The sequence below is a fragment of the Bartonella sp. TS82HLJMH genome (genome assembly GCF_042193495.1).
Classification (GTDB): domain Bacteria; phylum Pseudomonadota; class Alphaproteobacteria; order Rhizobiales; family Rhizobiaceae; genus Bartonella; species Bartonella grahamii.
This window is the reverse complement of record NZ_JBHILU010000008.1, coordinates 57,672-112,192: the sequence shown is the minus strand read 5'-3', so window position 1 is coordinate 112,192 and position 54,521 is coordinate 57,672. Positions and strand designations below refer to the sequence as shown.

Genomic DNA, 54,521 nt, shown 5'->3' with positions numbered 1-54,521 from the left:
GTTGCTTTAGCGCCAAGATTATCGCTGGAAAGCGTAATAAGCCAAGGTTTCTGTTTTTCAATATGAACATCGAGTATCGAACCACCCGAATTGCTCCCCGCACCAAGATTAATGGTAGCTTGGCGTGAGAAAAGCCGATTGATTTGATCAAGCCCTTGCTCTATCTGGCGCAGATTGGTCGGCTTCCCAATAAGGTTTGGAAAAGCCGTGGTGATTTCTCCTTGAAGTCTCCTCTCAACTTTATGCCCATCAAGGGTAATATCTTCCATCACACCTTCAACTACAACAATCTTGAGATGACCGCCGCTTAAATCTTGCTCAGGCAAATAAGCCCGCACCGCAATATAGCCGCGCTTCATATAAAGCTTGGTCACCGCTTTGAGCACTTTGTTGATTTCGGCAATCCCCAAACACCGCCCTTCCCAAAGAGAAATGGCTTCATGAAGGTCGGTATGAGAAATCAACTGAGCATCAACAAATTCAATGCTTTTGATCAGCAAACAGGTTGTACCAGACGAAGCACCATAGGCAGATGTGGTATCATCATCTGGCAAAAATACCCCATGTGTTTCGTTTCTACGGTGTAATTGCTGAAAACGCTGTTCTTGCGTTTGTTGTCGTTGGATGCTCTCTGATTGATTAATCGCTTTCTCACGAATGTTTTCGGCAAAACTCGGCAACGAGAAAAGGCACAAAATAGCCGCAAAAACAAAAGTGAAAAAAAATCTATGCATTCATTGTGTCCTCAAAATGAGCAACAAAATGAACCATATCGTCAGCGTCACAGAAAAAATCGCCAACCGCGTAACAATTTTTTAATTTTTTGATGAGAATAATACTTATAACATCTGAGAGAAAAGCATAGACTGTACTGTATACACCTGCTTTATGTGTTGTGCAAACCATATCACTTCCCCCGCTTTTGAAGATTTTACAATGACACTGTTAAATGACAATCATACACTCTATATGCTTCTTAATTTTAAGGTGTTGCATGTAATATAATCTTGAGCTTCAAGTAAAGACTGTTATTCATAGAATATACCAAATTTATTGGAACTGTTACATATTAGAGACAACAAGAAACACTCCATTATTATCGCTTGATAAAAAAATAGCATGACGATAGCTTATTACTAAAATAAGCAAAAAAGAAATTGCGTAATGCCATAACTTATGAAGAATTAGCATATTTCAAAACTGCTTATCCTAATGAAAAAAACACTAAAGATGATCTGTTTTATTATGTTTACGGTCTCTTGCATTCAGAATATCGCACTCGTTATGTCGATAACCTCTCTAAAGAATTGCCTCGTCTTCTTTATATAAAAACTGCTAAGGATTTTGGAAGTTTGTAACAGCAGGGCATGAATTGGGTCATTTGCACGTAAACTATGAAACTGTAGAACCTTATCCTGAGACCTTTAAAAAGGGTAATCCAAAATTAACTGACATCTCTAATCCCGAAAAGTTTTATTATGTGACTGAAATGAAATTCACAAAAATTAAAAATAGTAAGGAAAAGATAAAACCATTGTTATTTACAATAGCAATATCACAATAACAGATATCCCTCTTGAAGCTTTATGAGTATATCGTCAATGGTAAACCCGCTCTTGAATGGGTTATGGAGCGTCAATGCGTTAAGACTGATAAAAAGAGTGGCATTGTTAATGATGCCAATTGCTATGCTGTTGAAACCATTGGCAACCCTGCTTATCCATTAGAGTTATTTCAAAGGGTTATTACCGTAAGTTTAGAAACAATGAAAATCGTGAAAAAACTACCAAAATTAGAAATTAGAGAAACTGAATAGATTTGGCATACTCACATAATGGGTATGATAAACTCATAAGGGGTATAGAGCTTATAACCATAATCTATACCTCTCTTGTTAAGTTGATTAGATATAATCTTCTTTACTATGAGGGATAACAAAATAAAGTTAAGAGAATAGGATTTTGCAACATTCCTCTTAATTATTGCGAATCAAGGATTCTTTTCGTGGAGTTTTTTTGCCATACCTGCTATCCAGAGGGTTTTTAATTCTAAAAAATTGACTTGAAGTCACAGTGTAGCTACACTATAACAAAGGTTATAAATGGAGATACAAATCATGAAAGCCGATTCTGTTGTTCGCGCTCGCATTCCTGCTAAAATGAAAAAACAAGCGATGATTACTTTAGAACGCATGGGATTAAGTGCATCAGATCTTATCCGCATAACATTTTTGCGTGTCGCTGAAGAAGGTTGTTTGCCTTTTGAGCTTAAAGTACCTAATAGTGTCACACGTAAAGCTATAAAGGAATTAGATGAAGGTAAAGGTAAGACATTTAAAAACGCTGATGCCCTTTTTAAGGATTTAGGCATTTAATATGCTGATACCTGTTCGCTCGAGACAATTTAAACGTGACGTGCGCAAGGCGGAAAAACGCAGTAAAAATATGAATAAGCTGCGTACACTATTAAGTCTTCTAATTGAAGAAAAGCCATTACCAAGACATTACTGTGATCATCCACTAAAAGGCGATTGGGTAGGGTATCATGATATTCATATCGAACCAGATTGGCTGCTTATTTATAGAATAGAAGGAGATAAATTACATCTTATTCGTACAGGAACGCACTCTGACCTTTTCAAAGAATAATTATATGAAAAGTTAAAAATACTCTAACTTTTCTCTACATAAAGAGCACAGACCGTAAAAAACTCGCTCTTGAAGCTATAAAAAAGCTCAAAAAAGATGAGAGATAGAGAAAAAACTAATAGAATCAATAAAGAATAAAATTCTCACTATTAATATAACTTATTGACCTAATTATTATTGAGTATCCCTTTTTAAAAGAATAGTTTATATGCGTTATTCTAAAAAAAATCATTTGCACTTTTAAATACTCTTATTTTGATTGCTTTAAGATTTTTAATAAATCCCATCTTAAAGTGAATACGCTTCTTTTACATTGGCTTTAAGAGGTTATACCGTAATCTAAAATGATAGCTTTATTGTTTTCAAAAGCTTTGTTGTGAATACTTATATTACTTTACGCTTTTAATTCCCTAATTTTTGAAAAAAATATAAACACCCCCAAAACCCCTACAAAATATATATTACAGGTTGTGTTTATAGAGTGCGTTTAATATAGGTTGTTTACATTAGAGCCCTTTATAAACAAAATTCACAAAAAATTTAAAATTCATTTAGTAAAAAAACTGATAGGTCATAAAGATAAAAATACGCATTATGAGAGCGTTTCTAAATATTATAAATGTATAGATTCAGAAAATAACGCAATCGTTTCATAAAGCCAATAATATAGCTTTAAAAGAATATAAATATAAAAGAAGAAATTGATAAGAACATGATAAATATTTATACATAATGAATTTAAAAAACATAAAAAATATCAAAAAAGATAAAATATTAATTGACAATAAATACGTATTTTATTATATAAATAATCAAGTGATCAAAACACTAAACATGTAGCGAAGAGGTTACGATAAACCTAATCCTATTAAAAACTGACTATCTTTTATGCTTTTGTTAGCATATATAGTGATTTTGTCGGGTGTAGTTACGCTATACAATACCCTTTTTATGGGAAAAGCGTAACAACGGACTACATGCCGTGTTTTGAGCGCCCGGCATCCTTATAGGGTGTTAATTCAAAATTATAAACATGTAGGATTTAATTATGACAAATATCTCAAAAACCACCCCCGTTATCTCTAATATTGCAAATGAAACCGCGCCTGTTAATCAACAAGAGCCTGCAAAAAAATACGAATTTACCAGTGAAAAATTCACTTTTGATGGTCTTACTTTACACCGCATTCGTGCTCTAAGAGATTTTGATGATGTTAAGGCGGGAGACCTCGGCGGTTTTATTGAAAATGAAAGTAACTTATCCCATGATGGCAATTGCTGGGTATATGATAATGCTCTTGTGTTTAAAAATGGTCACGTTTATGAAAATGCAAGGGTTTTTGGCAATGCTATTACTTGTGGTCATATCTATGGTCATGCGTGGGTTTATGACAATGCTATCGTTGCTGGCTATGTCTATAATAATGCCCATGTTTATGGCAATGCTGTTATTTCTGATAATTCCCATGTCTATGGTAATGCGCGTGTTTATGGCAAGGCTATTATTTATGATAATGCCTATGTTTATGACAATGCTAGGGTTTATGAAAAAGCTCGTATAGCAAATAACGTGCATGTTTTTGAAAATGCTCATATTCATGGCATTGCTGTTATTCGTGAAAATGTCGGCGGATCTACTAAAATAAAAACCTATACTGAACGTCTCTCTCCTTATGGTGAATTAGAGATTGTCTGGGTCTAATTAATAAAGCAGCGGCGGGCGCGGCGGGGGTGCCCCTCTTTTAAATTTCCCATTCCAAATTTTAGCAAATGTTTATCACATTAAATTGTGAGGGTATCTCTATGTGCAAAAAATATGAATTAACCAGTGAAATCAAAAAAATCAAACATGCTCTTACTCGAAATATTATAAACCTTTATCGCATTAAAGCTTTAAAAGATTTCGATGATGTAAAGGCGGGGTCTTTGGGCGGCTTTATTGAAAAGGAAGTTAACCTATCCCATGATGGCAATTGCTGGGTCTATGATGAGGCTTGTGTCTACGGTCATGCAAGAGTGTATGATGATGCAAAAATACGCCATTTTTCTCAAGTCTGTGGTCAAGTTTATGGCAATGCTGAAGTCTATGGAAAAGCTTTTATCTCTCAATATGCTAAAGTTTATGACCATGCTTTTGTCTATGGCAATGCTCATGTTTATGGCAATATTTATGGTAATGCTCATGTGAATGGTAGTGCCCGCGTTCTTGCTGATGCTCATATTTATGACCATGCGCATGTTTCTTATGATGCTACGGTTTTTAGTTATGCACGCGTTTATGGTCATGCCAAGGTTTCTGGCTTGGCCTGTATTTATAGCCATGCAAAAATTTATAATTATGCTGTTATTAATGGTCGTGCAAAAATTTATGGCAAGGTTTATGGGAATGCTTGTGTGAGTGGCTCTTGTGAGATTTATGGCTCTGTTTATGGCAATGCTAAAATCTCATATTGTGCAACGATCTGGGGGCGTGCTTATGGCAATGCAAAAATCAACAAAAAAAGCAAAGTAAGGTTGGTTCCAAAAAATTGTGAGGTTTATGAAAGGGATAATGTTGTCAATATAACTGATAAAACAGAATAAAAACACGCATGGGGCGTGCATTCTTTATGGTTATAAACGCATATAAAATGCATTGCTATTAAAATGCATTGCTATAAACATATCATAAAAGAGAGAGTAAAATAAAAAAAGCCGTGCCAAATAATATGACGCGGCTTTCAAATGTCTATTCTAATGATTAAAATGAATCATCCACAATGGAGTAATGAATGCATATATACAAAACGTATCATATTGCAAGCGCTCTATTATCTTTATGAAAACTTATCAAAAGAAACGTAAATGTGCATGTGATCTTTAATCACTCATTTGAATGAGAGAGCCTATAAAACGCTTGTTATGACTATCAAACGTATCAATCATAACGTCTTTATCTTAAGCACATTATCAAAACGCTTGGTAGCTTTAACAAAGCCCATTTTTTACATTTACGAGCATTGGTTTTCAAAACCATCTCTCATAAGACAATAAACAACCGATTTTATCAAACGCAAGGCTTTAAAAACTGTTATAAACATCAGTTTCAAACGTTTAAAACGTGCATTTAGAAAAGCTTTCATAAGCGTATTTTCATTAATTTTATGTTTTTATCATGTGATAACAATCCAATCTTTAAAACAAGATGTGATCTTTAAACGTATGTTATCGATAATTCCAAACAATTAAATTTTAAAACAATGTAATTTGTGCTGTGATAAAAACGTATCATAAATTTATAAACTGTTATGAATGATATCTGCTTTTCATTTCATTTGAATGACACATGCGTTATAACATTTACATGATGATTTGCTTTTTATGGTCTATTCATACATGGCAATCTTATATAAAAAATAGTCAAATGAATCATGCATAAAAGTGTGGATTCTTAAGTGGATTCTTATAAAACAATTGCACACAAACTATTGACTTTATTGTGTTTTTATATATAATGCGTTATTATCATCGTCCAAGGTTCATTCTTAGGAATGCGTAATTTAAACCGGTGATAACGATTGCGTGAACGTCCATGATAAGCGCCCGTGACATACGAACACACCCTCTCCTTATGCCATGTGATCGGCGTCTGATTATTGCGAAGACGACGTTCTCCTATGCTTAAAAGACCTTGTGTCGTATCAACTTCGGCAAACATTTTCGTAATAAAGTTAAAACTTCCATCCGGTGCCCCCATCTCTTGTGAAACAACCGTTGCCTCCATCGGGGCTCCTGTAAACATAACAAGCCGATTATTTTCATCAAAAGCACCAAGCATTGGAGCGCCACTTTGCCAACGAGGGCTGTCTAAAGAAGCCGGCAATGCCTCAAGATTGATCGAAATCTCATCTAACTGTTCTAAAGTATAACCTGTTGTAAACACTGGAAACAACGTGAAAGGCTTTCCCTGTAGCGTCGACCATTTCTGCAAGCCCCAATCATAAACAAAGGTGGTTTGTTCGTTATTGCCTCTTTTTAAGGACCAATAAATCCGGTTATCAATGGGGTCTATAACTCCTTGCATCTCATCAAGAGCAAACTTATCAAATGTTTTAAAAACCGTTCTATCAACCTTTTCAAAACCTATCGGTAAAAGTTGACCATCTAAACTCATCTGATAAAAACCACCATCACCTGCAAAAAAAGCGTCACTCCCTCGACATGCTATAGAGGCTGCACTGCGGGCTCCTCGCTTGTCTTGTATCTTTTGAAACGTAAACACAATCTTAGAACCCGCAACAAAGGTTCCAGCATAAATAGCAGAACGCATAAAAATGAGGGGATTGGTGGATTCTGTTGCCCCTTGAACATATTCTCCATCCGGAAAATCTTGAAAATCGCAATCTTTCTGCTTAACTGTCCAATGGGTTGCATCTTCCAAACCAGACCAATGAATGCGATTGGGGTGATCTGTCAATTGCATCAAACAAACAAAAGGTCCCCAAACCTTCACCAAGCCTGCTTTCGGCGGATTGCCTCCTAAATCTTCAAATCGTTCAGAACTATGGGTATTAAAAACTTGTGGTTTATCATTTTTATTGACCGCAATAATTCTTTGACCAAACAGAGCAAATGACCATTGATTATCCTCATGCGCATGATAGGTCACACCACTTTGACTTATGTCTTTCCAACCCTTCGTTTGACTATCATAACTGTAAAGTTTTTGCTTGCCTCCTACGATTATCTTAACACCATTACCGCTTCTAAAGGCGATTGAACCCAAGGGCTTTTCTTCCAAAGGATTAGAAACAACCATTGCACTAGGCATGGGTATGTAACCACCATCTGCCGGTAAAACATTCACAAGGCTATCCGTAAAACTGCCGTTGACAACCGCAACATCCGGTCTGTAATCGGCTATAGGAAAATAAACCATGCTAAAAATCCGTTGGTATTATTCTGGTCACGTTATGACGTTGAGACGTCTCTGCACGCAATTCATTCAACTGTTCGTTAAAGTCATTGTAAGCTGCCGTTGCACAATCGGGGTCTTTCAAGATATTCTTGTAAAGTTCGTATTTTGCACGCGCCTTAATCAAATCAAACGCGTGCACAAACCATGGATGCTCCTCATCGACACTCTCTATCTCTGATAAACGCAATGGAGAGAGAATGAGTTGAATCTGATAGGCTCTATCCGGCGTGGGATAAAGATGTAATTTCCTATCAAAATAACTGTAACAAACCGGCGTTCCTTGCTGCTCTGATGATAACAAAGGCTCTAAAGAAACATGGTCCTTACACTCCAATGCAAACTTATGATGTTGATCAGAGCTTAGATAAACGTTTTTTAGTTTAACAGCTGTTTCAATAGGGCGGGTAGTGCTTGCATCATAAACACCTTGTCCAGCCCGTGTCTCAAACACCACATCACGGCTTTCGTTAAAGTAAAAGGTCTCCCGTTCACAAAAACGAATGGCTGCAAAAATGCTTTCTTGGATTTGATGAACATACTCATCGGCTATGTCATCAATCTCATCTTGAATGACCGACACTAAGTGCGAAAGTGTTCTCTTATGACGATAAACATCTCGCTTTACAGGTATCGGTCCTCCGGTTTTAACCCGAATATAATGACGTGTCATCAGAATACCTTTTAGTGAAATAGAAAAATTGAAACTAACTTGACATTACACACTATGTGTATTATAGTGCACTAATGGTAATCATTCATAAAACTATAGAATTTGATACTTGGCTTAAGAAACTCAAAGATAAAGGCGTTAAGGCTATTATTCTTCAACGTGTTGTACGCTTAAAACAAGGACTTTTAGGTGATGTTAAATTTTTTAATGGCATAGGTGAATTGCGTATCCACTATGGTGCCGGTTACCGGATTTATTTTACCCAAAAAGGCTCTGATTTTATCCTTTTGTTATGCGGTGGAGATAAATCAACGCAAAAAAGGGATATTGAACAAGCGTTAAAATTAAAAGAGGAGTACAGTGATGAAAACAACCCCCTTTAAACCAGAGGAATATCTTGAAGACATTGAGGTACAAAAAATGTTTCTCAATGAAGCCTTCAAAACAGGTGATGCTGCTCACATAGCGGATGCCCTTGGTATTGTTGCTCGCGCTCAAAATATGAGTGCCTTAGCAAAAGAAACCAATCGCGAACGCAGTGGATTATACCGTTCTTTAAGCAAAACAGGTGATCCTAAGCTTTCAACCCTAGTCGCTGTCTTATCTGCCCTTAATTTACAACTCTCTGTACAGTCTTCTGCTTCATAAACTAAGAGGGAGTTAATAAATCTCTCCCCCCAATCTCAGTGATTGGTCACGAATTCAACGACTATACTTGCTTGACCAGCTTGTACTGTCTTGTCCGCTTTAGCATAGAGAGTAAGTTCTTCATCATAAGGGACAAACTCTTTTTGATTAGTAGGTTTAACCTCTTTTACTGCCTGTTGTTTGATTTCTACTTCACCAAACTCAGTCCCTCCAGCAGTGCTGCCTATTTTGACCTTTGTGTCCGAAAATGCTGTCTTAACAAACACTTTAATTGAAGTAATCAAAGCACCACGAGGTAGCGTACCTATTCTCATAGCGTTTTCTTTATCTTCATAGCTAAAATTAAGCCGCAAAAAGCTTACCTGCTGGGTATGAAGATTTCTCCCTTGCAAGGGCTGTGGTAAATAATCTGCCATGTCTTATCCCCTTAATGATTTGTCACAAATTGTACGACCACAACACACTCACCAGCATCAGTAGTTTTGTCTCGTGTTGCATAAAGGGTCATCTCTTTATCCTCTGGAGCAAAAACCTTTTGGTCTGTTGGTGTAAAATCTTGCGTATTTTGGGTTTTGATCTCTTTTTCGCCAAACTCATTGCCACCGTAGGTACTGCCAATTTTCAATTTCGCCTCAGAGAACGCTGTCTTAACAAACGCTTTTATCGAAGTGATCAAAGCGCTACGTGGAAGCGTGCCTATTTTTCGTGTAAGATTTTTATCTTTATGCGAGATATTCAAACGCAAAAAACTCACTTGTTGCGTAACCAAATTTCTCCCTTGTAGGGGCTGTGGTAATTCTTCTGCCATGTTTTATTTCCTTTCTTTGAAAATTAAGAAGGCTTTTCGCCTGTGCAAGTTGAAACAACAACGGTTCCAAAATCTTGCGCATGTTGTCCTCTTCCAGACATTTGGAAACGCGTTTTTTTCATCCCTAGGATTGTTTTCGCTGCAACCCCATATACCCGTTGATAATCATCAAGCTCTTCAACCAATTTATAGCGCGTATCTTGATTTTCTGCTCCAAAGGCAAGCATCGCACTTTGTGCACCCAGTAAAACAGCACGGCGTACATTTTCTTCAACACTACCATCGGATTTTACACCATGCGTCACATGTTCCGATTCACGTAAAATCACACCGTTATACATGCCTAATGAACCATCAAAGATCGGATTCTTCGCACGCGAACCTGAATAAGCCGCCTTTTGTATATCAAGCCACTGACCAGTATCTGTATTGGTACGCAATTGCATAACTTGTATGGGATGAAGATACATCACGTAAACATTGGAACCACCAACACGTACTGGTCTGATTTTGGGGTTAGCCAACTTTGCAACTTTAACAGCTTCATCAATCAGCTTAAGACTAAAACCGTGTTTTGCCAGCTCTTTTACGTCTTCATCTTTCGTTTTGGCTTCTGGTCGTACAATGCGCTTACTACTTGGTGCCAATGGTGCATTAAAACCATAATACAATTCATCTAGTTCAATCTCACGCCCTTCAAATTTCATTGTAGGTGCTGTGTACCCACACACTTGCGTGAAAAACATCAAACTTAAACGGTCCGCATACCAATCAACCAATGACTTGTGTGCTTCGTCGCGTAAACTAAACAAAATACGTTGTTGATCAATTGTACCTTTATTCTTCGTCGAAACTGCATGATTAAGTTCATTGATATATAATTTGTCATGAAGAAACTGAAGAGCTTCTTCATTACCTTTAAGTGTCTCACCCTCACTTACACCACGCCCCATAATCTGTGCACGTAAGCTAAAAGTAACACAATCTCCGCCTTCTTTCTTAAGTTCATTCTTGACTTGAATAATACTATTAGAGTCTTCTCCCATTAACGGTTCAATATCAAGCGCTTTGGACGATTCATAATTTAATCTCTTTGACCAAGCTTGCACTGCAAGTGCATCATTAATAGGTATACGTGTTATTGCCATTGATTTAACCTTTCTTTGCTGTAAAAAAACCGGCTTAAAGCCGGTGGAAAACCCGCATCAGAAGCGGATTACGTTATGCGCCTAGACTATATTCAGCCATCGCGCCCCATTAACTTATCAAAAATGATTTGATTTTTAGGATTGCTATACCATTCTCCAAATTCTTTATCAGACATATCACAAATGGTTTTTAAAGTGATTGGTCCAACACTCTTCCCTCCACCAGATGCCGTTAAGGTTCTCGCAGAATTCTGACGGCTTTGAAGCGCTGCTACTTGATTATTCGCTTGTACTGCTTGGTTCTGATAGCCAAGATTTTGCGCTATCCTATAAATCTCTTCTGCCGGATTGAGATCTCTTTGTGCACAAGTCGCTACAAGAGCATGCAATTGATCTCTTATAATCGCATCTATTGTGTTTTGTTGTCCATATTCAGGATAAAGTGATGACCAAGAACTCAATTCTTTTGCACGTGCCTCATAAAGAAAATTTGCCGCGGCATCAAAATCACTGGATTTATTTTGAAACGACTTAACAGAATTATTAAAAAATTCACCAAGACGCATATCGTGCTGCTGCTGTTCCTCAGCTTGTCTTAGCGCTTCTTTCTGTTCCCTAATATACGCATCTTGCTTTTGAATCTTATCTAACATCCACGCCACTAAACGAACAGGGTCCTCACGTAGGTCTGGAGGTCCGCCTTCACCTTCAACCATTGGCGTCTGGGATTGGGGTTCATAAAACTTGACAAGCGCTTCACGAGCTTGTTTGGCTTGTTGCTCCACACGCTGCTGCTCTATACTAGGAACAATCTCTGAAGGTTTTTCAACGGGCTGTGCAACCGGCTCTGGAGACGTGATGTCATCATTATCAATCGTTTCACCATCATAAGAGCCAGCATCAAAAGAGCTCTCATCATCAAATACCGGTGCTCCAACTCTATAATCTTCATTCATCGCTTCATTCATCGCTTCGTTCATTTCTGCATTCATTCTCTAACCTCTCTCAAATGCTTCTTCCTCTGTATGTTGCCGCTCTTTCACGCATGATTTGATTTTGCGCTCGTTCATTAAGAATACGCTCCCGTTCAAGCTCATGCTTCTGTTGCATCAATTCCGCTTCCAATTCTGCTCTCTTTTGACGCATGACCAATTCAATCTGCTTGCCTTGTAAATCCATCTGTTGCATCTGACTTTTAGCCGCAATATCTTGCTGCTTTTCCTGCAACTTCATTTCTTGTTCCGGATTCATTTGCTGTTGTTGGGCTTGTTGTGCCATTTGCTGCTGTTGCATCTTCTCACTCACACGATTAAGCAATGACGCAGGCAATGGTGAATAACGAAGTAGATCAAGCATAATATCCGGCGTAATCGCATTTTGAAGCAATGGAAGCAGTTGTGTGATAATACCGAAGGTGCGCTCTTTTTCGTTCGGGCTGGTTGGGGCATCATCCACCACAATGTCATACTCGACACTCGTTACTTCTTCACGCGTCAATGGAATATATTGCGCATTCTCTTCACCAGATATCCGTACCAAACGCCCATCGGACAAGTAATTCTGTATCAAGTGCAAAATAATCTTACCTTGCCGCTTGCGATACAAACGTAAGCCATCAAACAGACAAGCAAGCAGATTTAAACTGGATTGGCGTCGTTGTGCCTCCAAAATACCCGCTTGTGTCACTTCCCTTGTGCCAATGAATTCGGGCGATAAACCCGTCACCTGATTAATCGCTTCCTTAGCTTCATTAAACAACTGGAAAAACCCCGTTGGAAATTCTGCTACGGGTTTGGGTTGGATCTTTCCTTGTGCAAGGGCGCCATCTTCAGCAACTAGCAACGCATCAGACCGCGCCCAATCTTGCATAGCCTGCCTGATGTCCTTAAACGCCCCTTCCTCGACAATAAGCCCCCCTTTGGATTGGCTATTAAGGATATACATCACTTGACTGAAATATTTATTCGCCCACCGTTGTGGATCTTTTGTAGGACGTACAACCCCATAAAATTGCCGTTCTATCTTGTCAAAATACCCCGTTATACACTCCCAACCCAATTGACCAGCTGGAACCAAAGGTTGATCTGGGGATTCAAGCAATTTCCTCCCTAAAAAAGCACGCCTTACAACCTTTTTATTGAAAGCTGCCCCTTGGATATCGGGCATCATGCATTGGAGCTGCTTAAATTCCTCTTCGCTATAATCACGAAGTTCTCCAGTGCTTAAATCGGGCGCTTTGTAATACCTCTCGCTTTCAAACCAACGGCATTCAACAAGAGTGACCATCCGACGACCGTTTTCAACATCAATGCTCCCTTCATCACTGTAATAATCAAGATCATTATGGTGAACACCTTCATGAGAGCTCCCATCCCTTGCCCAATCTGCACTCAGTTCACTCCAATGGGCTTTGGGAAACATCTGCTTGGCTACTTCCAAAGGCTTGCGGTCCACATACCACAAACGTTGCGCATCGGTTAAATTCGGTTGCACTGCCGCACTATCCCAGACCACTTTCAGTGGGTCTAAACGCGTAATTACCGGTTCACCATCGAGGCTGTTCTCATAATCAAGCCGTGTATCAGTCCACCCCATGCCGCAGATAACCGCATCTTGGAAAGCGTCACTATCAGCGTATTCTGCATGCGCCATGTCCCGAAACCATTCTGCCGCACCGGTAAGCAATTCACTTGGCAATGCCTTCCCTACTTGACGGGGAATGAATTGCACTTCGCGCTTATTATTTCTCTCTGAACCCACAACAGCATTTACAAGCGGAGCAATACGATTAAAGGTCATAACGGGGCGGCGTTGTTTTTTTAACGCCGATAAATCTTCTTCATTCCATTGATCACCATTGTAAAAACCAAAATCCTCCCGTGCATGTTCACGCCATTTATTCACATGCTCCACATCTTCTTTGTACCAGCTCACAAGCTTACGAAACAAACCTTCATGAGAGAGATCAGATACGTTGCTGTCTTTCTCTAAATGTTCATCATCATGCATCATTCTGCCATCCATGAGGTACTCTCATATTCCGTTCTGCCGCTATAAGCTGGTCGCTTTTGTATTTCTTTTGGTGGTTTGTATGAAATACACATCAGTCCAAAGGCATCTGCCCCATGACTGGACCAATCGTGCTCTGCTCCCAAGCCAATATTGCGCTTCTCATCCCATTTCTCGTGATACCAGTTCAATGCCTTGCGTCCTGCTACCGTCGTCTTTTCATTAAACCAAACAGAAGGCAAAACACGGCGGACTGTTTCTATACGTATCTTAACAGCCCCTGCTCCCTGATTAGGGATAACTTTTGTTTGAAAGCCTGCTTGTTTAAGAGCGCTCTCAAAACTCACATTGTGCACACGATCTCTGGTCGCACCATCATGGGGCAAAACCATCAGTGCCTTCTCATAACCGTTTTGACGCAACCAGCCTATATGTTCCGATAAAGGCTGTCCCTGTGCTTCGTAATAATCAAGCACTCTGATCTCTCGCCCCACAAATTGCGCTATCCATATCGCTGTGGCATCTGCCTTAGCACCCGTGCCCCCAATATCCCAAAAGGCGCGTATCTGCATTAAAGGATCACGAGCAACACGCCCTATCCGCCCCTCCTGCTCGGCTGCCAACATTTCCTTTTGATAATAAGCACCTTGAACCGCTGTAAGATAAGCCCCTTCCCAGATATGCTTATAGGTCTCTGGACGGTTTCTCAGATCATCCAATCGCGCTTCATTCAAAATCTTGGGAAACTTCGGATTGTCTGACCAGTTGATCTCAACACGCTTGATTGCCTCATTGTTTGAAAAGCGAAACCGCTTCTCAACGGGAGCATTCTCTCGCAATGGATTCCATGTCACCCATAACTCTGCCCGCCATCCTTCTCCCTCTTCTCGCAAAGTCGGTATAAGCGTTTGCCAAGCCGTCTCTGTCACCGGCTCCGCCTCATCAACCCAACAAAGCAAAATACGCCCCATAGACTTGATACTAGCTATATTGCGGTCAAGACCAGAAAACTGAAAGGCTATACGACCATCTATCGACTTAATCGACGACTCCCCAACCTTGTAATAGTCCTTTAAAAAGTCATGCGCTTCAATGGCGCGCTTAATTTCCTCCAATGAACTTTCTGCCAAAGAATTCTGAAACTGCCGTGCACAAAGTATAGTGCCCGATATCCCTTGCATACCAAATTGATAGCCTTTTAAAGCAGCCATCAAGGCAAATGATCTTGTCTTTCCAGACCCTCGTCCACCCCAAGCCGCACGCACCAAAGCCTTATCTGTAAAAATCGGTATAAGCTTTGGAACAATATTAATCTGTCGTGTTGTCATTGACCAAAGGCGCGATTTCTACACGCGTTATCACCTTAACGGCTCCCCCATCTTCCCCAGTCACCTGTAAAGGCAACACCTTACCAAGCAACGCTAAATAAGCCGCTGGACATTCCATAGCCTGCTTTTCCAAATAGGAGATCAAACCATCATTGCCAATTTTATTCCCAGCATTCTCAGCAGCCTTAACCACTGCTTCTTTTAAAATGCGCGTCATTTTATTGGGAATACCTTTGACACGCCCTTGACCTGCCTTTGGGGGTATACGCTTTTTAATGGGTTGTGGAGCCTGCTGTGTATTTTCTGATGTCATAAAATACGCCCTCCAGATAATAAAAAACCCCGCATTTGCGGGGATTTCAAACTGCACTGCCCCTCGTCTAGATACAGTACGACCAGTGCCGTATTTGTCATTAAATACGATTTGCAACACATTGTCAACACTAAAATGACACACATTGATACATTAAAAGGGAATCAATTAAACTGCAATGTAGAAATATTAACAATACACATGGTAGTACGTAATGATAGTAAATGAAGATGATTACTATGGAATTCTTGGTGTAAGCTACGAATGCAATGATAAGCAGCTAAAATCTGCTTTTCGTAAGTTAGCTATGCAATACCATCCTGATCATAATTCCAGTAACGACGCTGAACAAAAATTCAAAAAAGTTTGCGAAGCTTATGAAGTTCTTAAAAATCCTGAAAAGAGAGCTGCTTACAATCAATTCTATCATGAAACTTTTAAATATAATCACAAAACTTTTGCAAGTAATAAAAGCCGAGATAATATAGGTTTAGTGTTAATATCACCTTTTAAAAAAATAGCTTTCTTTGTCATTGCTCTAATACTATTTTTCGTAACATATGTTGGCGGTACCATTATTATATTTCGGTATTTTGATTAGAGGAACTTAATGAAGCAATGATAATAGAGTGGTCTGTAAATGTCTCTTCCGATTAACATACTCTGGCGATTTAGGTTAAAGATTCCTGCGTTTTTATTTGCAATAATGACCACCTTAGCTGTTATTGCCATTCCCTTCATATTCTATTGATAGTTATTTTTGCAAAAAGTGCTTCTGAAGCATATTGAGAGCAACGCGCAATGAATTCACAAGGTGGGGTAGCATTTGATCTTCTATAACGAGGTACTGTAGCGCAGCATGAAGATTATACTGTCTATAGAGGCATTGGGCTTCTTTTACTGCCTCTTTCACGGCTTGATAGTGATTTGTTGCTTTTTGAACCCATTGTTCAAAGCTATCTGGATCTGAATTTGTAGACACATCATCATAAATAGCATTAGGCAAGCCCTTTGCACAAAGGTAATTATTCCTTATCTGTAGATATTGCTGGGCGGCGTCATATTGCTCTTGAGTAAGCACACCTTGCAAACAAAGTCGCCCTATGTAAGACCCAGAAAGTGGATTTTTTGCCTCTTGTAGCGTTAAACCGAAGCGCTTTGCACGCATTTCTATTGCCAATTTATCAACGGCTTCACGTAGTGCTTTTGCACGTGATATACGTCCATTTGGTTCTCTTACCTGCCCTGCTATTTTAGGGCGTCCCCTTTTTTTATTTCTTTTCACAGATAACCTCAGACACCTGTTTAACGTTTTCCCAAATTTCCTTTGAGTTTGACCGTGTCTCTCCACCCAAAAGCACTACAAATAACAGTAACGCTATTGATATACAAATGACTGGTATTTTTTTCCAATCATCATCATCACGTATCATCCACCCGATGATAATGACCATCATTACAATTAGAAAGCCTGCTGATATATTACAGAGTGTCTCAATCTTATTATTATGTTGTAATGATTTTATCTCCTGATCTGTAATAGTATAGTTATAAACTGGCTTAGATTTACAGATTGCACTAAAGGTATGGAGCGGCGGCTTATCAGACATTTAAATACTCTCTATTAAAAAGGAACACTGTCATTCATAACGGTATGGGGCGTATCAAGAGGTCTGTAAATGCTTCTGTCATAAGCAGATGATGACGGCTCTTGATTATCATCATTTTTGCCATCTAAAAGCTTTAACTCGCCTTTGTACTGAGGCAATATGACTTCTGTTACATACCGTTCAACACCGTTTTTATCTTGCCATTTACGAGTTTGTAGTCGCCCTTCGATATAAACTTTGCTACCTTTACTGAGATACTGAAGTGCTACTTTTGCCAAATGTGGATTAAACACCACAATGGAATGCCATTCAGTTTTGTCTACTTTCTTATTGGTTGCCTTGTCTGTATAGCTCTCAGACGTTGCCATTCGAAAATTGACCACCTCGATGCCAGATGACATTGTTTTGCTTTCTGGATTGGCACCTAAATGACCAATTAAAATCACTTTATTAAGCATTTGTTTTCTGTCCTTTAATGGAAAATAGTACTTAGAACAAAACAAACTCACAACTGATGATAGTATAACACATTATGGGGTGTAATTACAAACGAAATTTATTATAACCCACTGAATCTAAAGAATGAATCTCATTTTTATTTTACTTAACAGCTTGCGTTTTGATACGTTTTGTGCAATAAGGAGACGTTCTTTTATATTTCGATTGGTTACTTTAATCGTTTATTTAGATCGCTAGCTGTTTTGATCATAAAAGCCGTGTCTTAAAGGACGCGGCTTTTTTTAATTCTATCTTTTAGAAGCCGCTTTAGTCAATTTATCTACAGTCTTTATCTATCTACAAAAGGATATTAAACCTGTAGAAATCTCTTTTTTTCCTGTAACCCATGCCCCCAAAATAAGTTGCGTATCTCCAAAAACACGCGCCCTGCCACCAATAATTGCCTTTCCATAAGCACGTACATTACCGTAAACCTTCGCAAACCCATTAACACACGCCTCATCACAAATTATTGCATTTTCAAAAACCTTCGCATGCCCCCAAACCATAGCAGCATTATAAACCTTGGCATCATCACCAACCCAGCAATTGCCATCATGTGATAAGTTGTATTCACTTTCAATAAAGCCCCCTAAATCTCCTTTTTTAACACTTCCAAAACTTCTTAAAGCTTTAATGCGATAAAGTGTTCTAACTCTACCATAGAGATGGTCTTTAACTTCTGTAGTTTCATTAGTAAGTTCATATTTTTTGGATACATTTTTAGTGGTCATAGGTAGCTCCCTAATCTAACATTTGAATAAATTTTTGAATGAAATGGTTATAAGGAGGCGCCCCCGCACCGCCCTATTGTTTAATTAAGCAGCTTCTTTTTCATATTCTAATTCACATTCTAAATCGTCATCATTTTCAGATTCAAGATCAGCATCATAATAGTCTTCAAAATCATCATAATACTCATGACGATAATAATCATCTTCACTACCAAATTCGGGATATGCTTCATTCCAAATATGATCATCTGCTGTTAAAGAAGCGGCGCTATGAACATAAGAATCTCCTGAGATAAGAGCACCACATACAACGGCATCATCGAAAACACGCGCGTCATCACAAATATGAGCAGCGCCGCTTATTTTTGCATTGCCTCCAACATGAGCATCATCACAAATGACGGCATCATCAGAAATATGAGCATGATCAGTTACATAGGCATTATCATAAATCTTTGCATTGCCTTCAATTACAACAGCACCTTTAATATGAGCATTCCCATAAAGACGCGCATTGCCTCCCATAAAAATAGCTTCAAAAATAGCATTCCCATAAATTTTTGCATTCCCACAAACGTCTACAAAAAAGCTTCTTACTTTTGCATTCCCAGAAACGCGGGCATTTTGAAAAACGCGGGCTTTATCATATACCCAGCACGTACCATAATGCGATAGGTTGCTTTCATTTTCTATAAAACCACCTAAATCCCCCGCCTTGACATCTCCAAAATCTTTTAAGGCGCGTATACGGTATAATGTGAGACCAGTCATATGATCTATTTCATTAGTCAATTCATATTTTTTGGATGGTTTTCTCTTTTTAACTGTAGCACTCATGCTAGTAATCCTATTCGTAAAGAAGGTTTCTATTGACACCCTATAAGGGCGTCGGGCGCTAGAAACACGGCGAATAGTCCGCTGTGTGCTTTCCCCTAAAAAGGGTATTGTATAACACACTACACCCGACAAAATCGTTATATGCCAATGATAGCATAAAAGAAAGTCAGTATTTTAAAAAGCATGGGAGAGGCTGTATCGTAACCTATCCGCTATTCGCAAGTGTTTCTACACACTTGACGCTTTCCTAAACGAACCTTTCTTTAAAGTCAATACGTATTTTTTATTTTTTTCACTTTTTTTCATTTTGATACCTACATGTTTGAATATCAAGTGCTTTCTCTAGTTCACTGTCTATATCGTCATAAGTTTTCACTACTTTCACTGTACGTTTTTTGATTTCCCTATTAATCTCATCTATTAAAGGTTCGCAACTCAATACGCTTTGCGGAATACCACCCCCATAAACCCAAGCTTTCACTTGAGCCTTGGTACTGTAATCAACTTTACAAGGCATCTCATGATACTGACCACCGTCAAATTCTTCGTATTCTCTTGTGCCATCATCATATTCGTAAAGGTTATAAAAATACTCTGCTACCCCTAATCCCCATGGTGCATGCCCCACCGCCGTTGCTACAAATCTTTTTTGCCCTTTCTGTTTACGTTTTTTTAAAAACATCTGGTTTAATATCCCCTATCTAAATCCATAACTTTACCAATGGGTTTATTTGCCTCAAAATGGACTGTACAGAAGCGTTTTTAATTTCAATGTGGTTTTTATCATAAAATCTTTAAATCGCTCTGTACGGTACCTTTCTGTCAATTTAAACGCATCTCTATTCTCAAAATCATCAGCAAATTTCACTACTTTGCTGTTTATCATCCAATGCCCTTTAAAACTTCTTCAAGTTCTTTTTGAAGCTTTTCTATGCGTTCTGATGGCATCGATGCCTTTTGATTTGTTCCCTTTTCAGGCTTTTCAAGGCTCCTAAGAATGTACTTTGCATGAAAGCGAATATTGCCTTCAAGCGTCTTACAATAACGATAAAAATCTGCTGTTGAGGGCATAAAGGTCGAATTTAAGCCCTCGGCTTTGCCTTTCAAAGCGTTCTTTGTTGCCGTTTGCAATACCCAGCTGCTTATGCCTTCAAGAGCGTAAAGATACGCAAGCGCTGTCGCTTTTTCATCTGATCCCATGGGGCTCTTAAGTCCATTTGAAAGGACAAGATACGTTGTTTGAATTTCTTCTTCAGTCGCTTTCTTTTCAAGCTTTTGCAACGCATCATTGACTAATGAGGTAATTCTCTCCGCTTCTGCAATCAATGGTTTTTGCCCCGTTTTCCAAAGGAATGGTGGTTCGGTTGTCATCCTCGAATAAAAATTTGTACACACTATCTGAATTTTTGATATTGGACATGTGCTGTGCAACGCGATAACTCCATCCACGCTGCTGTTCTGTTGTTTCAGTGCTTGGCTTTCCATAGTTTTTTCCTTTCTGTAAATCTTCAATTGCCTTGCGTACCCAATTGCGCCATGTTGCTTGCCAATCCGTTTTGCATGCGTCCTTACCTGCCTTGGCATTCCAATAATCTCTAAATTTTGCGATTTCGACTTTCACACGCTCTGGAGGCAAGCCCTCTCTAATCGCAAAATCGCAATCGGGTTCAAAATCCGCAGGCAATCGACAGCCTCTATCGGTTTTAACCCGCTTGGCTTTCTTAGGAACGCTTGTCTGCTCGTGAATGGGAGGTTGGTTTTCTAGTACCGTTTCGATTTGCTCTGATTGGCTTTCAACATCACACTCGATTGGCTCGTCAACCAAATCGATTGTTTCTAAATCTTCAAAATCAATTTCTTTTTTTAATAAAACGTTAGTTTTATTTTTTTTATATATGTTAATGTTATTGTTAATGGCATTGCGTTCGCATTGCGCAACACTATGCGCATCGTATGCGCTCTGCATGCAATCCGCATATGCGTTTTCTTTTATATGATTATTGTCATTTTTACCTTTTGTTTTATGCCATCTAGAATGAGCTGCTTTTGTTGCTGCTTCTGATTTCTCTTTGCTATCATTTAATTCTAATTCAACATCTGGGTTCCACAACCGACCATCTTCTAAACAAATGATATGTCCAGTTTCTAATAAAAGATCTAATGCCTTCTGAAATTTTTTTACTGAGCAGCCAGCCAATAAAGATAACACTTTAAAATTATTCGTAAGCGGCTCTCCTGTGCGAAGCATTTGAAAGCGCAACTTAACATATATGAAACCTTCAAAAGCTGGCAAATATGCAAGATCAAGTAGCCACTTGTCTGCAAAAAGCCTCGTCCATGGCAACTTAGTTGACATACTTCACCTCCCTTTCTTTATTATTATTGCAAGTGAAATTATCTAGCTCTTCTTCACTGAGACTGTTGAGTTCTTTTTCAACTTCTGAATTCCACAACCCACCATTGTCTAAACGTATGATGAATCCACCTTCAATCAAGGAATTCAAAGCTGTTTCAAACTCTTCTACTGGATAACCAACCCAAAAAGCTAATACCCTTAAGTCCTTTAAAATAGGCTCACCAGTATGGAGCATTAGAAGTCGCAACATGACATAGATACATTTCTCGGTCGGCGACAAACAACCAAGAGTAACAAGCCATCTGTCTGCAAAAAGCCTCGTCCATGGTAATTTACTGGACATACCCCAATTCCCTTTCTTTAACTAAATATAAAATTGCTAAAGCATCTGCTTCGTTGTCATCACAAGGCGCATGACCTTTGGAACATATCGCCTTAATCATCTTCTTTCGACGCATTCCCCTTGCCTGTCGTCGCTTTCTTAATCGTACTTACTGGTATCCCCTCATACGGTATCTGATGATGTTCACACCACGCCGTTAACGTTGCTAACAAACCACCGTAAACATGCGCTGCATCTGTACCAACATGCCGACGCACCTCTTCAAAATACACCGCGTCAATTTGACCTGCTGTCTGCTTTATTTCTGATAGCCATTGTTTAAAACGCAAGTAACGCATTCCACCGCCTTCAAAACGGCGCGATTGAAAATTCACGGTACCACTGAACATGTCACCACTTGCACCACGTATCGCCCACCCCGTTTTGGTGCCTAGATCAAAACAAAGAATCGTGTTATTCACCGCACCTCTCCATACAAAATGTGTTTTAGAAGATTGCTCTTTTTACGAAAATGCTGCCGTAGATCCTCAAAATCCACCAGAAAAAGTGAATTTTCCCGTCCACGATATTCAATACTTTGAACCAGAACCAGAACTCTTACAGCTGTTACGTTCAAAGAATAATGGTTTTCCAATTTGAACAATAACGCTGTTGTTCCTCAATACTTTTTTCAGCCAACTCAGCCCATGTCAGTGGCTTTGGCCTCACAAGATGAAATAATAAATATTGCGATCTATCCCATTTATTAACTTCTTCAATTGTAACGGTTTTTTTTGCCATAAACCATGTATGGACATCGTTAATAATTTGAATTGCTTCATTCTTTCTCTGTTCATCCATCATCAATTGTTGCAATATCTTTCGTGCTCCATCATCATCTTTTTCATCACTATATTCATTTATAATTGGAGCTTTGTTTACAAACTCTCTTACAAGCGCACGAACATCTTCAGGCTCTTGAAGATTGTCATTAATATTTTCATATTCAGTCAAATATTCTTGCTCTTTAGATTTCTTCTGTTCAGATTCCAACAAACGTTCTTGCACTTCTTTTTGTAATTTTTGTAAATGTTGTATTTTCTCTTCATTTTCTGCTAGCTGTCCTTCCATCAACGCTTTTTGTGACGCTATTAACTCATCTCGTTCTTTTATCGCTTGTCTAAGCATTTTTATGTTTTTAAAATTGGTATAAACCGCATAACATGAACACAAATTAGCAATACAAGATATAATAAGTGCAATTAAGCCCATCCCTCTCTCCTCACTTACCCTTCTTCTTACTCTTCTTATTCTTATGAGCCGGCGCTTTTACTACTTCATCACGCTGTTTAAGCTCTTGTGTTAGTCTTTGAATTTCCGTATCACGTGATTGAACATCTGCTTTTAGTGCCTGTATCTTTTCACTTTTCCGTTTAAACTCTTCTCGGTACGCATCTATCTTTTGCTTAAGTTCTTCAATTTCCTCGTCACGTTCTTCAATTAGCTTGTCGCATTGTTCAAGATCCGCATCACATTGATCAATTGTCTGCTTGCTTTCCTTTAAATACCTAAACTCATTCTCTCTCATTTCTTTCTTAAGATCTTGAACCTGCTCTTTAAGTGCTTTAACTTGATCGCGATAATGCAATGCAATACGAAACATCACTCCGCTTAAGAGCAAAACTGAAACCACTGCTATCCATAAAATCTCATTCGAACTCATCTTTATCTCCTTTAATTTTTATGAGGGCGGTCATCATGACCAATCTGTTGTGCTTCGCATTCCATTAAAAAAAGAATGCAACAAGCCGCATGTGCCAAGTGTGATAAATCACTCTCAGCATCCTTATGCTCTCCACCAAACCATGCTAATAAATGACGTAAGGCAGCACCGTGAAACCTGCTCCAGTGCATGCCATTACGCCAATTGTTTGCTCCATACTTCTTTGCCCCAAACTCTAAAACTTTACCGATTTCAATCAGTGCCAACGGCGGGATTAGTTCAACACGCGACTTGCCAGCATCATCCTTATGCGCTTCCCTTAAAGCCATGATCATCTCCTTAAGGCTGCAAAGTTTCACCCGCGCTATCAACGCCGGAACTTTTTGCAATTGTAGTCATTGGGGGGTGTTGCTCTTGCATTAATCTCTGCAAGCGCTCGGGATAAAAAAAATCATCAGGACGCAAGTCTATCCCATGCTCACGTGCATAGTTCAAAAGCATAATTTGATATTTAGCTGGTATAATTCCGCCTTTACCCTCTAGTTTTTTTAAAGGATAAGTCCATTTATAAACAGCAGACACATGACATTGAGAAATCAACGACACACGTTTCGCACCGCCTAAATATTTTATAATCGTACCTGCTGAATTTTTGATATTCATTTTAATTTCTCTATTTATCAAATGGGCATTTATTCGATTATAGAAAAAATGTCAACATTTTTTCTAAAATAGAAATGTTGATATTTTTTAAAACAACAGGAATATTGGTAAGTATGGATATTCAAAAAGAAATAAAAATTTGGGCAAATGAAAAACTTAAAACAATGGGTCATGGGTCCCGAACTGAATTAGCTAAACATATGGGACTTCATACATCTGTTGTATCTAAAATGCTTTCTATCGATGATGATAAAGAAAGTAGAAGTATATCTGCTGATGAACTCGTTAGATTAACTTCATTTTTTAAAGCTCTCCCCCCTCATTTTATACCCGATAATTGTGATGATTATTTTTTAAAATTATATTCCTCGGCAAAGCCAGAACATAGAAAAGCTGTCATTTCTTTTCTACGATCTTTGCAAGAAGAAGATGAAAAATAACCACCCGTTTTTGCTCATTTGTTAATGACGAAAATATTTTTAGAGCTTTTTTAGACTGCTTCATACAGAATTTTCTCCACATTGAAATGAAAATTAAATTACTTTTTTGTGTAGACTATTTGTCTATCACTAAAAAAATTTTTTTCTGTTTTAGAAAAATTATATTGACTTATTCTAAAATCGAAAATATATTCACTCCATATCTTAGAAAATAACTTTTGCCAATAGGCTCTATGGAGGCATTTGTGACAAAACCAGTGTTTATAAATTCTGATGAAATTCTCTTAGTGATGTGCGAAAATGAAGAGCAAAATCTCGCTAAATCTGGTCCTTTCTTAGAAGAAAGTGACATGATCAAATTTATCGACCAAGCCGATAATGCTGTCCAAATTTTGCGCGTAGAACCAACGACTAATCGTTGCGAAGATATCTCTGAAGATATTGCCGAATTCTATCTTAAAGAATGTGAAGAGCAGTGTTTCAACGGAAACATTCCTCACGACTTTGTTACGCATAGTTCAGCATACGGTTTTTTTTTAGATGATATAAAACAGCGCGAATATGATGATGCAATGTATGGTTCTTACGAACAACAACACCGTTTGCGTCCTTGTGATGTGCTTTAAATTCTAAGGGCGCATTTAAAAGACGCCTCCTTTTCAAAAAATTCACCACACAATGCAATGCCGTTCTTTTGCAAGAACGACAAAGGCAGAGTCTAACTTAAAGGAGTAAAATAATGGAAAAAAAATACGAATTTACTGATGAAACAATCGAAGTTGGGGGCAAAACTCTCCACCGCATTCGCGCATTACGAGACTTTGGAAACGTCGAGAAAGGTGATTTAGGAGGCTATATCGAGAAAGAAGACAACCTATCGCATCGTGGTAATTGCTGGATTGGGGATTATGCAAAAGTCTATGGTTATGCCAAGGTTTTTGGTGATGCCTTGGTTTACGAAAATGCACAAGTTTACGGTTATGCACATGTTTACAACAATTCTCGTATTTATGGCAAAGCAGAAGTTTGCGATGAACCATGCATTTACGGTGATGCAGAAGTTTACGGTGATGCATATATTTGCGGTGAACCGCACGTTTTTGATAATGCAGAAGTTTATGGCAATGCACAAGTTTACGAAAAGGCATACATTTATGATAGGGCGCGTGTTTACGGCAATGCAGAAGTTTCCGGTGATGCGCATGTTTACGGTCATGCAAAAATTTACGGTGAAGCATGTGTATGTTGGGACGACTGGATTGATGGCGATAAAAGAATCTCAACTAGGTAACAAACCAGATGAAAAAATACGAATTTACTGATGAAAAAATTGTGTTTGATGGAAGAACTCTTCACCGAATTAGAGCATTAAGAGACTTTGGATATGTCAAAAAAGGTGACATAGGCGGTTTTATAGAAAAAGAGAGCAACTTAAGCCATAAGAGAGACTGTTGGATTTTTGGCAATGCACAAGTTTACGGTAATGCCAAAGTTTATGATGATGCGCGGGTTTATGGGAATGCACAAATTTATGGAAATGCACAAGTTTCTGATTATGCCGAAGTTGGTGGTGCTTCTGTTGGAGATAATGCCAAGGTTTTTGACTATGCGCGGATTTATGGGAATTCTGTTATAGGGGAAAGTGTACACGTTTACGGAAATGCTAAAATTTACAATCAAGCATATATTTGCTGTCGTGTAGATATTGCTGGAAATTGTAAAATTAGTGGCTCCACCGTAATCGTAGAACGTGAGAAATAGTAATCATGGAAAAAAAATATGAACTTACTGATGAAACAATTGAGTTTGATGGCAGAACTCTCCACCGCATACGTTCATTGAGAAGCTTCGGAAAAATCAAGAAAGGTGACCTAGGCGGCTTTATAGAAGGTGAGAGCAACTTAAGTCATGAAGGAGACTGTTGGGTTTATGATGATGCCATGGTTTATAGCGGTGCAAAAGTTTACAACAATGCCAAGGTATTTGATAACTCAAAAGTTTGTTATTTTGCAAATATTTATGAAAATGCAACAATTCATCATAACGCAAAAATATATGGTGGTCGTATTTTTGGAAAAGCACATGTTTACGAAAATGCAAGTGTTCATTGCAATGCAGAAGTGTATGGTAACGCACACATTTACGGAGATTCAGAGGTTCGTGGAGGCAGTATTATCACAACGAGCGAGAGAAGATAATTATTATGTATAGATATGAAATTAAACCTACTTTGTGTTCGCAGTTAGTTGTGAGAAATACCCACAATCCAGGTGAACTTTGTATAACGATCTCTGGAGATAAGGGCGAGCCCTATGTAGATACCATAATCTCTAAAGACAAAATAGATGCCTTCTTAAGTGAAGAGAATATCGTGCCAATGGAACTCATAGGATCGCAATGCTTTGCATTTTCATACGAATTCAGACCGTTTGCATGCACTAGATTTGAAATGATACCACCCAATTCAGATGAATCTTTCTTGTTGACGCTATATTCTGATCATTGTGCATATATAAAACGCATTCCAATTGATCGGATTGTACAACCTGTAAAGACAAAACTCTAACACCCCAAAACCAGCCTTTTAACAGATGCGTGATTCACGCCACGGGTGAATTGCGCGCAATGTAGGAAATCAAGATGACAAATTCCACTTTTTTAAAAGAAATGGCAGAAAAATATGGATTTTCTGCTGAAGAATTTCGAGCCACAATCATAAAAACTTGTATTGGAGATAAAAATGCTAATGTCATCACTGATGCAGAATTTGCCGTTTTTCTTTTTGTTGCCAATACTTATGGACTTAACCCTTTAACAAAAGAAATCTATGCATTCCCTAAAAAAGGCGGCGGCATCATACCCGTTGTTTCTATCGACGGTTGGATAAAGATCATCAAATCAAATCCTGACTTTGATGGCATGACCTTTCAAGATCAACTCAATGAGAATGGGAATATCATTGCTATCAAATGTGCTATTCGTCTCAAAGGGATTAAAGATCCTATCGAAGTCACCGAATATCTCAAAGAATGCGAACAAGCCCACAGTGAACCTTGGAAAAAATACCCCGCACGTATGTTGCGCCATAAAGCCACTATACAATGTGCTCGCTATGCTTTCGGGCTTTCCGGTATTTATGAAGAAGATGAAGCCGCACGTATCCATGAAGCAAACCATAACGTACAAACGAAGTTAGTTTCTTATGACGTGCTTACGCAAATCAAACAATTAATAAACATCACTCAAACAGAAGAAGAAAAAGTGCTTGAGTATGGACGAGTCCAAAAGCTTGAAGATCTTCCTGATGAAAGAGCACAAAGGATTTTGGATGTTTTGCAAAAGAGACAGCATGAAAAAGAACAATCTTTCCTACAACAAAAGCAAATAGAAGCGCCTATACAAGATGCCGAATATATTCACGTCCAAGATATAGAATATGCACCACAAGAACAAAGAACGGTGGTGTGAGATGGAACAAAGAACAGCAGAATGGTTCCAAGCACGCTTGGGTAAAGTCACCGCATCTAATGTTTACAACATTATCAGTAAGACAGCAAAAGGATTGCCTACAAGCAAATATGAAGACTACAAAATCAAACTCATAACAGAGCGCTTAACAGGCGAAACAAGCCCCTATTATGAAACTGAAGATATGAGATGGGGTATCGAACATGAAGATGATGCCTTGAGAGAATATGGCTTCATTTATGATGCCGATATAACAAAGTGCGGCTTTATCCAACACCCCACAATAGAAATGGCGGGGGCTAGCCCCGATGGTCTCATTGGAGAAGACGGTTTAATCGAAGTCAAATGCCCGAGATCAGTAACACATATGCGCTTTTGTATAGGTGACGAAATCAAACCAGAATATCACGCACAAATGCAATTCCAAATGGCTTGTACAGAACGAAAATGGTGTGATTTCGTAAGCTATGACCCACGTTTTACGGGGGAATTCTTTCACTTACGCATGAAAGTCAAGCGTGTTCTCCGTGATGATCAACAAATTGAACAGATCAATCAAGCTGTTGAAACCTTTTTAGCAGAGATAGAACGAGAGATAAAACAACTCTCAACAAAAGCTGCTTAACCTTATGGGGGTGTTTTGTTCCCCGCATATCTACGAGCACCCCCACCCTTTTACATAAGGAAATTAAACGTGTGTAACATCAAACATATTATCATACAGCCTGCTAAAGATGAGGAATTTTGTTTTTTTACCATTGGCTATGAAGGTAGGTCCCTTGAGAATTATCTTAAGAGTCTCATAGAAAACAATATCAAAACTTTATGTGATGTTCGTAAAAATCCAATAAGTAGAAAACACGGATTTTCAAAAAGACAATTAGAGCAAGCTGTAAGCAACATTGATATTGAATATATGCATATGCCTGAACTTGGAATTACTTCTGAAAAACGAAGAAATTTGAAAACACAAAAAGATTATGACCGCCTTTTTGAAGATTATCAAAAGACAACTCTCAAGAATAATTCTTGTGCAATAAACAAATTATATCAAATTTTTTTAAACAAAAAGCGTGTTGCAATCACCTGTTTTGAAGCCAATGTATGCATATGTCACAGAGGACAACTCGCATTAGCTCTCACTCAATTGCCTGATTGGAAATATGAAATTAAGCACATCTAAAAAATAAACTTACAGATTTTTTACATATGGGGGTGCTTCTCTTCACAAATACCTCCTAGCACCCCCACCCTTTCCTAACAACTTTCAACACAAGCGTGATTCACGCCACACGTGAATTGCATCTCAATGTAAGGAGAAAAAAGATATGGCGCCTCGTCCAGCTGCTATAACGCAACCAGCCATTGCACGCGCTTTAAGAGAAGCTAAAAAACAAGGATGTGAACTCGTAGAAATCAAACCTACCGGTGAACTGCTTATCTATCTTAAATCCGATATCCCAATACCAAATTCAGTTAACCACCCAGACAAACTTTTAGATTTGTCAAAGAATGAATATTACGAAACCGCGCTCTCTAAGATGTAAAATTGATTATGCCAAAACCACGCCCTCCTCATCTTGTCAAAGAAGTCACACGCCATGGTAAAATTATATGGTATGTACGTATTGGTCATGGGCCACGTATTAGAATACGCGGCACCTATGGAACGCAAGAGTTTGTTGACAACTACAAAAGCGCACTTGCCGAGTTACAAGGGCTTATACTTCCTAAATCCAAAACCGGTAAACTTGTTGAAGGGTCATTTGCATGGCTGCTTAAACAATACTTTAACAGCTCCAATTGGCATAGCCTTTCTAAAGTCACCCAAAAACAAAAAGAACTCATCCTTATGAAGGTATGTGATACCATAGGAAATATTCCATATCAAGCAATCGAGAAAAAACATATCATAGCCGGTGTTGAGAGGCGTAAAGAAACACCAGCAATGGCTAGAAACTTCCTGAAAGCCCTTAATGGACTTTTTAATTGGGCAATTGATCAAGGTCTTTTGGAAAATAATCCAGCTTTAGGAATAAAAAGACCACCCCTCAAAAACAAAGAGGGATTTCCTGTTTGGACAGAAGAAGATGTCGAAAAATATTATCAAAGATGGCATCATGGTACCCATGAACGTGTCTGGATTGATGTTCTTTTATATACGGGCTTGCGTCGTGGTGATGCAGTACGAATTGGTTGGAAAGATGTCAAAGATAATATCATTCACCTCAAAACAGAGAAAAGTAAATTCCAAACAGATGTTTTTCTTCCTATTTTACCGGAACTAGCAAAAACACTTGAAATTGGTCCTATTGGAGAAAAAACATTCATCTGTAGTAAAATGAATCAAAAATTCACCAAAGAAGGCTTTGGGAATGCATTTAGAGACGCTTGTAATGCGGCTGGAATTAAAAAATCAGCCCATGGATTAAGAAAATTAGCAGCAACACGCGCAGCTAACTCTGGTGCAACAGTATCACAACTCAAAGCAATTTTTGGCTGGACAGAAGATCAAATGGCATCTCTTTATACAAAGAGCGCAGATCGTAAAAGACTAGCTCTTGAAGCTATAAAAAAGCTCCAAAAAAGTTAGGGATAGAGACAAAAAAAACGTAATAGAATCAAAATTCATTAATTCCCTTATATTCTATATAATTTTTTGATTTTATTTACTCTATACCCGCCCCTTGGGCGTACCATCATCCTTTTTTCTATGTATAATATATTCATTTTATTTGTATTTTTTAAAATGAGGAATGCATAAATAAAACGAGGGAATAAAATTTTTAAGGGGGTCTCTTCGTAAAAAAGATACGAGAATCATTAGATGATTAATTTCTTTGTTTCATTTCGAGAATAGTGCTTTACTGCGCACAGTTTATAACAATAAAAATTGATAAAATATAAAAATTAGAGGATTCTAGCTCGTTATACGATAAGTTTATAAGCCATATTCTCGCGTATGCCGTTAATTTTTAAATTAAAACCAGCCACATCATTTATACGTTTCTTCCAACCTTCAAAACTGAAATTTACCCCAAAACACATTTTATATGAAGAATTTCTAATTACAGTGCCTTTGTATCACATTAAACTTTTCTATAAACAAACAGACTGTAATCTTAGAATTGAAATGCGATATAAAAATAGATTCTTATTCACCTAACACAACAAATCAAGAAACTATAATTTAGAATACGATCAACTTATTAAATGGAAACTCTGATAATAAAAATGCATAATCCCTGCCCCCCAGTGATCTAACTAATTTATCTATTAAACAGATTCTTCATCAATCATAGAATAATTATAGATTTGCAAACACATCACTTCTTTTCAAAAAACTTCTTTTCAAAAATTAAATCCTCCAATAAAATTTTACACTCTATTGATAATATATTCTAAAAGCTCATATTTGAATGCTTTTTTCCCTTGTTTTTACTTTTCATTATAAACTTTAAAGTGCTATAAAGCAGTATCGCTAAAAAAAGGACTTCTATAAAAAAAGGACTTCTAATGGTAAAGATCAAAGTAGAAAACCCCGTTGTTGAACTTGATGGGGATGAGATGACCCGTATCATCTGGAAATATATCAAAGATAAATTAATCCATCCCTATCTCGACATTGATCTCAAATATTATGATCTTTCCGTCGAAAATCGTGATGCAACCAATGATCAGGTAACAATCAATTCTGCCAATGCTATCAAAAAATATGGAGTTGGTATAAAATGTGCAACCATCACACCTGATGAGGCACGCGTTAAAGAATTTAACCTAAAAAAAATGTGGAAATCACCCAATGGCACAATCCGCAATATTTTAGGAGGGGTCATTTTTCGCGAACCCATTATCTGTAAAAACGTCCCTCGCCTTGTTCCTAACTGGACAAAGCCAATTATTATCGGACGTCACGCTTTTGCTGATCAATACAAGGCAACAGATTTTAAATTTCCAGGAAAAGGGAAATTAAGTATTAAATTTGTAGGTGATGACAATCAAATTATTGAACATGAAGTTTTTGATGCCCCAAGCGCAGGGGTTGCTATGGCTATGTATAACCTTGATGAGTCAATTCGTGATTTTGCCCGCGCATCCTTTAATTATGGACTACAAAGGAATGTTCCAGTTTATCTTTCAACAAAAAATACCATTCTAAAAGCTTACGATGGTCGTTTTAAAGATATCTTTCAAGAAATATTTGATACGGAATTTAAAACTGAATTTGAAAACCGTAAATTATATTACGAACACCGTCTTATTGATGATATGGTTGCTTCTGCATTAAAGTGGTCGGGTGGATACTTATGGGCATGTAAAAACTATGATGGTGATGTTCAATCTGATATTGTTGCCCAAGGCTTTGGTTCTCTCGGTCTCATGACTTCTGTTCTCATGACACCTGACGGTAAAATTGTTGAAGCAGAGGCAGCACACGGCACCGTAACACGCCATTATCGCCAGTATCAAAAAAATGAAGAAACATCAACAAATTCTATTGCATCTATTTTCGCATGGACGCGTGGACTGGCACACCGTGCTAAACTAGATAACAATGAGAAATTAAAAAACTTTTCCACGACTTTGGAAGAAGTTTGTATTAAAACCGTCGAAGAAGGTTTTATGACTAAAGATCTCGCACTTTTGATTGGGCCTAAACAAAAATGGCTTTCTACAACAGGTTTCCTCGACAAAATTGATGAGAATCTCAAAAAAGCAATGGGCAATTAAGTTATTACTTAAATTAAAATTCAAAGCTCTAAACAGAGCTTTGAATTTCTCTTGGCAAATTCAAAGAAGTACCTTATAAGTAAAAAGAGGATGAATTTTTATTAAATAACAAAAAACAGTGAAAAAACAAAGCTGGTCTGCGCTTTTATTAGGTAAAAATGGTCTTTGCTTTTTAACGTTTACAGGTGGTGTTGTATTACATGCCACCAACGTTTATATCGTTATTACTATTTTACCCTCCCTTATAAATCATATTGGCAATGAGATATATTATTCTTGGGTGGCGACTGTCTTTATTATAGCTTCACTCCTTGGTACTTCACTTGCAACAAAAATATTAGGAAAATTAGGTCCTCGCAACGCTTATGTTATCTCTGGACTTATCTTTACCCTAGGCACTTTCCTGTGCAGCATTTCTTCATCTATGTCATTATTTTTAATAGGACGCTTTATTCAAGGATTGGGAAGTGGTTCTTTGTTATCTCTATCCTATTCCATGGTACGTATTGTTTTCAGCCCATCTTTATGGTCACAGGCATTAAGTGTTATCTCTGGAATGTGGGGAATATCAACCTTATTAGGGCCAGCGATAGGAGGAATTTCTGTATATTATGGCCTATGGAGAGCATCCTTTTGGATCATTGGCGCATTAGCTATATTCTTCTTACTCATAGCCTTTAAAATTTTACCTAAAAAGAATGAAAACTTTATTCCAACATCCCCCCTCCCTCTTCTCCAGCTTTTCACACTCACCTTATTGATTTTTATCATTTCTGTCGGAGGAGCTATGGACACAACAATGGCAAAAATTTGCGGATTAGTTATCGGACTTAGTCTTCTCTTTGTTCTAGCAAAAATCGAATCATATAGCTTTCATCCTATGTTGCCGCACAAATCCTTTTCTTTCTCTTCTGAAATTTTTCCCGTTTACGCATTAATACTCGTTATGACAACAGTCGTGTACAGTATAGAACTTTATTTACCACTTTTTCTTCAAGAACTTCATGGACAAGCTCCACTTATAGCCGGTTATATAGCAGCACTTATGAGCCTAGGGTGGACGTGTGGAGCCCTCTCAAGTGCTGCTGTCTCCACAAAAAAAATTCGCAACATCATTATATACTCACCCCTATTTAAACTGTTAGGCATAGCGATTCTTTTATGGCTCATCCCAACAGAAGTTTCCACACTTGAATATATTTTTATTATTTGCTTAGCACTATTTTCTATTGGAATCAGTGCGGGCATAGCATGGCCACATTTGCTCACACGGATCTTACAATGTACAAATGATGAAGATTCTCTACGTGCCAGTGAATCCCTTACCTCCGTACAACTATTTTCAGCTGCATTGAGTGCAACTCTAGCCGGAGTTATCACCAATCTTGCCGGTCTCTTTAATCCTGGAGGAACAATAGGAATGATCTTAGCAGCAAAAACTCTTCTTATAGTGCTCATTGGCTTTTTATTTTGTTTTGCTATTCCATTAGCGCTGCGCATTTCTTACTGCATATTAAAAAATCCAACAGGACATTCCAATAATTAAATAAACATAAAAATACCTTTTTCATTAAAAAAAAATGAAAAGTATTAAGCATGCTCCTCCATATACCATGAGACGCAAAAAATCATTAATCCACACAAAGTTAGAACACTTCCTAAAACAGCTGTATATTCATAACTATAGCCCAATTTTAAAACTAATGCTCCAGATTCTGCACCAAGAGCGTTAGCAATATTAAAAGCAGACTGCATTAATGCTCCTGCCAAAATCTGTCCCTGTAGTGCAACATCCATAATTTTTGTTTGTATAGAAGGCATAGCAGCAAAAGAAGTTCCAACAAAAAAGCATCCTATTGCTGCTGTTAACGGAGCATAGGACAAAAATAAAAAAACAAAAAAAACAAATACACTCCAAAGCATAGAAAAAAATATCATCGGCGAAATACCAATTTTAACAGCTAATTTAGGCCCCAGGAGATTTCCTACCACCATTCCCAATCCAACTAATGGCATGATAAATGGTACCCACTCAAGTGAAACACCAGAAATATGCATTAATGTTGACTTGATATAAGTGAAAACAGAGAATAATCCTGACGCTCCCACCGAAACCATCAACAAAAGAAGCCACACCTGCTTTTGCTTTAATGCACCCATTTCGTGCAAAGGATTCGTTTTTGGAAAACTTAAATCACAAGGCAAAAAATTCCAAATAAGCAAACAACATAATAAAGCAATCATACCCACAAGGACAAAAGCAATCTGCCAACCAATAAGTTGACCAATCCAAGTAGCACTGGGTGCTCCCAAAACGGTTGCAATTGTTAAGCCAAGCATAACATATCCAACAGCTTTAGAACGTTCTTTCATTTCTACCATTGAAGAGGCAACCATAGCCGCAAGTCCAAAATAAATTCCATGAGGAAGTCCACTGAGAAAGCGTAATACTACTAATATGCTAAAATCAGAAACAAAGGCACTAGCAATATTTGCTAAGGCATAAAAAAGCATCAATCCTATCAAAACAATTTTGCGTGATACCTGAGCTGTTGCCACAGCTAAAAGAGGTGCTCCAATCACAACTCCTAATGCATAAGCAGAAATATATTGACCAGCGGTAGGAATATCAACATATGAACTTCGTGCCATCTCTGGCAATAGCCCCATTGCAACAAACTCTGCAGTACCAATAGCAAAACTCCCCACGGCAAGAGCTAAAATTATTAAACGCCGTATTCTCGAATCAATTCCCAATACAAGAACCTTTTGTTTATAAGAATCCCTCATATCATCACTTCTGGATAGGAGTTTTAACTGTAGATATCTGTAATACACACAAACAAAAATTCAAAACATTGTTATACGCATGCCCAATAGTCTCCACTAAAGTTTTAGAAATATTTTGATATATAAAGCATTTTATGAAGTTTTAAGTAAGATTCTTTAGTGGAAAATCTTTGAAACCCTCGAGATTATAGACGTATTCACCTATTTTTATCGGATCTGCCAGATAATAAATTTTGTCTCCTATTTTCAGCAGTTCCAATTTTACAGTGAAAACTTTATTTTGCAACGATATACTATATCCTATAAATAATTCTAAACTTTGTCGAATAATGCACTTCAAACAAGTGAACCACATCTCACCATTATCTTGATACAAAGATCAAACTTCTCCCAAAATTATTGTTGCATTATTTTTGTTATCTAAATGCAGATCCTCCAAATTGATAAGCTATAATTTCAACTTTACGCCATTCTTATAAATTATTATAGAGTTTTTTAAAAATCCTCATGATAATAGTGCTTGGTTTCTAGAGTTATTAAATATCCTCTTTTAGGCAGCTTTACCCCTCCCTCCTCTAACAGAGGAATCGCATCAGATATCTAACTCATTATCTTTAAATTAAAATATTCACGTAAATATATTATGATTATTTTCAGATAAATTCTATAAACAGAGCAGAAAAAATATAATAAGTTTTATTTCAATATATATATTTTATAAATAATACTTACTATTAAGATAATAAAAACTTAAAATATACAATTATAATATTTAAAATGTTGTAATATTATTTTATTTTTATTTTAATATACTAAAAAATTATCTATTCGGTTGTATGTAATCCATTCTTTACCTTTAGTAATAAAAAACACAAAGTAGCTCATAAAAATACAATTTTCATACTTCTTTAAGAGTTCGCTAACGCCTCATTAACATTGTTGCTTTAAACAGTCATCAGAAACAGAAATAAACTGTTTTTCTCCGGATCAGGTAGCGCGTACCGGAGTAACAGTTTCTGTTTTTATAGTAATTAGAAAAAGAATATATACCCTATAAAACCGCACTGTTATATCTTAGGATAGTGAAATTTATAATTTTGGAAGGTGTTTCTAATTTCATATTTTTAACTAAATTTGTAAGTACAAGAATAAATTCAATAAGAAAATGAAGCGCCATAGTACGATTAATATTTTAGCGTCCTTGTGCCCATAGAGCACGCGTTTCAGCGCAAAAATCCGCATAACAGCCTTCTTCAATGGCATCACGAATTCCCTGCATCAGTTGTTGATAATAAAAAAGATTATTCCAAGTCAACAACATACCCCCAAGAGATTCACCAGATTTGATCAAATGATGCAAATAAGCACAACTATAATCATGTGCTGCTGGACAAAGTGACTGCGGATCAAGAGGATGTGGATCTTCTGCATAACGCGCATTACGCAAATTAATTCTACCAAAGCGGGTAAAAGCTAAACCATGACGTCCTGCACGCGTCGGCATAACACAATCAAACATATCAACACCACGAGCAACACTTTGTAAAATATCATCAGGTGTCCCTACCCCCATAAGATAGCGTGGTTTATCCTCTGGTAAAATCGGACAAGTAGTATCCAATACTGCTGTCATAACACTCTGCGGCTCACCAACAGCAAGCCCTCCAATAGCGTAACCTTTTAAATCCATTTCTTTTAATGCTTGAGCAGAACGTTCACGCAGTTTCATATTATCACCACCTTGAACAATCCCAAACAATGCTTTATTGGGCTGATCTCCAAAAGCTGTTTTACAACGCTGCGCCCACCGCAATGAAAGTTCCATAGCTTCTTCCATTTCTTTTTCAGTTGCAGGTAATGCAATACATTGATCCAACTGCATCTGGATATCCGCACCAAGAAGTTCTTGAATTTCGATAGAACGCTCTGGACTCATTTCATAGTAAGCTCCATTAATGTAAGAGCGAAAAATCACACCTTGTTCAGTAATTTTACGGATTCCCGCCAATGACATAACCTGAAAGCCACCAGAATCGGTTAAAATAGGTCCACTCCAGCGTGAAAATTCATGTAATCCTCCCAAACGCGCAACACGTTCAGCTCCTGGACGTAACATTAAATGATAAGTATTCCCTAAAATGATATCTGCACCAAGATCACGTATCTGATCCATATACATAGCCTTAACGGTTCCTGCCGTTCCAACAGGCATAAATGCGGGTGTACGAACACATCCTCGCCCCGTTATAATTTCGCCTCGACGTGCATACCCATCTTGAGCAATTTTTCTATAATGAAATGTCTTTATCATAACTCTCGTCTTTTTGATTCCATCAATGCATATCTCTATAGAAAGAAAGAAGATATCCCCTTACGAGCATTGTCATAAGCTTTATGAATTAATTTTTGATTCGCTCAATATTGTAACCAGCATAAAAAATTAAACGAGATAAAAGAACATTTCTTGTTAAGAAATCACCATAATAAAAGTGATAATCTAGCTCCAGAAAAATAGTAAAACCCTTATAATATCATACCTCACAATACCTACGCTTAACGCACTAAAGCCTTAATAGAACTGCAAAATTATTATCACAATAATCTCATCTTCACATACTTCCATAAGCAGTAACTTTGTACGCCTAGAAGAAAATTCTGAACGCATTGTACGGCCTACAATATTGTTTACTTTTACAGATAAAAAATTTTCATCTACTGGGCACGGCGATCCTCACGCTTAATAAAAGCGGAAATGAGCATAATCATTTATCCACTCACAATATTGTGATAGCTCTTGGCAATTGAGATAATTCACAAAAGAAATTAATGTGTAAATAAAAACACTTAAAAAAACTAAAAATGCTTTTTGTAAAGATTCTAAAATACCAAAAGCTCTATCGTAACATTAGAGGCTGAAAAAGCGTATGACGGTCCCCACTTGCTCCTTCACAAGCTTTAAAGATGGTGGTGCATAATAGATTTATACTATTTATAGCTTTAAAACTATACACGCCATGAACGTCATTATGGAAGTGAATGTTGATATGTACTGAGAAATGCTTCTTAAAAAACACGTAAATATGCAATATAAGTATATTCCGTTTGGAGCGTTCCTCTATTAAAAAACGAGAAAAATAAAAGCGTAAGACTATGCATAACCTTCATTGTTTAAATGACATTGCTTTAGATACTTTTTAAAAAAGTAAAGCTGAATTAAAAAGAAGATGACAAGACTAGCCATTTGTTTCACCTCTGCGCCCTTACATTCTTCTAAGATTAAACTGTTTTCTTGTTTTAAAGATGACACCAATGAGATATACATAAACGCTGGTTTTCCACCTTGCCAGGCAAAACTGGAGCAGCTAGTAAGGCTCTTATCCGTATTAATATGTGTGCTGCTACATTAAGATTGGATGTTGATTTACAAACAGCAACAAAAGCACACGCTCTCTCAGGAAAGTAACATCATAAAACCATTAATAGACCGACAATGAATTGAAGAGAAATGCCGAATTTTTTATAAAATACTTTTCCAAACAACAACCATAACACAACAGACTTTGCGTTTTCTTATTCTGACAGGTGTTTGTACAAATCCTTTGCATTATACTCTTCAGGAAGATCCTATTGAAGAAAATATATGGACAATTCTTAGCTCAAAATTATAAAAGGTAAGCGTGATACTACAAAAGAGTTTTGTATGCCTTTATTGATCAGAAAAGAGTATTTTTTCTTAGAAACTTACAATTGAAGCCAGTATAATTTATACTATTTTGCATCCGCAGCAATAACGGCTTTGGTAATTGAATCTGGATCTGCAACAGGTTCACCACGTTTAATTTTATCAACATTTTCCATACCTTCAACAACCTGTCCCCATATGGAATATTGACGATCAAGCCACGGAGCATCTGCAAAACAAATAAAAAACTGAGAATTAGCAGAATTTGGATTCTGACTACGTGCCATAGAAACTGTACCACGCTTATGAGAAAGATTTGAAAACTCTGCTGTTAAATTTGGTTTTTCTGCCCCCCCCATACCCGCACGGGATAAATTGAATTTTTCACTATCCTTCTTTCCAAATTGCACATCCCCAGTTTGCGCCATAAAACCATCAATAACGCGATGGAAAATAACATTATCATAAGCACCTTCACGTACCAATTCTTTAATACGTGCAACATGTTTTGGCGCTAAATCAGCCAAAAGCTCAATAACAACTCTGCCCTTTGTTGTTTCAAGAATTAAAGTATTCTCTGGATTTTTATTCTCAGCCATATGGAAAGCTCCTTTGATTCATTTCTCAACTTGTAAAGTAGCAGCATTAATAACATCAGGATTTTTTACAGATCCATTATTACTTGTCGTACCTTTTTTTATTTTATCAACAACATCCATCCCCTTTATAACCTCTCCAACAACCGTATACTGACCATTTAAAAAAGCAGCATCATCAAAACAAATGAAGAATTGAGAATTCGCGGAATCCGGATCTTGTGACCGTGCCATCCCAACAGTACCTCGCTTAAACGGCTGCTTTGAAAACTCTGCCGGTATATTGGGATAATTTGAGCCACCCATACCAACGCGTTTCAGATCAAAATCTCTACTGCCTTTTTTTCCAAACTTTACATCACCAGTTTGTGCCATGAAATTAGGAATAACGCGATGAAACACAACATTATTATAGGCCCCCTCTTCTGTTAATCTTTTAATTTGCGCAACATGTTTTGGCGCCAAATCAGAACGCAAACGAATAATGACATCACCATCTTTGAGAGATAAAATAAGAAGGCTTGCATCACTTGCTGGACTAGAATTACCGGTGACAGCGGACAATGAAAAAAAACAAAACACACATATCAAAACAGCAAAAATTCTACGAAACACAATTATTCTCCCCTAAAAGATTGGAATTTCGAGCTCAAAGCTTGTACAATATTGGGCGGTACAAATGGTGTCACATCACCTCCCATAGAGGCAATTTGGCGTACCAATGTAGAAGTTATCGCACGCCCAGAAACGCTTGCCGGCAAAAAAACAGTTTGCAATTCAGGAGCCATAACGCCATTCATCCCTGCCATTTGCATTTCATAATCAAGATCAGTACCATCACGCAATCCACGAATGAGAAATGAAGCACCAACTTCACGCGCCTTCTCAATTAGAAGGTTGCTAAATGAAAGAACCTGTAATCGATTAGAATCCACACCAAACAAGTCTTTCCCTACCTGCGTAATGAAATCAACACGCTCTTCAAAGCTAAAGAGTGTTTTTTTGTCAGCCTGTATCCCTATAGCGACGACCACCTTATCAGCTAACACAAAACACCCCCTCAAAACATCAAGATGACCATTTGTAAGAGGATCAAAAGAACCTGCGTAAAGAGCAATTTTCATGATTTTACTCCATCCTCTTCAAAATTATTTTTCTTCGCTCATATCAACTGTATCAGAATGCTTCTCACCTTCATCATCTAATGAACTCGTATCATCTTCAGGTTCAGAAATACGTTCAACCGATACGACTCTTTCACCTTTGGCTGTATTAAAAATTGTGACTCCCTTAGTTGAGCGCCCAGCAGTACGAATTCCCTCAACAGGAACACGAATAAGCTGTCCCCCATCTGATACCAACATAATTTGATCTTGCGCCTTCACCGGAAAAGCCGCTACCAATTTACCAATTTCAGCTGTTTTAGATGGATCTGTTGCACGAATCCCTTTTCCGCCACGTCCGGAAATCCGGAACTCATAGGACGAAGAGCGTTTACCATAACCAAACTCACTCACCGTCAAAAGCATTTGTTCACGTGCATGAAGTTCTGCATAACGTTCATCTGTTAACTCTGTTTCAGCACCCCCATCGTCCTCATCAAGAGTTACAATATCTTCAACATCAGCATCTGCACCAGAAGCACGCCGTTCATTCATTACACGTTTAATATAAGCAGAACGCTCAATGGACGTCGCCTCGACATGCTCTAAAATTGTCATCGAAATGACTTTATCGCCTTTAGCTAAATTGATACCACGAACTCCCACAGAATTACGCCCAGCAAAGACACGAACATCAACAACTGGAAAACGGATACATTGTCCATTGGCTGTTGTTAGAACAACATCATCATATTCTGTACAGGTTTCAACAGAAAGAATTTCATCTTCTTCATCAAGTTTCATTGCAATTTTACCATTACGATTAACTTGAACGAAATCTGATAATTTATTACGACGCACAGTTCCACGTGTTGTCGCAAACATAACATCCAATGCACTCCAGCTCGCTTCATCTTCAGGCAAAGGCATAATCGTTGTAATACGCTCACCTTGTTGTAAGGGAAGCATATTGATCAAAGCCCGCCCACGCGATTGGGGTGTCCCCAGCGGCAATCGCCAAACTTTTTCCTTATAAACAATCCCACGCGATGAAAAGAAAAGAACCGGAGTATGCGTATTGACAACAAACAATCGCGTTACAAAATCCTCATCCTTCGTGGACATACCAGAACGCCCCTTACCACCACGTCGCTGTGCACGATAGGTATTAAGAGGCACACGTTTAATATAGCCACTATGGCTCACCGTTACCACCATATCCTCTGGTGCGATCAGATCTTCACTCTCCATCTCAGCGCTACCAAAACCAAAGACGGTACGTCGCGGCGTTGCAAATTCCTCACGAAGAGCACTCAACTCATCCTTAACAATACACATAATGCGTACCCGTGATGCCAAGATATCAAGATAGTCAGCGATATCCACGCCAATTTTATTCAATTCATCAGCGATTTCATCACGCCCAAGAGCTGTCAATCGTTGCAAACGCAATTCTAAAATAGCACGCGCCTGTTCTTCAGAGAGATTATAAGTACCATCCTCATGAATAATATGACGAGGATCATCAATAAGTTGAATCAAAGGCGCGACATCCATTGCTGGCCAGCGTCGCTCCATTAACTGTGCACGTGCTGTCTGCGGATCAGGAGCTTTGCGAATAAGTGCTATAATTTCATCAATATTGGCAACAGCAAGGGCAAGCCCAACCAAAACATGTGCTCGCTCACGCGCCTTACGCAAAAGATATTTTGTTCGCCGACTGACAACTTCTTCCCGAAAAGAAACAAATGCACGAAGCATATCAAGCAACGTCATCTGTTCTGGTTTTCCCCCATTCAAAGCAACCATATTACAACCAAAGGAAGTTTGTAGCGGCGTATACCGATATAATTGATTTAAAACAACCTCCGCAACGACATCTTTCTTCAGCTCAATAACAACCCGATATCCATCACGATCAGATTCGTCACGCAAATCAGAGATTCCCTCAATGCGTTTATCGCGCACCAATTCGGCCATTTTCTCAATCATCGTTGCCTTATTAACTTGATAAGGGATCTCACTCACAATAATTGCTTGTCGACCACTGCGAATTTCTTCGATCTCAACTTTAGCACGCATAATGATTGAGCCACGCCCTGTTTCATAAGCTGCACGAACACCAGAATGGCCGAGGATAATACCCCCTGTAGGAAAATCCGGACCAGGAATAATTTCAATTATTTTATCGAGCGTGATATCGGGATTATCAATCAAAGCGATACAACCATCAACGACTTCACCAAGATTATGGGGAGGAATATTGGTTGCCATTCCCACAGCAATCCCCCCTGACCCATTAACCAAAAGATTGGGAAAACGCGCTGGTAAGACAACAGGTTCGCGCTCACGCCCATCGTAATTATCCTGAAAATCAACAGTATCTTTATCTATATCAGCTAAAAGTTCTTCTGAAACTTTTTCTAAACGACACTCAGTATAGCGCATGGCCGCGGGTGGATCACCATCAACGGAACCAAAATTTCCCTGACCATCAATCAATGGATTTCTTAAAGAAAAGTCCTGCGCCATACGCACTAAAGCATCATAAATTGAAGCATCACCATGGGGATGGAATTTCCCCATAACCTCACCAACAACACCAGCAGATTTACGATATGACTTATTGAAAGAAAGACCCATCTCATTCATAGCATGAAGGATACGTCGATGAACAGGCTTAAGACCATCACGAACATCAGGGAGTGCACGTGAAACAATCACGCTCATCGCATAATCGAGATAGGAGCGTTGCATTTCATCAATAATACTGATTGGTTCAATACCGGTTAGCACATCACGTTCTGGGTGTGGAGTAAGATCGGTCACAATTTCAAAACTTTCAAAAAAGAATCATTTCACTTTAATTTATATCGAAAAATACACTAAAATGCTAATTTCTCCCCCATGACAAAAAAGAAATTTAACAATATTTTTCAAGATGTTATTAATTTATGTTAAAATTACCAATAATAATCAACAATTTCCACTTCGCTAAACTTCAAAAATCTGAAACAAACAAATCATAAAGTAATCATAATACTACAAGTAAAGACTCTTAAAAAGGTACGTCATCATCTAATTTGTGTGAAAAACTTTCTCCCAATTGATTATTATTTTGACCAAACGTATTTCTCTGATTTGAGTTACTATCGGCAAAGCCACCACTATAACTTCCCCCTTGCTCCCCGCCCGCGGCTCCCCGCCCATCAAGCATTTGTAATTCGCCACGGTACTTTTGCAAAACAACCTCTGTTGTATAACGATCATTTCCATTTTGATCTTGCCATTTTCGTGTCTGTAACTGCCCCTCAATGTAAATTTTGCTGCCTTTTTTTAAATATTGCTCTGCAACTTTGACAAGGTTTTCATTAAAAATAACAATATTATGCCACTCAGTGCGTTCTTTTCGCTCATTTGTATTCCGATCACGCCAACTTTCTGAAGTAGCAATACGCAAATTTGCCACTTGATCACCAGAATTCAAACGACGGATTTCAGGATCCGCACCAAGATTACCAATCAAAATAACTTTATTAAGGCTACCAGCCATCGCATAAACTCCAAAATTTTAATTCGTAAAATACTCTGTTTTATAACAGTTATAACCATCTTGACCTTCAATTTACATGTCTGCAATTGACCTTCAATATGGATATTGCTATCCTTTCCCAATATTGTATCCGTGCAATTATAACAAAAGATGATAAAGACGCATAGTTTATTCCACCACGAGAGAATAAAAAGCTGCTCATTTGTATTTTTCTTTTCACAAAACTTATACCTTCTTTTAGCATTAAAGCAGTTAAACACATTGTAATTCTAAAAAAACAGATTTATTCCATTTTAGGTGCTCAGTTTTTGTTACATATGCCAAGGATAAAATATGACTTATCAAAAATATATCTCCATTCGCGGTGCACGTGAGCATAACCTTAAAAATATTGATCTCGATCTGCCTCGTGACAAACTCATTGTTATAACAGGACTTTCTGGATCAGGGAAATCATCCTTAGCTTTTGATACAATTTACGCTGAAGGACAACGCCGCTATGTCGAAAGCCTTTCAGCCTATGCACGCCAATTTTTGGAAGTCATGCAAAAACCCGATGTCGACCGCATAGACGGTCTCTCTCCAGCTATCTCCATTGAACAAAAAACAACCAGTCGCAATCCTCGTTCAACGGTAGGTACCGTTACTGAAATCCACGACTACATGCGTCTTCTCTTTGCACGTATTGGTATTCCTCATTCTCCTGCGACAGGACTTCCTATTGAAAGCCAGACAGTAAGCCAAATGGTCGATCAAATTATGTCCTTACCAGAAGGAACACGAATTTTTATTATGGCACCCTTGGTGCGAGGACGAAAGGGAGAATATAAAAAAGAGCTAATAGAACTTCTAAAAAGAGGATTTCAACGGGCTAAAGTCGATGGCGAATTTTATGAAATCCCTGACATTCCACCTCTTGATAAAAAGTATAAACATGACATAGATGTCGTGGTAGACCGCATTGTTTTACAAAAGAATATCACCTCTCGCTTAGCTGATAGTATAGAAACCTGTTTACAACTAGCAAATGGACTTGCCATAGCTGAAATGGCAGACCAACCCTTGACACAAAAAGAAACAACAAAGGAATCTGCTCATAAATCAAAAAATGATACACACAAACGGCTCATTTTTTCAGAAAAGTTTTCTTGCCCTATATCTGGTTTTTCTATTCCTGAAATTGAACCACGCCTTTTTTCGTTCAATAATCCTTTTGGGGCCTGCCCTCTCTGCGATGGATTGGGTATAAAAAAGGCAATGGATCCACTGAAAATTGTGCCAAATAAAAACCTTACCCTAAAGAATGGAGCCATTGCTCCTTGGGCTAAATCGGATTCACTTTATTATAGACAAACCTTAGAAGCATTAGGAAAAGCTTACGGTTTCAAACTCACAGATCAATGGTGTGAACTCTCTAATGAAGCACAACAGGCTATTCTCTACGGTACAAAAAAAGATGAAATTTCTTTTATCTATAAAAATAATTCTGGTTCGCATAAAACAACCCAACCTTTTGAAGGAATCATCCCCAATATGGAGAGACGCTGGAAAGAAACCGATTCTGCTTGGTCTCGAGAAGAAATCGAACGTTATATGTCTTCTTCGCCTTGCCCAGCTTGTCATGGTTATCGTTTAAAACCAGAGGCACTTGCTGTAAAAATCCACGGAATGCATATTGGGCAAATATCAGATCTTTCTATTCTAAAGGCAGATGATTGGTTTGCCAATATTCATCAATATCTCACAGAAAAACAACGTAATATTGCCATACGTATTTTAAAAGAAATTCGCGAACGCTTAGCTTTTTTAAATCATGTAGGATTGGAATATCTTACCTTGTCTCGAACTTCAGGAACGCTTTCAGGTGGAGAAAGCCAACGCATTCGGTTAGCATCCCAAATTGGTTCTGGTCTTACAGGCGTTCTTTATATTTTAGATGAACCATCTATCGGTTTACACCAACGCGATAATGAACGCCTTTGGGAAATGCTACGCCATTTACGCAATCTTGGCAATACAGTTATTGTCGTTGAACATGATGAAGACGCTATTCTCACAGCAGATCATGTTGTCGATATGGGCCCTGCCGCGGGCGTTCATGGTGGAGAAATCATAGCGCAAGGGACACCACAGGAAATTATAGAAAATTCAGCCTCTCTCACAGGCCAATACCTTTCAGGAAAAATGGCTGTTAAAATACCTGCCAAACGACGTAAAATATCAAAAATGAAAACACTTAAAGTCATCGGCGCCAAAGGAAATAACCTCAAAAATATCAATGCGAACATCCCTCTTGGAACCTTTACATGCGTAACCGGTGTTTCTGGAGGAGGAAAATCAACATTTCTTATTGAAACGCTTTTCAAAGCAGCATCACATCATATCATGGGCTCTCATCACAGCCCTGCCAGCTATGACAAAATTGAAGGATTAGAATTTCTTGATAAAGTCATTGATATCAACCAGTCCCCCATTGGACGCACCCCACGCTCTAATCCCGCAACCTATACAGGCGCTTTTACACCGATTCGTGAGTGGTTTGCCGATCTTCCAGAATCAAAAGCCCGTGGTTACAAAGCTGGGCGTTTTTCATTTAATGTTAAAGGAGGACGTTGCGAAGCATGTCAAGGTGATGGAGTCATAAAAATTGAAATGCACTTTTTACCTGATGTCTATGTTACTTGCGATGTCTGTAAAGGAAAACGCTATAATCGAGAAACACTAGAAATAAAATTCAAAGGACAGTCTATAGCCGATATTTTGGATATGACAATTGAAAAGGCAGAGGAATTTTTCCAAGCTATTCCCGCTATTCATAATAAAATGGAAACTCTCATTAAAGTAGGATTAGGTTACATAAAAGTAGGACAGCAAGCAACCACACTTTCTGGTGGAGAAGCACAACGTGTAAAACTTGCGAAAGAACTTTCACGTAAAACAACGGGACGTACACTCTATATTTTGGATGAACCGACAACAGGTTTACATTTTCACGATATTTCCAAACTTCTTGAAGTGCTGCATGAACTAGTCGAGCAAGGCAACACAGTTATAGTCATTGAACATAACCTTGATGTTATAAAGACAGCCGACTGGATTATTGATTTAGGACCAGAAGGTGGAGATCGTGGTGGCGAAATTGTTGCAATTGGACGCCCTGAAGACATCATTAAGGTTCCCGCTTCCTACACGGGAAAATTTCTAAAAGATGTTTTACTGCGCCCCTCTCTCTATAATTCCAATTCTTAAAAACGCTTTCCATTGTAAAATACAGCATACGAACAAAGCCTGTACTTTTATTTTTACCTGTAAATACCAACACCTAATTCCAGTGGTGCAACATGTTTAAAGCAAAGGCTGAAATAATTTAGCGCTTTATAAGCTGTTTCAGTTTTCGTATTTCCAATAGGAACGCGCGCATAATTGCGTATTTATTCTCTGTTTTTTTAATATCTGAAACGACCAAACAGCCCAATTTGGAAAGAATACGAAGCTTTAAGGGTATAAATAAGTTTCTATCCTTACATCTCCTTTTAATTTATCTTTACGATTTTCAAAGGCATCCGCAGCAGTATCTTATAATGAAGATTGCCTATTGCTTCACGCTTTTGTTTATCGCGTTCCTTAATGGAATCACATTCCTCACGAAGAGACAAAACGCCCCAAACAAAATATATTTGCGTTACCAATTCACACATCTGTTTTAAAGAAATATTCCTCAACGCTCTCAAGCCCATTTCACGACGGAACCTAATGCTATAATGATAAATCCATTATTGTATACCACCATCTTTACGTTTATGAAGGAGCATAATCGGCATCACCACACTCTTTTCCAATATTTGTCTCCCCCTACTCCCTAATATTGCAAAACCTTTAGTTATCGAAAGCTTTCATAAAAAGCATTTTATTTTTTCAAATGTTTTTATCCACACACTCGTACTATTCATGATATAAAAAGGTATCGTTTTGATTGATTGACGATAAAAAGATCTAAAATGAGAAAATCTTACGCTATTAGAGTTTTTTACTCAGTATAGAAAACGTCTAATTATCCTTATAAGTCAGCGTATTATCTAATAAAAAAGAAACAAAACTCTTTTTATTATATTATTTTAATTCTTGTACAAGAATTGTAAGATTTTTTCCAAAAAAACAGTATTTGACTTTATTCTACAAAAGAAACTCTCCTAAAAAGGCATAGAGTGTCATTATTTTCGACTTTTTGTGCACAAAGTATCTGTTGGACATCTTACAGTTGTCAATATAATGTGATGCAGTCTAAAAAGACAAAATAACGTTGGAGATAATTTCAGCATGAAAAAAATTGAAGCCATTATAAAACCTTTCAAACTTGATGAAGTGAAAGAAGCGCTTCAAAAAATTGGGTTACATGGCATTACAGTAACAGAAGCGAAAGGTTTTGGTCGTCAAAGGGAACATACAGAACTTTATCGTGGCACGAAATATGTTGTTGACTTTCTACCTAAAGTAAAGATTGAAATTGTTGTGTCCGATGAAAAACTGGAACAAACTGTTGATGCAATACGTAAAGCAGCTCAAACCAAACATATAGGAGATGGAAAAATATTTGTCTTTTCCATTGATGATGCTATTCGTATAGGCACGGATGAAACCGGTATCGATGCCCTTTAATAAATAACGAGAAAATTCACTTTTTTATCCACCTCAACGCCATATTAAGGAAATTGAATATGACAACCGCATCAGATATTATCAAACAGATTACAAACAACGAAATCCGTTTTGTTGATTTACGTTTTACTGATCCACGAGGAAAATTGCATCATATTACAATGGATATCGCAGAAATCAGCGAGGATACTTTTAGTGATGGTGTCATGTTTGATGGTTCTTCAATTGCTGGTTGGAAAACAATTAATGAATCTGACATGGTTTTAATGCCAGATCCAGAAACAGCACATATTGATCCTTTTTTTGCTCAATCTACTTTGGTCATATTTTGTAATGTACTTGATCCTGTCTCTGGTGAATTTTATCGTAGAGATCCTCGTTCTATCGCCAAAAGGGCTGAGGTTTATATGAAATCTTTAGGCATTGGAGATACAATCAATGTAGGTCCAGAAGCAGAGTTTTTTATCTTTGATGATGTGCGCTATAAAACGGATCCTTACAACACAGGATTTAAACTCGATTCAAGTGAACTTCCCTCCAATGATGATACGGAATATGAAACAGGCAATCTAGGGCATCGCCCACGAATAAAGGGAGGCTACCTTCCTGTTCCGCCGATTGATTCCTGCCAAGATATGCGTTCTGAAATGCTCACAGCACTCAAAGATATGGGCGTACAGGTCGAAAAACACCATCACGAAGTAGCAGCAGGCCAACATGAATTGGGTATTCGTTTTGATACACTCGTTCGCGAGGCTGACAAGATGCAAATTTTTAAATATGTTGTACATCAAATAGCAAACAGTTACGGGAAAACAGCAACCTTCATGCCAAAACCAGTTTTTGGTGATAACGGTTCTGGAATGCATGTCCACATCTCCATTTGGAAAGATGGCAAACCCATTTTTGCAGGAAATGAATATGCCGGACTATCAGAAACCTGTTTATTTTTTATCGGTGGTGTTATTAAGCACGCAAAAGCAATCAATGCTTTTACAAACCCATCCACAAACTCCTATAAACGTTTGGTTCCTGGTTATGAAGCTCCTGTTCTTCTTGCCTATTCAGCACGTAATCGTTCTGCATCTTGCCGTATTCCAATGAGCTCCTCACCAAATTCAAAACGCGTAGAAATTCGTTTTCCAGACCCAACAGCAAATCCCTATTTGGCATTTGCAGCCCTTTTAATGGCTGGTCTTGATGGCATCAAAAACAAAATTCATCCCGGACATGCTATGGATAAAGATCTTTATGATCTTCCCTTAAAAGAACTCAAAGAAATCCCTACTGTTTCAGGAAGTCTGCGTGAAGCGCTTGAAGCACTTGATAAAGATCGTGGCTTTCTTAAAGCCGGCGACGTTTTTGACGATGATCAGATTAATTCCTTCATTCAAGTAAAGATGCAAGAAGTCTTGCGCTACGAAACAACACCCCATCCTGTTGAATTTGATATGTACTATTCTGTTTAAACAATCAATACGCATTCTTTTGATTTTTAAAATGGAGGCAAAAGCCTCCATTTTTGTGGATATTCTTCTCATGCAAAAGCGCAAGAGGCTTTTGCTCATCTGCTTTTCCTTTATAATGTGTTGAATCTCTTCAAATGAATTAACAAGGTTTCTAATGCCGCGAATTTGTTTTCTCGTTCCCGTTCTTTTATGCATTGTCTTTATCACATCAACAACTCAAGCACATACAATAACCAATCAAAAACTCACTGCCCTTGAAAAAGCGACATCCGCTTATAGTAAAGCACTTAAAAATGCCGATGCAAATGCCATCTTAAATGCTATTCCTCCCCAAATCATCAACCGCTTAACCGCCAAAAAAAATCTTAGTCAATCACAATTTCGACAAATCATGAAAAGCCAAATAGAACGGTTGGCAGAAAGTTACAAGATTGAAACAATAAACATTGACCAAAAACAAAAACGTGAAGGTATACTTGATAATGGCACCCCTTATTTTGTTATACCCGTGGAACTTGTAACCACAACAAATGCTGGAAAAAAATGCTCTATTCAAACTGAAATTATTGCCCTATTTCACGATAACCAATGGTATTTTATCCGTGGGAATGACGAAGCGCTCTTAAACATAACCAATGAACTATTTCCTGGACTTGAAAAAGTAAAAACCAATCCTCAAAAAGTCACCAAAATACTCTGAGCAAAAAGAATGCACGTAAATAAAAAATTTAACCCCTATAAACAAGTTGTAGCAATTGTAGCAGCAGCCTTAAATTCAACTTTTTTATGAGCACGACGCACCATTGTTTCTTTATCTATTCCCCATTGTTCCATCATCCAATCTTCATCTAAATGGGCAATAGACCAAGCATGATCAGCATCAATGTTTCCCGCAGCAACAGCAAGAGCAATAAGAGCAGATCCCGTTAAGGTTGTCATCATATGAAGAGCAGCAAGCATATAAGGAGACTCAACGCTACGTAAATAATGACTCACAGCTTGAAGTGCTTCTGGTGATTGTTCCACATGCATCAGCCCTTCTGTCAAATAAAACCTTGCACCCAGTTTTTTTTCTGCCCAATCTAATAAAGGATCCCATTGCTCAGATTGTTTTTGCACCAACTCTTTAGGAGTCTGTGCACGATAAAAGATCATATCACATGCAACGAAACGCAATAAATCTTCAAAAACCACCTGCATATCATCAGCAATACCATCAATAACAGTATTAACCAAACGCGTCATCGGCATTTTTGCAGGATCAACAACGTGCTTTTGGTTCTCAAATTCCTGAGCAACGTACTCAGCAAACACTTCTGTTGGCACATGAAAATGACGCCTTGCGGGCGTTTTTACGGGACGTCCATCCAACAAAATCGTAAAGCCGACCTCCTCACACGCAATCTTCACTTGCTTATAAAACCGTTTTGGATGTGATTGGCATGTAAGATTTTGAATCTTTTGAACAGAACTCTTCTTATTCAATGGCATATCAAAATGATCCAAAATCTCACGCATATTGTTTACCTCTGATCTTTTCAAAAAAACGACTGTTTCTTTAGGTTCTGTAGCTTCAATAAGGTTTAATCTGACCTTCTTAACGATTCCAAAGAAGAAAAAAGACTTTACCACCCCCCACTCTAAAATTTAAGAGTTATATTTCATGTTTCTTTTACAAACAAGACAATGATGATTGCCTTTTATATATTCAATACAATCATAATAGTAAAGCAATTTTTAAAAGTATTATCTTAATTAAGATAATTAAATATATTGAGTTTTATAGCAAAGATGTTCACGCCTTACCAATTTGCTTATTATTCACCTATAATAGTATTATCAATATGAACAGATTCAAAAACGCTTCTCATCCAAAAAATGATAGAGCAGTACGGTTTACGTGTCATTCACCTTCGCTTAACCATTCCAATCATTCGTCTAACATATCCAATAAATACCCTGCATAGAATTTTTCTGCTCAATTACTCCCCTAAACGACGCTGTTTTACGGCATGATAGAATAATGAAAAGACAAAATTTATCGCAAATTTGTTTTCACATATACATATATTTTGTAAAGCACTAAATTACTTAACGTATTGTTCTTGATATACTCTACATATTGCACTAGTTTAAATTTAGGCACATAATTAAAAGAATAGAGATCATGCAATCTGAAAATAATACTTTTATCTATACACTTGGCCCTGCAGATACTAACTTACACAGCAGCAGCACAGTGGTGGCTTGACAATCACAATCAAAATATTTCTTCCACTGACTCGAGATCCCGTATTATCTTATACGCAACTCTTGAAGAAGCATTTAATGAACTTGCTCAGAAAAAGGATGGATATCTCTTAAGCTGTGCTGCTTACCCTGATTTGCATACACTCATATTTACCCGTTTAGGTGATATGCAATTATTTGACAGCTTTATCATGCCTACTCACTCTATGGTTTTAGCTAAACGCAATAACGCTGATGAAATTAAAACCGTAGCGACTCATCCTGCCCCACAATCTCTGGTAGCTCATCAATATGACAAAGTATTTGCCAACAGCAATGCTGATGCAGCCGTTCTTTGTAAGGCTGAAAAAGCCGATGCTTGTATCACAACATCGGTTGCGGCAAATCGCTATAGGCTGAGTATTGTCGAAAATTTTGGACAAGTGCCAATGGCCTTTTTGCTCCACTCACTAAAGTCAACTCATCATGAAAAAATCTGAAGCGCTTCTTTCCATTGTTAACTTAGTTGACAAATTCCGTATGCGCCAAGAACGAGATGGAAGCATTAAAGAACCAACTTCAGCAGATAATAATATGATCAATGAATTGATCACTCTGCTGAACCACCATGCCAATATTCTTGACGGATTATCTCCAAAACTTTTAGCGACCATTTCTGATGATCTTCATCAGTGGATGATCAGCGGTTTAACGACCCCTCCTCAATTTGATAACACTTTGGCTGCTTTCAAAGCCCCATTACCAGATGCGCCCTTGTTTTTCTTGGCTCCAATGCGTGCAACAAATGGACCTGATCCAGAAGGATTCCGGCTGGAATTAGTTACAGGATATCGTCATGAAACGGCCTATCTTGCTGACGCCTCAAAATATACAAATAATTATGTATCACCTTTTCAATGTATAAAAATGGGAATAGCATCAAGAGGTTTTTTAGAAGGCAATTGCATTGTTCTATTCCCAGAATCTGTAGCGGCTGCTCAAAAAATTGATAAGCAAGCATTTGCTTTGTTTTTTTTTCAGTAAATTCTTTGATATTTACAACAAGCAAACAATTGTGGAAGCTGAACGTTTACTCGGTCGAGATAGTAAATTCCTGTTCGGTCAATTGCATAGTCGTAACTTATCTAAAGAAGACATTTACGATGCTCGCTGTTTGTGGGGCTATTATCATGACTATGCACATCATACCGGACCGCGGCCATTGGATAAAAATCTGTATATAAAATTAAATTGGTTCACTGGTCTTCTAGAAGAAACTAAAGTTGATTTAATTACAGTCCGTATTATGCTACAAAATCATCCAAAATTTTGGAAAGAAATAACTGAATTTGTCCTATTAGAACGCATATTCCGTTATCCAAAAGATTCTGATCAGCATATGACATTCGATGCTGGTACAGGGATCTTGCTTTTTGAAATATTGATGCGGAACAAAGCATTGATTGAAACAAATCAAAGTTATCTTCAATTTGATTTGGAGCGTCTTGAAAAAGTAATAGTATTGATGATAG

57 protein-coding genes and 4 pseudogenes (1 of these 61 only partly in view) are annotated in these 54,521 nt (G+C 37.9%); 28 read left to right on the top strand and 33 right to left on the bottom strand.

What is annotated here, in order from left to right; all coding sequences use genetic code 11:
- Both ACFIKO_RS05680 and ACFIKO_RS05675 read right to left on the bottom strand, forming a co-directional pair.
- Positions 1–734: POTRA domain-containing protein (locus ACFIKO_RS05680; RefSeq protein WP_375673488.1), on the bottom strand; the 734-nt coding region annotated here is incomplete at its 3' end.
- Complete coding sequence (locus ACFIKO_RS05675; protein ID WP_026500659.1) at positions 727–906, bottom strand: hypothetical protein; 180 nt, start codon at positions 904–906, stop codon at positions 727–729. The genes ACFIKO_RS05680 and ACFIKO_RS05675, both read right to left, overlap by 8 nt.
- A 251-nt stretch (positions 907–1,157) precedes the next feature.
- Here ACFIKO_RS05675 and ACFIKO_RS05670 point away from each other — a divergent pair.
- The 5 genes and pseudogenes from ACFIKO_RS05670 (at position 1,158) to ACFIKO_RS05650 (ending at position 5,231) form a co-directional block, all read left to right on the top strand.
- A pseudogene (locus ACFIKO_RS05670) lies at positions 1,158–1,816 on the top strand (type ISP restriction/modification enzyme).
- A 300-nt stretch (positions 1,817–2,116) separates the two neighbouring features.
- Complete coding sequence (locus ACFIKO_RS05665) at positions 2,117–2,374, top strand: type II toxin-antitoxin system RelB/DinJ family antitoxin (RefSeq protein ID WP_026500656.1); 258 nt, start codon at positions 2,117–2,119, stop codon at positions 2,372–2,374.
- Position 2,375: 1 nt separating this feature from the next.
- The gene (locus ACFIKO_RS05660; protein WP_026500655.1) at positions 2,376–2,648 is read left to right on the top strand and encodes a type II toxin-antitoxin system YafQ family toxin; all 273 of its coding nucleotides are present in this window, start codon (positions 2,376–2,378) and stop codon (positions 2,646–2,648) included.
- A gap of 1,048 nt (positions 2,649–3,696) precedes the next feature.
- Positions 3,697–4,350 (top strand): hypothetical protein, encoded by a 654-nt coding sequence (locus tag ACFIKO_RS05655; RefSeq protein WP_375673487.1) that lies wholly within the window; start codon positions 3,697–3,699, stop codon positions 4,348–4,350.
- Positions 4,351–4,451: 101 nt separating this feature from the next.
- A complete protein-coding gene (locus ACFIKO_RS05650; RefSeq protein WP_015856765.1) occupies positions 4,452–5,231 on the top strand; it encodes a hypothetical protein in 780 nt (259 codons plus the stop codon).
- Positions 5,232–6,132: 901 nt separating this feature from the next.
- Here the strand turns inward: ACFIKO_RS05650 and ACFIKO_RS05645 are convergent.
- Together ACFIKO_RS05645 and ACFIKO_RS05640 are read right to left on the bottom strand one after the other, a co-directional pair.
- Positions 6,133–7,566 (bottom strand): hypothetical protein, encoded by a 1,434-nt coding sequence (locus tag ACFIKO_RS05645; RefSeq protein WP_375673486.1) that lies wholly within the window; start codon positions 7,564–7,566, stop codon positions 6,133–6,135.
- Between the two features lies 1 nt (position 7,567).
- On the bottom strand, positions 7,568–8,275 hold the full coding sequence (locus ACFIKO_RS05640) for a hypothetical protein (RefSeq protein ID WP_375673485.1): 708 nt from the start codon (positions 8,273–8,275) through the stop codon (positions 7,568–7,570).
- Between the two features lie 74 nt (positions 8,276–8,349).
- Here ACFIKO_RS05640 and ACFIKO_RS05635 point away from each other — a divergent pair, with 74 nt between their 5' ends.
- The gene (locus ACFIKO_RS05635) at positions 8,350–8,658 is read left to right on the top strand and encodes a type II toxin-antitoxin system RelE/ParE family toxin (protein ID WP_375673484.1); all 309 of its coding nucleotides are present in this window, start codon (positions 8,350–8,352) and stop codon (positions 8,656–8,658) included.
- Positions 8,639–8,923 carry an addiction module antidote protein gene (locus ACFIKO_RS05630; RefSeq protein WP_375673483.1) on the top strand — a complete coding sequence of 95 codons (285 nt, stop codon included), beginning with the start codon at positions 8,639–8,641 and terminating at the stop codon, positions 8,921–8,923. Before ACFIKO_RS05635 ends, ACFIKO_RS05630 begins: the two co-directional genes overlap by 20 nt.
- 35 nt (positions 8,924–8,958) lie before the next feature.
- Here ACFIKO_RS05630 and ACFIKO_RS05625 read toward each other — a convergent pair whose 3' ends face one another.
- The 7 genes from ACFIKO_RS05625 to ACFIKO_RS05595 form a co-directional block, all read right to left on the bottom strand.
- A complete protein-coding gene (locus ACFIKO_RS05625; RefSeq protein ID WP_375673482.1) occupies positions 8,959–9,339 on the bottom strand; it encodes a hypothetical protein in 381 nt (126 codons plus the stop codon).
- A gap of 11 nt (positions 9,340–9,350) precedes the next feature.
- Positions 9,351–9,731, bottom strand: a complete 381-nt coding sequence (locus ACFIKO_RS05620) for a hypothetical protein (protein ID WP_375673481.1) — start codon at positions 9,729–9,731, stop codon at positions 9,351–9,353.
- A gap of 23 nt (positions 9,732–9,754) precedes the next feature.
- Positions 9,755–10,879 carry a N4-gp56 family major capsid protein gene (locus ACFIKO_RS05615; protein WP_375673480.1) on the bottom strand — a complete coding sequence of 375 codons (1,125 nt, stop codon included), beginning with the start codon at positions 10,877–10,879 and terminating at the stop codon, positions 9,755–9,757.
- A gap of 92 nt (positions 10,880–10,971) precedes the next feature.
- Positions 10,972–11,871: a hypothetical protein gene (locus ACFIKO_RS05610; protein ID WP_375673479.1), complete on the bottom strand. Its 900-nt coding sequence runs from the start codon at positions 11,869–11,871 to the stop codon at positions 10,972–10,974.
- Positions 11,872–11,884: 13 nt separating this feature from the next.
- Positions 11,885–13,903 (bottom strand): portal protein, encoded by a 2,019-nt coding sequence (locus ACFIKO_RS05605; protein ID WP_375673478.1) that lies wholly within the window; start codon positions 13,901–13,903, stop codon positions 11,885–11,887.
- Positions 13,888–15,216: a PBSX family phage terminase large subunit gene (locus ACFIKO_RS05600; RefSeq protein ID WP_375673477.1), complete on the bottom strand. Its 1,329-nt coding sequence runs from the start codon at positions 15,214–15,216 to the stop codon at positions 13,888–13,890. Before ACFIKO_RS05600 ends, ACFIKO_RS05605 begins: the two co-directional genes overlap by 16 nt.
- Positions 15,197–15,529 carry a hypothetical protein gene (locus ACFIKO_RS05595; RefSeq protein WP_375653389.1) on the bottom strand — a complete coding sequence of 111 codons (333 nt, stop codon included), beginning with the start codon at positions 15,527–15,529 and terminating at the stop codon, positions 15,197–15,199. The genes ACFIKO_RS05600 and ACFIKO_RS05595 overlap by 20 nt, the downstream gene beginning before the upstream one ends.
- 214 nt (positions 15,530–15,743) lie before the next feature.
- Between ACFIKO_RS05595 and ACFIKO_RS05590 the strand changes: the two are divergent.
- A pseudogene (locus ACFIKO_RS05590) lies at positions 15,744–15,977 on the top strand (DnaJ domain-containing protein); the annotation flags it as partial.
- Positions 15,978–16,283: 306 nt separating this feature from the next.
- Here the strand turns inward: ACFIKO_RS05590 and ACFIKO_RS05585 are convergent.
- From ACFIKO_RS05585 to ACFIKO_RS05520, 14 genes and pseudogenes are all read right to left on the bottom strand, one after another.
- Positions 16,284–16,814 (bottom strand): hypothetical protein, encoded by a 531-nt coding sequence (locus ACFIKO_RS05585; protein WP_375673476.1) that lies wholly within the window; start codon positions 16,812–16,814, stop codon positions 16,284–16,286.
- Complete coding sequence (locus ACFIKO_RS05580; RefSeq protein WP_375647930.1) at positions 16,801–17,139, bottom strand: hypothetical protein; 339 nt, start codon at positions 17,137–17,139, stop codon at positions 16,801–16,803. Before ACFIKO_RS05580 ends, ACFIKO_RS05585 begins: the two co-directional genes overlap by 14 nt.
- Before the next feature lie 14 nt (positions 17,140–17,153).
- Positions 17,154–17,597, bottom strand: coding sequence for a single-stranded DNA-binding protein (ssb, locus tag ACFIKO_RS05575; RefSeq protein WP_375656143.1), 444 nt, complete (start codon positions 17,595–17,597; stop codon positions 17,154–17,156).
- Between the two features lie 333 nt (positions 17,598–17,930).
- Complete coding sequence (locus ACFIKO_RS05570; protein ID WP_375673475.1) at positions 17,931–18,371, bottom strand: hypothetical protein; 441 nt, start codon at positions 18,369–18,371, stop codon at positions 17,931–17,933.
- A gap of 84 nt (positions 18,372–18,455) precedes the next feature.
- Positions 18,456–19,208 carry a hypothetical protein gene (locus ACFIKO_RS05565; RefSeq protein WP_375620302.1) on the bottom strand — a complete coding sequence of 251 codons (753 nt, stop codon included), beginning with the start codon at positions 19,206–19,208 and terminating at the stop codon, positions 18,456–18,458.
- 292 nt (positions 19,209–19,500) lie between these two features.
- Entirely contained in the window at positions 19,501–19,890 is a 390-nt protein-coding gene (locus tag ACFIKO_RS05560; RefSeq protein WP_375673474.1) for a hypothetical protein, read from the bottom strand.
- 200 nt (positions 19,891–20,090) lie between these two features.
- The gene (locus tag ACFIKO_RS05555) at positions 20,091–20,534 is read right to left on the bottom strand and encodes a hypothetical protein (RefSeq protein ID WP_375673473.1); all 444 of its coding nucleotides are present in this window, start codon (positions 20,532–20,534) and stop codon (positions 20,091–20,093) included.
- Complete coding sequence (locus ACFIKO_RS05550) at positions 20,494–21,564, bottom strand: hypothetical protein (RefSeq protein ID WP_375673472.1); 1,071 nt, start codon at positions 21,562–21,564, stop codon at positions 20,494–20,496. The genes ACFIKO_RS05555 and ACFIKO_RS05550 overlap by 41 nt, the downstream gene beginning before the upstream one ends.
- Positions 21,554–21,907: a DUF1376 domain-containing protein gene (locus tag ACFIKO_RS05545; protein WP_375645005.1), complete on the bottom strand. Its 354-nt coding sequence runs from the start codon at positions 21,905–21,907 to the stop codon at positions 21,554–21,556. Before ACFIKO_RS05545 ends, ACFIKO_RS05550 begins: the two co-directional genes overlap by 11 nt.
- A pseudogene (locus tag ACFIKO_RS05540) lies at positions 21,897–22,368 on the bottom strand (crossover junction endodeoxyribonuclease RuvC). The gene ACFIKO_RS05545 and the pseudogene ACFIKO_RS05540 overlap by 11 nt, the downstream one beginning before the upstream one ends.
- Before the next feature lie 151 nt (positions 22,369–22,519).
- Positions 22,520–23,158: a hypothetical protein gene (locus tag ACFIKO_RS05535; protein WP_375673471.1), complete on the bottom strand. Its 639-nt coding sequence runs from the start codon at positions 23,156–23,158 to the stop codon at positions 22,520–22,522.
- A gap of 10 nt (positions 23,159–23,168) precedes the next feature.
- Positions 23,169–23,609, bottom strand: coding sequence for a hypothetical protein (locus ACFIKO_RS05530; RefSeq protein WP_375620295.1), 441 nt, complete (start codon positions 23,607–23,609; stop codon positions 23,169–23,171).
- An 11-nt stretch (positions 23,610–23,620) separates the two neighbouring features.
- Positions 23,621–23,938 carry a dATP/dGTP diphosphohydrolase domain-containing protein gene (locus ACFIKO_RS05525; protein WP_375673470.1) on the bottom strand — a complete coding sequence of 106 codons (318 nt, stop codon included), beginning with the start codon at positions 23,936–23,938 and terminating at the stop codon, positions 23,621–23,623.
- 10 nt (positions 23,939–23,948) lie between these two features.
- A complete protein-coding gene (locus tag ACFIKO_RS05520; RefSeq protein WP_375673469.1) occupies positions 23,949–24,272 on the bottom strand; it encodes a hypothetical protein in 324 nt (107 codons plus the stop codon).
- Between the two features lie 113 nt (positions 24,273–24,385).
- On the opposite strand from ACFIKO_RS05520, the gene ACFIKO_RS05515 reads away from it, so the two are divergent.
- The 12 genes from ACFIKO_RS05515 to ACFIKO_RS05460 all read left to right on the top strand — a co-directional run bounded on the left by ACFIKO_RS05515 (position 24,386) and on the right by ACFIKO_RS05460 (position 34,457).
- The gene (locus tag ACFIKO_RS05515) at positions 24,386–24,712 is read left to right on the top strand and encodes a hypothetical protein (RefSeq protein WP_375620292.1); all 327 of its coding nucleotides are present in this window, start codon (positions 24,386–24,388) and stop codon (positions 24,710–24,712) included.
- Between the two features lie 245 nt (positions 24,713–24,957).
- A complete protein-coding gene (locus ACFIKO_RS05510) occupies positions 24,958–25,338 on the top strand; it encodes a hypothetical protein (protein WP_375673468.1) in 381 nt (126 codons plus the stop codon).
- 113 nt (positions 25,339–25,451) lie between these two features.
- Complete coding sequence (locus ACFIKO_RS05505; protein WP_375620291.1) at positions 25,452–26,003, top strand: hypothetical protein; 552 nt, start codon at positions 25,452–25,454, stop codon at positions 26,001–26,003.
- An 8-nt stretch (positions 26,004–26,011) separates the two neighbouring features.
- Positions 26,012–26,473 carry a hypothetical protein gene (locus ACFIKO_RS05500; RefSeq protein WP_375673467.1) on the top strand — a complete coding sequence of 154 codons (462 nt, stop codon included), beginning with the start codon at positions 26,012–26,014 and terminating at the stop codon, positions 26,471–26,473.
- A gap of 5 nt (positions 26,474–26,478) precedes the next feature.
- Positions 26,479–26,910, top strand: a complete 432-nt coding sequence (locus ACFIKO_RS05495) for a hypothetical protein (RefSeq protein WP_252619730.1) — start codon at positions 26,479–26,481, stop codon at positions 26,908–26,910.
- A gap of 442 nt (positions 26,911–27,352) precedes the next feature.
- Positions 27,353–28,180 (top strand): phage recombination protein Bet, encoded by an 828-nt coding sequence (gene bet, locus ACFIKO_RS05490; RefSeq protein ID WP_375673466.1) that lies wholly within the window; start codon positions 27,353–27,355, stop codon positions 28,178–28,180.
- A gap of 1 nt (position 28,181) precedes the next feature.
- Positions 28,182–28,805: a lambda exonuclease family protein gene (locus ACFIKO_RS05485; RefSeq protein ID WP_375673465.1), complete on the top strand. Its 624-nt coding sequence runs from the start codon at positions 28,182–28,184 to the stop codon at positions 28,803–28,805.
- 69 nt (positions 28,806–28,874) lie between these two features.
- A complete protein-coding gene (locus ACFIKO_RS05480) occupies positions 28,875–29,363 on the top strand; it encodes a DUF488 family protein (RefSeq protein WP_375673464.1) in 489 nt (162 codons plus the stop codon).
- A gap of 145 nt (positions 29,364–29,508) precedes the next feature.
- A complete protein-coding gene (locus tag ACFIKO_RS05475) occupies positions 29,509–29,727 on the top strand; it encodes a hypothetical protein (RefSeq protein WP_012755083.1) in 219 nt (72 codons plus the stop codon).
- Positions 29,728–29,735: 8 nt separating this feature from the next.
- A complete protein-coding gene (locus ACFIKO_RS05470; RefSeq protein ID WP_208438613.1) occupies positions 29,736–30,773 on the top strand; it encodes a tyrosine-type recombinase/integrase in 1,038 nt (345 codons plus the stop codon).
- A 923-nt stretch (positions 30,774–31,696) separates the two neighbouring features.
- Positions 31,697–32,911 (top strand): NADP-dependent isocitrate dehydrogenase, encoded by a 1,215-nt coding sequence (locus ACFIKO_RS05465; protein WP_375673463.1) that lies wholly within the window; start codon positions 31,697–31,699, stop codon positions 32,909–32,911.
- A gap of 118 nt (positions 32,912–33,029) precedes the next feature.
- Positions 33,030–34,457, top strand: coding sequence for an MFS transporter (locus ACFIKO_RS05460; RefSeq protein WP_375619864.1), 1,428 nt, complete (start codon positions 33,030–33,032; stop codon positions 34,455–34,457).
- A gap of 44 nt (positions 34,458–34,501) precedes the next feature.
- Here the strand turns inward: ACFIKO_RS05460 and ACFIKO_RS05455 are convergent, their stop codons facing one another.
- Together ACFIKO_RS05455 and tgt are read right to left on the bottom strand one after the other, a co-directional pair.
- Positions 34,502–35,701, bottom strand: coding sequence for an MFS transporter (locus ACFIKO_RS05455; RefSeq protein ID WP_375673462.1), 1,200 nt, complete (start codon positions 35,699–35,701; stop codon positions 34,502–34,504).
- A 1,192-nt stretch (positions 35,702–36,893) separates the two neighbouring features.
- Complete coding sequence (tgt, locus tag ACFIKO_RS05450) at positions 36,894–38,012, bottom strand: tRNA guanosine(34) transglycosylase Tgt (protein ID WP_375619866.1); 1,119 nt, start codon at positions 38,010–38,012, stop codon at positions 36,894–36,896.
- 1,029 nt (positions 38,013–39,041) lie between these two features.
- Here tgt and ACFIKO_RS05445 point away from each other — a divergent pair.
- Positions 39,042–39,164: a hypothetical protein gene (locus ACFIKO_RS05445; protein ID WP_375619867.1), complete on the top strand. Its 123-nt coding sequence runs from the start codon at positions 39,042–39,044 to the stop codon at positions 39,162–39,164.
- A 305-nt stretch (positions 39,165–39,469) separates the two neighbouring features.
- Here the strand turns inward: ACFIKO_RS05445 and ACFIKO_RS05440 are convergent, their stop codons facing one another.
- The 5 genes and pseudogenes from ACFIKO_RS05440 to ssb (ACFIKO_RS05420) all read right to left on the bottom strand — a co-directional run bounded on the left by ACFIKO_RS05440 (position 39,470) and on the right by ssb (ACFIKO_RS05420) (position 44,635).
- Complete coding sequence (locus ACFIKO_RS05440) at positions 39,470–39,982, bottom strand: peptidylprolyl isomerase (protein WP_273788293.1); 513 nt, start codon at positions 39,980–39,982, stop codon at positions 39,470–39,472.
- Between the two features lie 18 nt (positions 39,983–40,000).
- Positions 40,001–40,594, bottom strand: coding sequence for a peptidylprolyl isomerase (locus tag ACFIKO_RS05435; protein ID WP_375619869.1), 594 nt, complete (start codon positions 40,592–40,594; stop codon positions 40,001–40,003).
- Positions 40,584–41,103 (bottom strand): annotated as a pseudogene (coaD, locus tag ACFIKO_RS05430) (pantetheine-phosphate adenylyltransferase). Before coaD ends, ACFIKO_RS05435 begins: the two are co-directional and overlap by 11 nt.
- 24 nt (positions 41,104–41,127) lie before the next feature.
- Complete coding sequence (gyrA, locus tag ACFIKO_RS05425) at positions 41,128–43,911, bottom strand: DNA gyrase subunit A (RefSeq protein WP_375673461.1); 2,784 nt, start codon at positions 43,909–43,911, stop codon at positions 41,128–41,130.
- A 229-nt stretch (positions 43,912–44,140) separates the two neighbouring features.
- Complete coding sequence (gene ssb, locus ACFIKO_RS05420) at positions 44,141–44,635, bottom strand: single-stranded DNA-binding protein (RefSeq protein WP_375619871.1); 495 nt, start codon at positions 44,633–44,635, stop codon at positions 44,141–44,143.
- A gap of 333 nt (positions 44,636–44,968) precedes the next feature.
- Here ssb (ACFIKO_RS05420) and uvrA point away from each other — a divergent pair, with 333 nt between their 5' ends.
- The 4 genes from uvrA to ACFIKO_RS05400 all read left to right on the top strand — a co-directional run bounded on the left by uvrA (position 44,969) and on the right by ACFIKO_RS05400 (position 51,460).
- Complete coding sequence (gene uvrA, locus ACFIKO_RS05415) at positions 44,969–47,884, top strand: excinuclease ABC subunit UvrA (protein WP_375673460.1); 2,916 nt, start codon at positions 44,969–44,971, stop codon at positions 47,882–47,884.
- Between the two features lie 1,068 nt (positions 47,885–48,952).
- Positions 48,953–49,291, top strand: a complete 339-nt coding sequence (locus tag ACFIKO_RS05410) for a P-II family nitrogen regulator (protein ID WP_015856528.1) — start codon at positions 48,953–48,955, stop codon at positions 49,289–49,291.
- A 59-nt stretch (positions 49,292–49,350) separates the two neighbouring features.
- On the top strand, positions 49,351–50,760 hold the full coding sequence (glnA, locus tag ACFIKO_RS05405; RefSeq protein WP_375619873.1) for a type I glutamate--ammonia ligase: 1,410 nt from the start codon (positions 49,351–49,353) through the stop codon (positions 50,758–50,760).
- A gap of 154 nt (positions 50,761–50,914) precedes the next feature.
- Complete coding sequence (locus ACFIKO_RS05400) at positions 50,915–51,460, top strand: hypothetical protein (RefSeq protein WP_375619874.1); 546 nt, start codon at positions 50,915–50,917, stop codon at positions 51,458–51,460.
- A gap of 35 nt (positions 51,461–51,495) precedes the next feature.
- On the opposite strand, the gene ACFIKO_RS05395 is transcribed toward ACFIKO_RS05400, so the two are convergent.
- Entirely contained in the window at positions 51,496–52,278 is a 783-nt protein-coding gene (locus ACFIKO_RS05395; protein ID WP_375673459.1) for an ATP12 family chaperone protein, read from the bottom strand.
- A 683-nt stretch (positions 52,279–52,961) separates the two neighbouring features.
- On the opposite strand from ACFIKO_RS05395, the gene ACFIKO_RS05390 reads away from it, so the two are divergent.
- The 3 genes in view from ACFIKO_RS05390 to ACFIKO_RS05380 are tightly spaced (at most 31 nt apart) and all read left to right on the top strand, a layout consistent with a single transcriptional unit that may run on beyond the window.
- Complete coding sequence (locus tag ACFIKO_RS05390; RefSeq protein WP_375673458.1) at positions 52,962–53,489, top strand: prephenate dehydratase domain-containing protein; 528 nt, start codon at positions 52,962–52,964, stop codon at positions 53,487–53,489.
- Positions 53,476–54,033, top strand: coding sequence for a DUF6421 family protein (locus ACFIKO_RS05385; RefSeq protein WP_375673457.1), 558 nt, complete (start codon positions 53,476–53,478; stop codon positions 54,031–54,033). Before ACFIKO_RS05390 ends, ACFIKO_RS05385 begins: the two co-directional genes overlap by 14 nt.
- 31 nt (positions 54,034–54,064) lie before the next feature.
- Positions 54,065–54,521, top strand: the 5' portion of a protein-coding gene (locus ACFIKO_RS05380) for a DUF6421 family protein (protein WP_375673456.1). It continues 161 nt past the right edge of the window; 457 of the gene's 618 nt are visible here — the first part of the coding sequence; it begins with the start codon at positions 54,065–54,067; its stop codon lies beyond the right edge, outside the window.

Coding starts and splice junctions, on each gene's coding strand:
- ACFIKO_RS05410 (WP_015856528.1), top strand. CDS start 48,953: ATGAAAAAAATTGAAGCCATTATAAAACCTTTCAAACTTGATGAAGTG.
- tgt (WP_375619866.1), bottom strand. CDS start 38,012: ATGATAAAGACATTTCATTATAGAAAAATTGCTCAAGATGGGTATGCA.
- ACFIKO_RS05650 (WP_015856765.1), top strand. CDS start 4,452: ATGTGCAAAAAATATGAATTAACCAGTGAAATCAAAAAAATCAAACAT.
- ACFIKO_RS05465 (WP_375673463.1), top strand. CDS start 31,697: ATGGTAAAGATCAAAGTAGAAAACCCCGTTGTTGAACTTGATGGGGAT.
- ACFIKO_RS05505 (WP_375620291.1), top strand. CDS start 25,452: ATGGAAAAAAAATACGAATTTACTGATGAAACAATCGAAGTTGGGGGC.
- ACFIKO_RS05615 (WP_375673480.1), bottom strand. CDS start 10,879: ATGGCAATAACACGTATACCTATTAATGATGCACTTGCAGTGCAAGCT.
- ACFIKO_RS05610 (WP_375673479.1), bottom strand. CDS start 11,871: ATGAATGCAGAAATGAACGAAGCGATGAATGAAGCGATGAATGAAGAT.
- ACFIKO_RS05400 (WP_375619874.1), top strand. CDS start 50,915: ATGCCGCGAATTTGTTTTCTCGTTCCCGTTCTTTTATGCATTGTCTTT.
- ACFIKO_RS05640 (WP_375673485.1), bottom strand. CDS start 8,275: ATGACACGTCATTATATTCGGGTTAAAACCGGAGGACCGATACCTGTA.
- ACFIKO_RS05645 (WP_375673486.1), bottom strand. CDS start 7,566: ATGGTTTATTTTCCTATAGCCGATTACAGACCGGATGTTGCGGTTGTC.
- ACFIKO_RS05630 (WP_375673483.1), top strand. CDS start 8,639: ATGAAAACAACCCCCTTTAAACCAGAGGAATATCTTGAAGACATTGAG.
- ACFIKO_RS05605 (WP_375673478.1), bottom strand. CDS start 13,903: ATGGATGGCAGAATGATGCATGATGATGAACATTTAGAGAAAGACAGC.
- ACFIKO_RS05530 (WP_375620295.1), bottom strand. CDS start 23,609: ATGAGTTCGAATGAGATTTTATGGATAGCAGTGGTTTCAGTTTTGCTC.
- ACFIKO_RS05485 (WP_375673465.1), top strand. CDS start 28,182: ATGGAACAAAGAACAGCAGAATGGTTCCAAGCACGCTTGGGTAAAGTC.
- ACFIKO_RS05500 (WP_375673467.1), top strand. CDS start 26,012: ATGAAAAAATACGAATTTACTGATGAAAAAATTGTGTTTGATGGAAGA.
- ACFIKO_RS05385 (WP_375673457.1), top strand. CDS start 53,476: ATGAAAAAATCTGAAGCGCTTCTTTCCATTGTTAACTTAGTTGACAAA.
- ACFIKO_RS05455 (WP_375673462.1), bottom strand. CDS start 35,701: ATGAGGGATTCTTATAAACAAAAGGTTCTTGTATTGGGAATTGATTCG.
- ACFIKO_RS05515 (WP_375620292.1), top strand. CDS start 24,386: ATGGATATTCAAAAAGAAATAAAAATTTGGGCAAATGAAAAACTTAAA.
- uvrA (WP_375673460.1), top strand. CDS start 44,969: ATGACTTATCAAAAATATATCTCCATTCGCGGTGCACGTGAGCATAAC.
- ACFIKO_RS05580 (WP_375647930.1), bottom strand. CDS start 17,139: ATGTCTGATAAGCCGCCGCTCCATACCTTTAGTGCAATCTGTAAATCT.
- ACFIKO_RS05560 (WP_375673474.1), bottom strand. CDS start 19,890: ATGTTTTTAAAAAAACGTAAACAGAAAGGGCAAAAAAGATTTGTAGCA.
- ACFIKO_RS05470 (WP_208438613.1), top strand. CDS start 29,736: ATGCCAAAACCACGCCCTCCTCATCTTGTCAAAGAAGTCACACGCCAT.
- ACFIKO_RS05635 (WP_375673484.1), top strand. CDS start 8,350: ATGGTAATCATTCATAAAACTATAGAATTTGATACTTGGCTTAAGAAA.
- ACFIKO_RS05660 (WP_026500655.1), top strand. CDS start 2,376: ATGCTGATACCTGTTCGCTCGAGACAATTTAAACGTGACGTGCGCAAG.
- bet (WP_375673466.1), top strand. CDS start 27,353: ATGACAAATTCCACTTTTTTAAAAGAAATGGCAGAAAAATATGGATTT.
- ACFIKO_RS05525 (WP_375673470.1), bottom strand. CDS start 23,938: ATGGCTTTAAGGGAAGCGCATAAGGATGATGCTGGCAAGTCGCGTGTT.
- ACFIKO_RS05595 (WP_375653389.1), bottom strand. CDS start 15,529: ATGACATCAGAAAATACACAGCAGGCTCCACAACCCATTAAAAAGCGT.
- ACFIKO_RS05665 (WP_026500656.1), top strand. CDS start 2,117: ATGAAAGCCGATTCTGTTGTTCGCGCTCGCATTCCTGCTAAAATGAAA.
- glnA (WP_375619873.1), top strand. CDS start 49,351: ATGACAACCGCATCAGATATTATCAAACAGATTACAAACAACGAAATC.
- ACFIKO_RS05565 (WP_375620302.1), bottom strand. CDS start 19,208: ATGAGTGCTACAGTTAAAAAGAGAAAACCATCCAAAAAATATGAATTG.
- ACFIKO_RS05440 (WP_273788293.1), bottom strand. CDS start 39,982: ATGGCTGAGAATAAAAATCCAGAGAATACTTTAATTCTTGAAACAACA.
- ACFIKO_RS05620 (WP_375673481.1), bottom strand. CDS start 9,731: ATGGCAGAAGAATTACCACAGCCCCTACAAGGGAGAAATTTGGTTACG.
- ACFIKO_RS05600 (WP_375673477.1), bottom strand. CDS start 15,216: ATGACAACACGACAGATTAATATTGTTCCAAAGCTTATACCGATTTTT.
- ACFIKO_RS05550 (WP_375673472.1), bottom strand. CDS start 21,564: ATGTCAACTAAGTTGCCATGGACGAGGCTTTTTGCAGACAAGTGGCTA.
- ACFIKO_RS05535 (WP_375673471.1), bottom strand. CDS start 23,158: ATGGGCTTAATTGCACTTATTATATCTTGTATTGCTAATTTGTGTTCA.
- ACFIKO_RS05545 (WP_375645005.1), bottom strand. CDS start 21,907: ATGTCCAGTAAATTACCATGGACGAGGCTTTTTGCAGACAGATGGCTT.
- ACFIKO_RS05395 (WP_375673459.1), bottom strand. CDS start 52,278: ATGCGTGAGATTTTGGATCATTTTGATATGCCATTGAATAAGAAGAGT.
- ssb (WP_375656143.1), bottom strand. CDS start 17,597: ATGCTTAATAAAGTGATTTTAATTGGTCATTTAGGTGCCAATCCAGAA.
- ACFIKO_RS05655 (WP_375673487.1), top strand. CDS start 3,697: ATGACAAATATCTCAAAAACCACCCCCGTTATCTCTAATATTGCAAAT.
- ACFIKO_RS05520 (WP_375673469.1), bottom strand. CDS start 24,272: ATGAATATCAAAAATTCAGCAGGTACGATTATAAAATATTTAGGCGGT.
- ACFIKO_RS05495 (WP_252619730.1), top strand. CDS start 26,479: ATGGAAAAAAAATATGAACTTACTGATGAAACAATTGAGTTTGATGGC.
- ACFIKO_RS05475 (WP_012755083.1), top strand. CDS start 29,509: ATGGCGCCTCGTCCAGCTGCTATAACGCAACCAGCCATTGCACGCGCT.
- ssb (WP_375619871.1), bottom strand. CDS start 44,635: ATGGCTGGTAGCCTTAATAAAGTTATTTTGATTGGTAATCTTGGTGCG.
- ACFIKO_RS05675 (WP_026500659.1), bottom strand. CDS start 906: ATGGTTTGCACAACACATAAAGCAGGTGTATACAGTACAGTCTATGCT.
- ACFIKO_RS05570 (WP_375673475.1), bottom strand. CDS start 18,371: ATGACCACTAAAAATGTATCCAAAAAATATGAACTTACTAATGAAACT.
- ACFIKO_RS05625 (WP_375673482.1), bottom strand. CDS start 9,339: ATGGCAGATTATTTACCACAGCCCTTGCAAGGGAGAAATCTTCATACC.